Here is a 56,723-nt window from a genome sequence, read left to right on the forward strand (position 1 = left end):
CGTACTGGCCGATACGAGTATCGTTGAACAGCTTACGACCTTCTTCGTAAGACGCAGACCAGTAAACGCCACTATCAACCACATTTAAGTTTGCAGATGGGATTGCATAATCTACGCCAAGGCCAAATGTCGACGAGATACGATTTGGTTTTGGGTGAGTCAATGATTTGTCTGCTGCGTGCTCTGAAGCCCCGTTGCTGCTAGGGTACAATTCACCGTTCATCACCTCCTGGTTTACCAGTGGATCATCATGAAGTGTTTGCATCACATCACTTATACCATCACCTGCAATTGGATCTAGGTTTTGGTCACCCATGATCACGAACTTAGCGTTATCAGCTAACCCACCATTTAGGCCTGCATCATCGTAGAAGAATTCTTTACCTTGAATATATTGATTCCAGAATTTAACTTCTGCAGCATTTTGAGCTTTGTTTTTACCTGTATCGAATACTGGCGGAGTAGGGTGAGACATCAGAAGGTGAACAACTTCTTCACCATTCTCTGTTGGAATGATGATCGGTGCATCTACGTGGTTCTTCGAAGAAAGGCGAACTTGTTCCCACTCTTCTGCGGAATACCACTCATCACCACATTTCATGCCTGTAGGTATAGGGTTCTTTGGATCGTTACAATTAGTGATGGTCGGAATTTGTGCACCTTCGAGATCTTTCCATTTAAATGTTTGGAAAGAACGTGTGTTATCAGTATCAATCTCGTACTGTGACATCAACGCGAACGCATATTGGCCATGATACTTACCGAAACCCCAATCGTCGCCTAGACCTCCAATCGTACCGTTATTATCTAAATCAAGACCGCTGGCTAGACCCGTATTTGTTGAGTAAGACTCAAGGTGAGGGAATGTAATTGGTTCAAGATTCGCTTCACCACCAGCGCCATCGATGCTTTGAGCTATAGATAAGTAATTATCTTGGAATCCAATCAGTGCAGCCTTGTTTTCACCAGTACCATCGTTGTTGTATTCAGCCATCATAAGAACATTAGGACGATTTTTCTGGATAACAGCAGCAACATTACGAATCTGAATTACTTTTTCAGCTGTCTGTTTGTCAACATCAGCAATTGTACCGTCTAAGTATGTTGTTACGAGTTGTTCTTGTTTTGCTGGTACAATTTGCATCTCGGCAACAAGATCTTCGAATGTATTACGGTCAAATGAAAGGTTATAAGTCGCTATTTTTACCTCTGTTGGTTGAACGTAATCAGTATCGTTACAACCAGCAAGAAGAGCAGCACTAACAACTAAAGCAAGGGTGGAAAACTTTTTCATTGGGATGGCGTACCATTTAGAGTAATTGCGCAAATGATACATGATACACTAAAAAACCAGTGTGATTACAGTCACATATAGTTGGCATCTATTTCATTGTTTGTCTTTATTATGCGATCCATGTTGTATTTTAATTTGGGCTAATAGTAAATATCCCTACAGGGAATAATTTGTTTTTTGATTGAATTCGTATATTCAAATTACGGTGTCTTTGCTTTACTTGTCACTACAGTTATTAACGCATTATCTCTATTGTTGCTTAGGTCAATCCCTGTAGTGATCAAGTAGAACTATTCTCAGCTTTATCTGAAAAATAATTGGCTAAATGGATTCAGTAACGTCGCCATCCCAGATGTAAAATGCAATGGTGCATCTAGCAAGGTTAAGCACAGGCAGTCTTGCCCTACTTGGGTTCTTGGCGAGTGCTGATGCTCATCCGTTTGAACAATAAAATCGCCAGGGCCGTAGCTTGCATTTTCATCAACAAATTTACCTGACAAAACCAAGGTAATTTCTTGTCCCTGATGGGTGTGCTCTGGCAAGCTGCTATCAGGCTCCATATAAATGAAATTCATCTTGCTTTTACCACCAGTTGAAACAGGGGCTCGCTGTATTTTACCCGGAAGTCGGCTCCATGTTCCTATTTCTTCGTTGTGTCTCTGTAAAGCCCTTGGCAGAAGAAATTCTTTGTTATCTAGCTTGAGTACACCTGCACGAAGGTCTGGCTCTACCTCTAACTCTAACGTTAGTGGTTCTACTGGCTGAGTAAGTATTTGGCTTAACATAGCGGTAAGATCACTGGTTAAAGGCTCTGCCGGTATCGATTCTAATATTTGTGTATTGCTAGTTTCAATTTCATTTATACGTTGGCGGCAACCGCTGCAGTATTCAAGATGGGCACTCATCATAATACTGAAGGCAGGATCAAGATCGCCATCGGCATAGCGTGCCAGAGTATCATCGCTAGGATGAAAGTGAATGTTACTCATCCAACGCCTCCTTCATTTTTTGTAATGCTAATCGTAAACGACTTTTCACTGTTCCTATTGGCACCCCCAGAGCTTCTGAAGCCTCTTGGTGTGTCAGCCCTTGTAAGCAAATCATTCTCACGACAGCGGCCTGTGCTGGAGGTAATTCCTCTATTAGCTCCTGCAATTCTTGTTTAACTATCGGTTCAAATTCTTTTGGTAACTTATCTGTGTCTCGCTCTTCACTGAGTATTGGCCATAAATCATCGCCTTGTACCCAGTCTTGATGGTGCTTTGTGCGTCTTAATAAATCGAATTTTGCGTTGCGCGCAACAGAGTATATCCATGTCATCGCTGCGCCTTTAGATGAATTATAGAGATGCGCTTTTAACCATACTTTAAGCATGGTCTCCTGAACAACTTCTAAAGCCATTGATTCATCCCTGAGTTGCTTTCGGGAAAAATTTAGTAGCCTTGGGGCAACATGTACAAATAGTTGCTCGTAACTTTTCTTGCAGCGTGAGTCAGCAATATTAAACAGCAAGTCTGCAATATCAATAGCTGCTAAAACGTCCTTAGTCATAAGCTCCTTAGTGTTGCTGTATTGAGTAAGTCGAATTGAGTTTTCCATCATTACCCTAGAAGCATGGATTTAATATCTATCTAACGCAACTTCTCGGTATAAAGATCATTGTGTCACATGTTTTTAAGCAGGTAACTGCTTAAAAATATCATTAAATATTGATTATTAATATTTTTTTAATTATTTCAGATATTTAGTTTTGCTGAGATTCTTATCAAGGTCTATAAATGTAGTAAGAGTGATCGTTTATCTGCTTAGTTAAGTATATAAATTTAGGTTGTATTTTATTTAAGGAAAAGACAATGCTTATTCCTATCGGTATCAGTGCCTGTGTAATTGGAGAAAAGGTACGCTTTGATGGCGGACATAAACAAAATCGTTTTGTTACCGAGGAGCTTTCAGAATATTTTAAGTTTAAGCCAATCTGCCCTGAAGTGGGTATTGGCTTGCCGTCGCCTCGTCCTGCTATTCGCTTACTAGAAACGAATGGGAAACAACGTTTGGTTGGTAGTCAAGATTCGGATCAGGATCATACTGACAAAATGGTGATATTTACCGATAAGCAAATCCCGCAATTGCAGGAAATGTGTGGTTATATCGTATGTGCTAAATCCCCGACTTGCGGCATGGAAAGGGTAAAGTTATACATTGAAAATGGTAATACTGTGCCGGGTGGTACTACTGGTGTGTATACACGTAAGTTAATGGAGCAAATGCCTTGGTTACCGGTTGAAGAAGATGGCCGTCTGCAAGATCCTGTATTAAGAGAAAATTTTGTATTCCGCGTGTTTGCCCTCAATGATCTATACCAGTCAATCAAGGGTAACTTGACGCGTGATGCAATTGTCAAATTTCACTCCCGTTACAAGCTGGTATTGATGGCACACAACCCATCTTTATATCAAACATTAGGTAGATTAGTTGCGACAATTAATGAGTGGGAGCTCGATGAATTCTTCATTGCTTACCGCTTACAGTTTATGGATGCAATTAAATGCAGAGCAAATATTCGTACTAATACGAACGTGTTAATGCATATGCAGGGTTATTTTAAGCAGTTACTTGATAAAAAACAAAAAGCTGAATTAGCCGACTTAATTATGAATTACCGTAAAGGGCACCTCCCGCTACTGGCTCCGTTGACTTTGTTTGAACATTATTTGCAGTTACACCCCAATGCGTATTTACAATCACAGCGTTACTTGAATCCCTACCCGAAAGAATTAAGGCTTCGTTTTTCATTGTAAATGCAGTGAAAGTAGATGCTTTACAAGGAGAGGGTCATGAACAAAGATGGCTTACAATTAATATGGTTTCGGTCTGACCTGCGTATTACAGATAATACCGCCTTAATCCATGCGTGCCATTCAGGACGCCCAGTTATTGCTTTGTATATTGCCACGCCTAAACAGTGGTATGAACATACAGTTGCTCCAATACAAATTGATCTTATTCAACGACGCTTATTGGTATTGCAACAACAACTCCATACTTTGAATATCCCATTATTGATCTGTGAAGTTGACGACTATACCTCTATTCCTGAATTGATGAAGAACCTCGTTAATCAGCATCATATTTCTCATGTATTTTGTAATAAACAGGATGAATGGAATGAAAAGCAACGGGATCATTCTGTTAATCAGGCTTTGGTAGAAAAGCAGGTTAAAGTCAGTATTTTTGATGATAGCTGCGCCATAGCGCCGGGAAGGGTTAAGACTAAGCAGGGAGGGACCTTTAAGGTTTTTACACCTTTTCGACGTGAATGGTTAAATGTATACCATTCTTTATTACCTGAAGCGCAACCCGCACCACAAGCTGTCGTGCTTCACCCTATAACTTCCGAACTGCTTGCTCAAAGTGCCACATCTGTATCGTTTTCATACCCAGAGAAAGATAGTGCTTTCTGGCCCGTAGAAGAAGATGACATACGCCGGCAGTTACAGGCGTTCTGTTTAGAAAAAGTACATTTATACAATGAGCATCGAGATATTCCTGCTATTGATGGCACGAGCTGCTTATCACCTTATTTAGCAATAGGAGCATTGTCGGTAAGGCAATGTATCAGCATATTAAGAAGTGAATTTCCTCACTGCCTTGAATCTTCTGAACAAGGAGCGTTTATTTGGCTTAATGAACTGATCTGGAGAGAGTTCTATCGACACCTTACCGAGTCTTACGGGAAGTTAAGCCGAAATCAGCCCTTTCATGCCTGGACTACGAAAATTAGATGGCGCAGTGCAGATGATGAACTTAAATGTTGGCAGCAAGGAGAAACGGGTTTTCCTATTGTAGATGCAGCAATGAAACAACTGTTAGCAACGGGATGGATGCATAACCGACTTCGAATGATTGTTGCGAGCTTTCTCACCAAAGATCTGTTGATTGACTGGCGAGAGGGAGAGAAATGGTTTATGTCGCAACTGATTGATGGTGATTTCGCGTCGAATAATGGCGGTTGGCAATGGGCTGCATCGACGGGTACTGATGCCCAACCGTATTTTCGAGTGTTTAATCCGACGTTACAAGGCCAACGATTTGATCCAAATGGTGATTTTATTCGTAAATGGATAAAGGAACTGAAAGATGTTCCTAATAAATATATCCATACCCCGCACCTTTGGGATGGGGCAAATACATTGAATTACCCGAAGCCTATTGTGGATCATAAACAAGCGCGTTTATTGGCTATCGAAACATTTAAGCAGGCGAAAATATTTAATCAGGAAAATATGTTGGCTGCAAAATAGGCGGGTAATAAAGGAGAGTGAGATGTCATCGTCATCAAACAAGATCATTGCACATTTTATTGAAACCTATAGCCAGCTATCAAAAGCTAATTTAGCCGATCTTAAAAATCTATATCATCAAGATGTGGTATTTGAAGATCCTGCACATCGTATGAATGGGTGGCCTGAGCTTCATAGTTACTTTGAAAATTTATATCGCACGATTAACAGTTGTGAGTTTGTTGTGCATTCGTGGCTAGCTGATGATTCACAGGCGTTTGTACAATGGACGATGACATTCTCACATCCTGATTTGGAAAAAGGTTCGTTACGACATGTTGAAGGCTGCTCTCGACTTGAATTTAAAGATGAGCAGGTAATTTACCATCGTGATTATTTCGATTTAGGTGAAATGATATACGAAGGGGTGCCTCTACTTGGCAAAGTTATTCGGCACATTAAAACGAGGTTGGGGCAATGAAGCAAGTATTGATTACAGGTGCTAGCTCGGGAATAGGCGCGCAGCTTGCAATTGATTATGCCTCAGAAGGGTGGCAAGTCATTGCATGCGGTCAAAGTGAGGTCCGACTGGCAGAGTTGGTAAAAAACAATCCTTTAATTATGCCTTTGCCATTTAATGTCACTAATATTGTAGAAGTAAAGCAAGCGCTTGAAAGTATTGAACAGTTACCTGACCTTATTATTCTAAATGCAGGTACCTGTGAATATATCGATAACGGTGTGATTGACACTGCGTTATTTAAGCGTGTGTTTGATGTCAATTTTTTTGGTCTTCTACACTGTATAGAAGCAATGCAATCACGATTTAGCTCTTCAGCCCATTTAGTGATTATTGGTTCGTCGGCATCGTTCGTACCGCTGCCACGGGCCGAGGCATACGGTGCCTCAAAAGCGGCAGTGGCTTATTTGTCACATACGCTGGCGATCGATTTAGCGCATATCGGTGTAACGGTGACTCTGGTTAATCCCGGTTTTGTAAAAACCCCGTTGACCGATAAAAACGATTTTCAGATGCCGATGCTAGTTACGGCTGAGTATGCTTCTGAACAAATCCGTAGAGGTATCTCTGCCGGTAAAATAGAAATTAATTTTCCATGGAAGTTTAACTTGCTACTTAAATTCATTGCGCTATTGCCGCTGCGTTTGCAGTTGAAAGCGATAAAGCAGTTCACAGGGAAGCGAACATGAAAATAGCCATTATAGGTTCAGGTATTTCAGGGTTAAGTAGTGCTTGGTATTTACATAAACAGCATGACATTAAGGTATTTGAAGCTAATGGTTACATTGGTGGTCACACTGCAACGGTTGATGTAATCGTACCCAGTGGACGTTATGCCATTGATACTGGCTTTATTGTATTTAATGATCGCACTTATCCGCATTTTGAGCGTTTACTGGCTGAAATTGGTATAGAGGGCCAGCCAACCGAAATGAGCTTTAGCATTTGTAATCAAGTGAATGGGTTGGAATATAACGGACATAGCTTTTCTTCTTTATTTGCTCAGAAACTAAATTTATTTAATCCTCGTTTTTATTTGTTTCTGTATGAAGTTCTGCGTTTTAACCGGTTGGCGAAAGAGGCCGCCAGCAGCAATGCGGTTCGAACGGGAACGTTAGGTGACTTTCTATCTCTTTATGGCTTTAGTGATTATTTCAATGAAAACTATATCTTGCCGATGGGAGCCGCAATTTGGTCTTCATCTATGTTTGATATGCGTGGCTTCCCGTTAGACTTTTTTCTTCGTTTTTTCCTTAATCATGGCTTACTTGATGTGACGAATAGACCTCAGTGGTCGGTTATTCCTGGTGGTTCAAGGGAATACGTTCGAAAAATCATATCGTTAATTGGAGAGTGTGTTGCTTTAAATACCCCAGTTAAAGCGGTGACCCGTAAGGACGGTATCGTTGAGGTTGAAACTGAGTATGGAGTTGAATGCTTCGATCAGGTGATTTTTGCTTGTCATAGTGATCAGGCGTTAGCGATGCTGAAAGATGCCACCGCAGATGAAAAGCGGGTACTGGGTGCGATTGAATATCAGGATAACGAAGTCGTACTTCATACCGATATCAATGTATTGCCAGAAGCACGTGCAGCTTGGGCATCATGGAACTATCGCCTTGAACAAGACAAGGTAACCGGAAAAACACAAGAGAATTTACTTTCAACACTGACGTATAACATGAGCATTCTGCAAGGGTTAGATGCGCCAGAAACCTTCTGCGTTACCTTAAACCAAAGCGAAAATATTGATCCAGCAAAAATACTGCGTAGTTTTACTTATGCGCATCCAGTGTTTTCACGTGAAAGTATTATTGCTCAGCAGTCTCGAACCGATATCAACGGTAAGCATGGCAGCTGGTTTTGTGGTGCTTATTGGTATAACGGTTTTCACGAAGATGGTGTAAGAAGTGCTTTAGATGTAGTGGAAGCAATTAATGCTAGCGAAGAGTCTGCGCTATCTAATACCAGTACTAGTACCGGAACGAACGCTAATGCGGATAGCGATGTGAACAAAGGCTTGGTTGATGCCGCTTTGAGCTGTGAAACATTGCCTCGTGAGAAATTGCCTCGTGAGAAATTGAGTAGCGAGGCAAAGCAATGAACAGCGGGATCTATGTTGGCAGTATAAGGCATCGTCGCTTTACACCTGTTAATCATCAATTCAATTACCCCATTTTTATGCCATTGATCGATTTGGATGAGATGGCAGAATTAACACAAACAATTTGTGGGTTTGGTTCATCACTGTTCAGTTTTGCTCGTTTTAAGCGTACCGATTATATGCAAGGTGAGTGTTCATTACGTCAAGCAATAAGAGACAAAGTTGAACAACTGACTGGCGAGCGGGTGAACGGAAAAATCTTGATGCTGTGTCAGCTACGCTACTGCGGGTTGTATTTTAGTCCGCTCAATCTTTATTACATTTACGACGAAGATAACAAGTGGCGTTATATGTTGGCTGAAGTCAGCAATACACCGTGGAATCAACGTCACTATTACGTTATTCCAGCTGTGGCACAGTGGCCAGAAAAGTTCTGGACTGAACAGAAAGCTTTTCATGTATCACCATTTAACCCGATGGAGCAACAATATCAGTGGCGGATTAATGAGCCGGGCGACAGGTTGTTTGTTCATATGGAAAATCATCCCAATAGTGATCAATCTTCTGATAAAAATGTATTAAATAACGATAGCAACAAAGACAAAGACCAAAGAAACGAGAGAATTTTCGATGCCACCATGGCATTACGTCGTCAGCCATTTACATCTGGTGTATTGCTAAAGTTGTTAATTAAAACACCGGTAATGGCTATAAAAGTGGTATTTGGTATTTATTGGCAAGCACTAAAGCTTTGGTTAAAAGGGGCTCCTTTTTACCCACATTCCACTAATAAAAAAGATAAATATTACGGAACTGACTCTAGTTCTTAATGTGATAAAGGTTGCACCGCATATAAGGCGGGAACCCATAAAGAAAAATTAGGGATTAATGATGTTAAGAAGTGAGATTAACTATTCGGAAGTATCAGCCTCTAAGTCAGACAACGTAGCTAAAAAAGTGGTGTTTAAAATACTTGAAAAGTTACAGGGAGTAGGGCTGATACTGATTGAAAAAGAGGGAAACACCTACCATGTTGGCGATCAAAGTGCTGACCTTCAAGCGCAATTGATGATTAATCACCCTGGCTTTTACAAGCGCATTCTAACAGGTGGCAGCATTGCTGCAGGTGAAGCCTATGTCGATGGCTGGTGGGATTCTCCAGATTTGACTAAAGTCGTTCAAGTGTTGGCTCGAAATCTACCAATACTGGATAAGCTCGAAGCCAAAGTTGGTTGGATGACTGCATTAGCAGAAAAAATCAGCCATAAAATACGTAGGAACAATAAAGATAATGCTAGGGAAAATATTTCAGCGCACTATGATTTAGGAAATGCGTTGTATTCATTATTCCTCGATTCAAAAATGCTCTATTCCTGTGCAATTTACCGTTCAGAGCAAGATGATCTACTGACTGCACAAACTCATAAAATGGATCGTCTGTGTCGCCAGCTAGATCTTAAACCGACTGATCACCTACTCGAAATTGGAACAGGTTGGGGGGCATTGGCTACTCATGCCGCGAAACATTATGGCTGTCGTGTTACTACCACCACCATCTCGAAAGAGCAGTATGATTGGGCCAAAGAGTGTGTTGAACAACAAGGGCTTGGTGACAAAATTACTCTGTTGCTTGATGATTATCGTGATTTAACCGGACAATACGACAAAGTTGTGTCTGTCGAGATGGTCGAGGCGGTCGGGAAAGAGTATTTAACAACCTATATAAAAAAATGTCAGTCGTTGTTAAAGCCAGGAGGGTTGCTGGCGCTTCAGACTATAACCATTACTGATCAGCGTTATGATAGTTATAGCCGCGGGGTCGATTTTATTCAGAAGCACATATTCCCTGGTGGTTTTCTGCCGTCGGTTACCGTTTTGGTGAATGAAATGACCAAGCAAAGCGATTTTGTGGTCAGGGATATAAAAGACATCGGCTTAGACTACGCGAGAACATTGTCTGACTGGCATAAAGCCTTCAATCAGAACACAGATAAATTAGCTCAATTAGGTTATGACCAACGTTTTGTACGCATGTGGCGTTATTACTTCTGTTATTGCGAAGGCGGTTTTTTAGAGCGCAGTATCAGTACGGTACAACTTATTGCCAGTCGTCCGAAATAAGATCAACTGGATCGTGTGATTTCATCGCGGTATATAGTTAGAGGTTCAAAAATGCCAAGATTTCATTTTCTCGCGATTACTTTTGGTTTTAATCTCTATTGGCTGCTCGCGGTTTGGGGGCAGTTTGATTATATCTGGCTGTTAATCGTGATGCTTGTCGCCTGCTGGTGGATATTTCAGGGTAGTTGGCGTTTTGCCATTATTGCCGCAACCGCTGGCATCTCAATGGATGCATTGTTGAGTTATTTCGGGGTATATCAGTTCGATGGTAATGCTATACCGCCTTGGTTAATTTTACTCTGGCTTGGTTTCGCTTCTTTTGTTTGGTTGTTAAGAAAGGTGATCCAAAATTATCCCTCATACGTACTGGTTGTTATAGGAAGTATTGGTGGAACGGTTAGTTATTTGGCGGGATTGCGTTTAGAAGCCATCAGCTGGCCAATGGGCATACCAGTTACCATGATGATAACGCTTGTGAGCTGGCTGGTTTATTCCATTATTCTGTTAGTACTCCTTAAATTATCTGTTCAACGGTGGGGGGAGGATTAGGATATGACAATTTATCTGCGTATGGCGCAATGCCTAGCCAGAACTTGGTTGGCTGCAACGGTAAGCATGATTTTGTTATTCGTCGGCTTTTCAGCCAGTGCGAGTTCTTACTGGCAGAGTTGGCAAACTGTTGGACGTGCAGAATTGAGCTGGGGTTTTTGGGAAATTTACGATTCAGAATTACGCACACCAGATGGCACCTACAGCTTTGATCAACAAGAATTGGCATTGGTGATTCGTTATCGCAGAGATATTGATGAAGAAGATCTGCTAGAAGCGACGGATAAGCAATGGATACATCTTGGGATACCTCAGTCAATGCGCAAACAATGGCTAAGAGAGCTATCAATTATTTGGCCTGATGTAAAAAAAGGCGATAGATTAATTTTTGTCTTAAATGCGCAAGGTGCTGCCTTCTATCAAGGTAACCGCTTACTGGGTAAAGTGGAGAGTGAGGAGATGGCTAAGGCTTTTCTCGGAATTTGGCTTTCACCTCAAACCGCTTATCCTGAAATGAGACGTAGATTGATCGGGTAGAGTGGTGCTTTGATCGTATTGCTCGATCTGATTACAGCTACGCTTGATGAACAACGCTATTTAGTATGATACTTAATATGAAGAGAGGGGGAAGGCAAAGAGTCGCATAAAATGCGACTTAAATAATAGCGACCAAGTCGTTAACTGTCGAGGTTAACGGAAGTTATATCTTACTAGGGTAATGATTAACAAGATGTAAAACATACCATATGAAAATAAACACCCCCAGTAACATTTGCCGTGTGAATGCACGCTTGGGCATTTAGTTTGGTATTTGTACAACAAATCCATACATTGATGATATTTTCTCTTATTTGACTGAAAAGTATAAACAGATAAAATTGACGTTATGTCACTAATAAGATTTAGTTTACCTGAATTGATGTGAAGAGAAAATCAGCTCAACACGGCAGGATTTTTCTGTGGTGCTTTGATGGTAATGCCAATCTTGATTATCACAGACTTGACGTACTAGCTTAATACCCAAGCCAAAGCCATCGTTTGTTTCACCTGTTAATAGTGAACCGTTGTTTGTGATAACTAGCTTGTCACCTATTAACTGAATGTTGATATAACCGCTATCGGTATGCTGCATCGCATTACGTATTAGATTTGCAACGGTAATACGCACGAGTACTTTGGGTAGCTGAGCCGTAATTTCGTTTAACTCAAACTCTATTTCTACAGATTTCCCCTTCAATAGGTATTGGTGTTCTTCAATTAGATCGACTATCAATTGGTCAATACGAAAGGTTTCAATTGTTGGGTGATATGCTGTATTGCGTGTAAGCCATAATAAGGTCTCTGTTAAATGACTCATTGTTAACCCTGCTCGGGTAATGCGATCTAAAGGTTTTTGACAGGCTGGTGGGGCTGCATGCCATAAATGATCCATTAATGAAGCATTGCTAAGTATAACTGCAATGGGGGTGCGTAGCTCATGGCTTGCATGTTGTAGAAATTGTGATTCACGGCTGAGAGTCTTTTCAATACTTTGAAGGTTAGTATGAATTTTTTCTGCTAACTCATCGAGTTCTCTAAAGCCGAACAAAGGAACGGGATCTGCCAAGGTTTTCAACGTTAGTTGCTGTGCCCAGTGATGAAGTTTATTAACTGGACGGGCGATGTAGCCTGCTAAAGATAGGACTAAGATTAATAAAATAATAATGGTGATGGCAGATACTACCCAGATAGACGGCATATTCGCTTCTATTTTATCCACTTCGGGTTGTAAGTACTGGTCATCAAATTTATTGACGATAAAATACATGTCGCCGCTTTGAGCAATAGCAGGGTGAACAAAGTAAGCTGCTTCAGGGAAATCATACCATTTGTTTTTTATTTCAAAACTGTAGTGTTCTTGGGCTTGTAAATCTGCTTGAGAAAAATTGTGTTTTATGATGTCAGGAAGATCTTGATAATGGCGATAGATTTGGGCGTTAAAGATGTCTAACTTGGCTTCAATAGGATCAAATCCTTGCTGCGAAATCAGCTTTTGAATATGGGCTGAATATATGGAAAGTGAATTATCCATCCCCCAAAAATAGAAACTTTTGGCTAGTAAAGAGTAGCCCAGAATTAGAATGAGTATCGCGCTACTTATAAATGCTAATACAATACGCAGTAAACTTTGATTTATTTTCATTAACGTTAATCTTCTTTGATGACCCAGCCTTTACCCGGCACAGTATGGAGAAGTTTTGGACCCGGAACTTGTTCTAACGAGCGGCGTAGGTAGTAAATATGTGCTTTTAAAGTATTGCTGTTGGGCGCGTCTTCTCCCCAAAGAGCGTCTTCGAGTTCTTCGCGGCTGATCACTTTTGGACTTGCTCGCATTAATAATTCAAGAATAGTGAAAGATGCGGGGGTAAGCTTAACGTGATGTTCACCGCGGAATACCTGGTAAGCACTATTATCAAGCGATAAATCTGCGACTTTTATTAGAGGAGTCTGGCTGCTTCGGCGACCAGAAAGTACCATGATACGAGCTAAAAGCTCACGATTATCAAAGGGCTTAGATAAATAATCGTCGCCACCTGATGCAAACCCAGCAAGCTTGTCATCGATACTGCCTCGTGCCGTTAAAAATAAGATAGGGGTCTGGCAACCTTCTTGGCGTAGCTGCTCGCACAATGTCAAACCGTTCATTTTAGGTAGACCGATATCAATTACGAGTATGTCGTAGCGATTGCTTTGTGCCAACGTGAGACCAGCAACACCATTACTGGCGTAATCTGGAACCATATTTTCAAACTCCATCAGCTGTAGCAGTGTTTCAGCGAGGTCTCGATCATCTTCGATCAGCAATACACGAGTCATAGTTACCTTTTGCGTATTCTTAAATGGGGGGGAGCTACTTAAGTGTATAAGAACAATCTACTTAATTATTACAATGCTACTTCTTAACTTGTTGACTTCATCGTTATCAATACTAAACCAATTAAGGTAAGTTTTGGGTAAAACCGTATTAAGTTAAGTAATTTATGTGGTTAGGCATTTATTATTCATCAGATTAAATAACCAGTGCGCTGATTAGCCATCCTGCGATCCCAAATGAAACGACTATTAGTATAAAACCAACATATTCTGATATGTCAGAATTTGTGAAATCAATAAACCAATATTTCATTTTTATTCGCCAATTTTGGGAAGATACATCATCAAGTGGTCGTTCATTGTTCAGTGCTATCATATTTTGTTTAATCCACTCAATATGAATATACGCATGGTTGTACCACTGAATAATGCGGTTATTGACCGAATAAACATCACGTTTATCATCAGTAACAACTTGTTTAAACAACATCTGCTGTCTAGCCAGTGATGCACAGTTAATCATACCTCTTTCACCATTACTCAATTCGACATATAAAGTAAAATCTTTTATGTATCTGGCTGTTTTTATGTGTTCAAGTTTCTTAATTTGTTTTATAAGTTCCATTTCTATTAGTCGCTCAGCCTTTTTCATCGAATTTAGAAGTAGTTTCAAAGGGGATGTTGCAAATAATAAGATAAGACAGTTCTCCCCAAAGATGCAGTAATAATTCAAGCCCCTAAAGCGTTGACCAAGTTCGTTTCCGTATTCTGAATATGTTGGTCAGATGGTTATCAATGTTAAACCAACGAAAGTAAATTTTGAGTAAAAGCCGCATTAAGTGAAGTAATTTATACGGTTAGACATTTAAGATTTATTCGATTTATTCGATTTATTCGATTTATTGGTATTGAGTTAAGACGTTTTACCGCATTTTTACCACCTCAACGTTAATGTCTCTTTTTTATTAGATTGGTTATCTCCATTGGGCGGGGTAACAGCTTATTCTTAAGAAGAGTAGTAATGACGGTCGATATTCAAAAATCTAGCTTACTGATAACTTCGTTGCTTGTCAGTGCATTGCTAGTTGGATGCAAGGGAAGTCCTTTCACTGAAAGCTTAGAAGCTGCAGAAATGGAACAGCCTATGGTTGCTAATGTATCGGTTCTGAAAGCTGAGAAAAAATCGGTAACTTTGTTTGATGAACTTCAAGGACGAGTAGTTGCTTTTCGTACCGCTGAGATACGTCCTCAAGTGAGTGGGATTATCACGGAACGTTTATTTAAACAGGGTGAAATGACAGCGAAGAACCAGCCATTATTCCAAATAAATAAAGAACCATTTCTTATTGATATTAAAGAAAAAGAGGCATCCTTAGCTCAGTCGAATGTTAATTTGCTACTAGCAAAACGTAAGTATACACGTTTACAAGCCTTGGATAAAAGTAGTGCTGTTAGTAAGCAAGCATACGAAGAAGCGGTCTTTAATCAACAAAAAGCCTCGGCAAACGTTATGCAGAACGAGGCGACGTTAGAACAAAGTAAGCTGAACCTTAAATATGCCACGATAAGAGCGCCTATCTCCGGGATTATTGAACAGGCCCTAGTGACGGAAGGGACATTAGTTAATAAAGGGGATAGCCAAGCACTCGCCATTATTAAGCAAATCGACAAAGTATATATCGATGTTAGACAACCAGCCTCTAAGCTATCAACCTTACGTAAGCTACTATCGAAAGGTGAAGCTACGAACCAGAAAGGGCTTGGTGTGAATATCAAGCTATCTGATGATAGCTCTGAAGACATTGTTGGTAAGATTGTTTTCTCTGGGATCAGCGTAGATTTGAATACCGGAGATTTAATTGTTCGTATTGTGGCTGATAACCTTAAGCGTACCTTGCTTCCTGGTATGTATGTGCGTACCGAAGTTCCTCGCCGTTCACTTAATGCCTTTTTATTACCCCAGCAAGCGATTCAACGCGCCAGCAACGGCGAAGCATTTGTTTCCGTTGTGACTGCATCTAATGATGCCATTAAGCGTAGCGTTACCCTTGATGGCATCCAAGACCATCAATATGTCGTGTCATCTGGCTTAAAAAACGGCGATTCAGTCATCATCGAAGGTTATGAGAACATTATGCCGGACGTTGAATTGAATGCTTCTGATTGGAATCCGTCTGCTCAAGCCGGATAGAAAGGAATTTAACTGTGTCTCAATTTTTTATTAATCGCCCGATTTTTGCATGGGTGATCGCTATTTTGATCATCCTCTCTGGGGTGATATCTATTCCTAACTTGGCCGTCGAGCGCTTTCCGAGTGTAGCACCGCCAAGTGTTAGTCTTTATTTAACGTATCCTGGGGCGAGCCCCCAAACCTTGAACGACAGTGTGGTGTCACTCATAGAGCGGGAAATTTCTGGTGTTAAAGGCTTAATGTATTTTAAATCGTCATCGGACTCGACAGGCAGTGCTGAAATAACGGCAACGTTTGAAAATGGAATTAACCCTGAGCTAGCGCAAGTTGAAATTCAGAATAAATTGAAAGCGATTGAAGCACGTTTACCATTATCTGTTCGTCAATCGGGTATTCAAGTGGAGTCGTCATCATCAAGTACTTTGATGTATGTGGGCTTAATCTCACCGAATGGCGAGTACACGGAATCTGAACTTAGCGATTACATGATACGTAATATTGTCGAGGAGCTAAAACGGATTCCCGGTGTAGGTCGTATTCAAATGTTTGGTGCTGAGTTTGCGATGCGCATTTGGATTAATCCTATTCAGTTAAATGCGTTCAACTTAACAGTGAGCGATGTAGCGAAAGCCATTCAAGAGCAAAATGTTCAAATTTCACCGGGTAAAGTCGGCGATGCACCGATTAGCCAAGGTCAGAAAACGGTTGTGCCATTAACTGCCCAGGGGCAATTAGAAACCCCTGAAGAGTTTAGAAACATTGTATTGCGATCTACGCCTAATGGTGGCTCAGTTCTATTGGGTGATGTAGCTGAAGTTGAATTGGGCTCTCAGAATTATCAGTATTCAAATCGTGAAAATGGGCAACCCTCAACATCGGCATCGGTAAAATTGTCGCCAGGGGCTAATGCTATTAGCGCGTCGAATGGTATTCGTTCACGCCTTGATGAGCTGAAACAAGCCATGCCCGCAGGCATTGATTACACCATTACATCTGATGCTGCTCCGTTTGCGAAAATTTCTATTACCAAAGTTATTGTGACGTTGGCGGAAGCCATGGTGCTTGTTTTTCTAGTGATGTATTTGTTCTTGCAGAATGTGCGTTACACCGTTATTCCTGCAATTGTGGCTCCGATAGCCTTGCTGGGCACATTTACTGTAATGCTGATGCTTGGTTTCTCGATTAATGTGTTTTCAATGTTCGGAATGGTGCTTGCTATCGGGATTATTGTTGATGATGCCATTGTAGTGGTAGAAAACGTAGAGCGCGTTATTTCAGAAACAGGTGTGTCTGCGAAGAAAGCAACGCAGGTGGCGATGAAAGATATCTACAGCGCATTGGTAGGAATTACTGCGGTACTTTCCGCGGTATTTATTCCGATGGCGTTTGCAGCTGGCTCGGTCGGGATTATCTTCCAGCAATTCTCGTTAGCCATGTCGGTATCTATTTTGTTCTCTGCTTTTCTTGCTTTAACGCTGACGCCTGCATTGTGCGCCACCATTTTGAAACCGCACAGTGAGACTCATGAACATAAGCGCGGTTTCTTTGGCTGGTTCAACCGTTGTTTTGAACGTTTGACTAAAGGCTATCAAAGCTGGGTGGCTAAACTAGTGGTCCGAACCGGTCGAATGATGGTGATTTACCTGGCGTTCGTTGTTGTTGCTGTGTTTACCTTCAATCAAATTCCGAGCACCTTTTTACCAGAAGAAGATCAAGGGTACTTCTTGACGTCGATTCAATTACCTTCCGATGCGACTGCTGAACGTACAATGGATGTGGTTAAGAAAGTTGAAAATTTTGTGCAATCACGTGATGCAGTTGAATCTAGCATGTCGATACTTGGTTTCAGTTTTAGTGGCTCGGGGGCAGGCTCTGCGTTTGCAGTTACTACTTTGAAAGATTGGAATGAACGGAATAGCGCAACGACTCAGCAAGAGGTACAAGCACTGACAGAGTATTTGCAAGATCTGAATGAAGGTGTAGTGTTTAGCATGCTACCGACGGCAATTGATGGATTAGGTACATCGTCGAATATTTCTTTACAGTTGCTTGATCGCTCAAACTCTGGTTATGAAAAATTTCAGAATATACAACGTCAATTTATTCAAAAAGCGCGAGAAAATAGCGCATTTTCGAGTGTGTTTTTTGAATCATTACCAGAAACCAATAGCATTAAATTGAAGATCGACCGTAAAAAAGCACAAGTATTAGGGGTTTCTTTCACGTCGATCAGTGAAACTATTTCAACGGCTTTAGGCTCGAACTATGTGAATGACTTCCCGAACAAAGGGCGTTTACAGCAAGTGATCATTCAGGCAAATGCAGAATCACGTATGCGTTTGGAAGATATCTTGAAGCTGTCTATTCGCAATGAACGCGGGGGGATGGTGTACCTATCAGAATTTATAGAGCCAGTATGGAAAGCGGCGCCTCTTCAGCTGACTCGTTTCAATGGTATACCATCGGTTGCTGTTTCGGTTGCTCCCGTTGCTGGTGTTTCAAGTGGTGCAGCAATGGCTGAAATTGAAAAAATTGTTGCCTCATTACCAACGGGAACCAGTATTGAGTGGACGGGCATTTCACGCCAAGAGAAACAAGCTGAATCGCAAACTACTTTGCTATTAGCATTTTCGATGTTAGTAATTTTCCTTGTGTTGTCGGCATTATATGAGAGCTGGACGACACCATTAGCCGTGATCTTAGTCGTTCCATTAGGCATTATTGGTTCTATCGCAGCGGTAATGGTTACTAATATGTCCAATGATGTCTTTTTTAAAGTAGGTTTAGTTACTATCATTGGTCTTTCTGCAAAGAACGCTATATTAATCATTGAGTTCGCACAGATTCAGCGATCACAGGGAAAAGGGCTCTTAGATGCGACGATAGATGCCGCTAAGATGCGATTGAGGCCGATATTGATGACATCATTAGCCTTTACCTGCGGTATTATTCCATTAGTGATAGCGACGGGGGCAAGTTCAGAAATCCAGAATTCGATTGGTACCGGAGTACTCGGTGGCATGATAAGTGGTACTGTGCTTGCTATCTTTTTCGTCCCGGTATTTTTTGTATTTATTAATGAGTTAATAGAAAAGTATAAACGCAAAGGGCAATATGCCTCAGAGGTTAACTAAGCAGCTATAGCATTAGATGATGAATAAATAAAATACGTTAAATGGTATTAAATAAAGATAGAGCGATATTACGGGTTAACCGTAATATCGTTTTTTAGTTACGCTGCTTAAAAATTTACATACTGACAAGAACTTAAATTAATTTAAAAACCTTTACGTCCATTTACCGCATTTTTACCGACCAGTTGTTATTTTAGTACCAGTTCTTCGAAGCCTACAGAACACGACGAATTTGAATATAACAACACATAGGATTCCACTTATGAAAAAGTCTAATATTGTAATCGCAACTATGCTTATCGCTTTCTCTTCAATGTCTTTTGCTGGATTGAAAGTGGTTGATTCACCAAATGGAGCGTGGGTGACTGTGACGGATAATGGAAAGCCTGTTGAGAATGCTGTTGTATCGGCGGTGAACGTTCCACAATCAAAAGCTGAGTTTAAAACAAATGATAAGGGGCGTGTATTTGTACCGCTTGCGATAAACCAATCAAGATCAGTGAAGTACAAAGCAGTTACGCAGGAAGGCAAAGAATTTAGTCGTTTTGCATTCCACGGTAAAAGCTAAGTAATAGCTGAGCATATAGCGGCTTATAACTCTATGGCGTCAAAGCGAATAGATTCGCAATGACGCTTTACTTAAGTGTGCTATCTATTTTTATCCTCATTAGAGGCAGTATGAATAAGTCAGATTTTACTTGTCATTATGCCCTGAGCATTATTGCTGTGATAGTGCTTGTTTGCGCTTCAATATACTTATACGAAATAGATTATATGCAGTTAATATTAACAGTATTGTTGAAGAGAGGCGAAGTTGTCCCTTAATAGCGCTGGAAGATTACACGTTAATCCATAATATAAGTAAGGTTTTCTTGGTAAAATTGAAAGCTAATATTCCAATTAACGATATTTAAATTGATAATTATTATCATTAGTATTGGCGTTAAATATCTTTATTGTTGTTAAATAGAATGAAAAACGCGTTTAAACTACTTTGTCTCTCATCGGCACTATTCTCATTTTCGTCAATTGCTGCTCAATTTCCCGTCACTGTTACTGATGTTTCTGGTCGTCAGGTTACGATTGAGTCACAACCTGAAAATATCGCTTTATCGACCGGTCGTGTTTTTCCATTACTAGAAATTATTTATCAGCAAGAAGCTGCTGACCATCTTGTTGCTTGGCGTGATGATATGCGCGTTTCTGCTCCTAGTATGTATGCCAATTACATTAAAGATTTCCCACAACTAAAAGATGTCCCACATATTGGGAAGATTAAATCTGGCGAATTTGATACTGAACGCTTTATTAATATGAAGATAAGACCGGATCTTTTTGTTGTCGATATTTCAAATGTAAAACTGGCAGAAGAAAAAGGGCTTATTGCTAAATTAGATAAACTTGGCATTAAAGTTATTGCTATCGATTTTCGTGAAGATCCCGTAAAAAATACTGTGAAATCTGTGACAACGTTAGCTAAAGCGCTAGGTAAAGATGAGCAAGGCAAAGCATTTGCCAATTATTATCAACAGCATGTGAAAAACTTAACGGATGTTGTTGCGACATTACCTGCGTCAGAACTCAATAAGCGCGTATTCATAGAGCGTGCGGCGGGTTATGACGGTTCTTGTTGCCAAACATTTGCGACCGGTAATATGGGCGCATATATCCCTTATTTAAAAGCAACCAATATTGCAGACAAACCCCTAAAAGGTGCTATTACAGGGCAGATGTCACCAGAAAGTGTGATAAGTAACCAGCCAGATGTGTACATCATGCAAACAACGGGCTGGATTGACAAAAAAGGAAATGCAACGAGTGGCGTTCCATTTGGTTATGCACCTCTGAATCAGGCTGCTATTAGCAAAGCAACAAGCAAGTTGATGGACCGTTCGTGGTTAAAAGCTATGAATGCTTACCAGAACAAGAACGTGTATTCGATTTATATGCCTTTCTATAACTCGCCGTACAATTTAGTGGCGATGGAATATTTTGCCAAGTGGATTCATCCGGAGCAGTTCAAAGACTTGAATCCAGAGAAAACATTTGAAGAGATGAACCTGAAGTTTGCGAACCGTAAAGCGTCAGGTGTATTTGGGCAAAATAACTTCGAGGTAATGAAGAAGTGAGTTCAATTGCACTTGAGTTAACTGCTCATCGTGCTCGTAATCAGAAAAAGAAGATTGCCTTGGCAGTCTTCTTTATTATGAGCATTATTTGCTTAATTGCAGATATTCTTATTGGATCGCAAGGTTTGACCCTTGACCAAGTATTGAATGGTATTTTTCATCCATCGTCGAGTGATATTGCTAGCCGTATCATTATTTGGGATATTCGTATGCCAATGTCATTGATGGCACCTTTAGTGGGTGGGGCTTTAGCATTAGCTGGGGCGCAAATGCAAACCACGCTGAATAATCCACTCGCCGATCCTTATACGTTCGGCGTGTCGGCTGCTGCGGGTTTTGGTGCGTCTTTAGTTATTACTAATGTGATTGCTATTCCATTTATTCCGGTCGAATACCAAGTTGCATTCATGGCGTTCATTATGTGCTTGTTAACGACATTCATGATTGCTGGCGTGTCTTCTATAAAACGCGTATCGATAGAAGGTGTAATGCTATTTGGTGTGGCAATCATGTTTGCCTACGACAGCATGCTAACTATGATGCAATACATTGCGACAGAGACACAGTTGCAAACTTTAGTGTTTTGGCAAATGGGATCATTAGATCGTGGCAGCTGGGAAAAAATTACGGTTTTAGCGATTCTGTTACCTATCGTACTTGCCATTATGATGAAGGATTCATGGAAATTATCGACGCTTAAAATTGGTCAGGAACGTGCAGAATCAATGGGGATCAATGTTAATCGGTTACGCGTTAAAACCTTATTATTAGTGTCTGTTATTACATCTCTTTCGGTTTCTTTTGTTGGTGCTGTTGGTTTTGTTGGGCTTGTTGCACCGCATATTGCCCGAATGATCTTAGGTGAAGATCAACGTTATTTCTTACCTGCTTCTTTCTTGCTGGGGGCGGTCTTATTAGAGCTGGCTTCTATTGCCAGTAAATCAATTATGCCGGGTATTATTCTGCCTTTAACCGTTGTGATGTCGATGGTGGGTATACCGTTCTTTATTTTCCTAATTGTGAAAAAGGGCGGTAAGTTCTAATGGCGCTTAAAATTAGTAATCTCTCAGTGTCATTTGGCGGTAACCGCGTGTTGAATGACCTGACAATTCCAGAAATTCATGCTGGTGAAATGGTCTCGTTAATTGGTAAGAACGGGGCAGGGAAGTCGACGGTACTCAAACAGATGACCAAGCTGATCCGATTTGATCCTCATTTGATTACCTTGGCTGGTAAGCCGTTGGTTCTTGATGAAATTGGTTATTTGCCTCAAGACCACCGTATTACCGCAAGTATCAGTGTTGTCGAATTACTTATTACGACCATGCATGTTGGATCAAACTCATTATTTACCAAAGCCGATAGTGCAGAAAATGCATTAGCTTTATTGCATAGCATTGGCATTATTCATTTAGCGAACAAAATTTGTACTGAGTTATCTGGTGGTGAAAGCCAAATGGTCGGCTTAGCACAAGCGGTTATCAATAAACCCAAAGTGTTGATATTAGATGAACCAACGTCAGCACTGGATATGAGTAATCAGCTTAAACTGCTTGAGTATGTAAAATTGTATACGCGCCAGTATTCAGCGTGCGCTTTAATGGTGGTACATGATTTGAACCTCGCGATTCAGTATTCCAATAAAGTGGCAGCATTACATGACGGACGACTTTTTGCGTATGGTGAACCGACGCATATTATTGATGAACAATTAATCAAAGACTTATTTAATGTGAAATCCCAAATCATTCAGCTCGATGACTATCCCGTGGTTGTCGTGCGTTCGTAGTTTTTTGCGATAACACTTAATCAAAAAGAAAAGCCCATATAACCCATGTTTTAATCGGTTATGTGGGCTTTAGTATCTTTAGCTTTCAAGATTACCGCTAGCTTTGTTGTTCGTTGCTATTGGCTTCGAACTCCAGAATATCACCAGGCTGACATTCTAATACCTCACATAATTTAGCGAGTGTGGAGAAACGGACGGCTTTCGCTTTTCCGTTTTTTAATACAGACAAGTTGGCTTCGGTAATTTCTACCAGCTGCGCTAAGGTCTTTAAGCGCATTTTCCGTTTTGCCATCATCACATCTAAGTTAATACGAATAGTCATTATGACTCCTTAAATCGTGTGGCTGTTTTCATCGGCAAGAGTGTATCCTTCCTTCATCACCCATGAAATGATCAGAACAATAAATCCGAAGACTATAGTCAAAAAATCCATACCAACAAAGCTAATTGCTAGCATGCGCTCACCAGGAGGGTTATTAAACGATAAAATTACCGACATTAACGCGCCATATATTACAGAAGCGCCAACCCAATAGAACACGCTGTAACCTAATTGTTGATAGTAGTTGGCATTTTCAAGGGTGAATATTTCGTTTTTTTCGTAGTTGCGAAATAAACGAATTAGCACTGTTAAAGCATACATAATGATACTGCACAGTAATAAACTAGCGACTACCGCCAAAATGCGCGTCGTGAGTGTGAACGGCAGCTGCGTGTAACTGTCGAAGTCATAACTGAGTTGAATAATACCGCGCGAGGTTAAAAAGTCGTACGGTGTTTCAACGGTTAGCCAGTAGTAACACACCGCAATAGGTGTAAGTGCAAAAAAGAACTGAAATAACAAACGGGCACGGCGACTTTGTTTTTGAATCTTAGACATAACGAACTTCCTGTTAAGTGGATGTGCAAATACTAAGATTATTTCAATCGAAGATCAATGTATAATTATCGTTTATCGATAATAAATTATTGTTATGGTTTGTTGGAATATTTTGTTTATGATTTTACTTTGTAAGATATCCTCTACTTATTAGTACTGTGTGCTGAGTGAAGTAGTTGATTTATATAAATAATCAATTTGCGTTGAAAAAAGCATTTCAATATGCAAATCATGACATAAAATTACGATATAGCAGCTGTTAAAACTTGGTACAGAAAATGCTTTATAGTATGCCTTATCTACTAAGGGAATGTTGTATATGAGTTTTATCATCGATAGACAGTTAACTAATAAATTAAAGAACAGTTATGCAAAGCTCATTCAATTCAGGGAAAAGCATCCAGAACTCGAAGAGGTAAATGCTGCTAAAATATTATTAGTTAAAGAAGAACATTTGCTTAAAGCGTTTCTTCAGGCTTATAACGGCGAAAAACGAACAAGTATTGATATTAAGTCATTACCAGAAGTTAATATGGGTACAAAAATTCATGAATGCAGAAGCGATCTTTAATTAATTGATTTGTTGATTGCGCCATCGTATGAAGTATGGAAAAATTCAGTAGTAACTTTACCAAAATGATTAAGCTGTTTAGTGCTTGTAATAATTGGTAAAGTTACTTCGTATAACCCCACTTATAGGGTGTGGGGGTCTCTACCAGAATCCGTAAAATTCTGATTACGAAGAGTTGAGTGATTGATCGCTTTTCTCTTTGTATGTCTAAAAACTGCTGAGTAGAAAGGCTGTTAATCTAAACCCCATTAGATTAAGAGTATGATATGAAAGACTTTATTAACGGATTACCAAAAGTTGAGCTTCACCTTCATATAGAAGGTTCGCTAGAGCCTGAGCTTATGTTTGAGCTAGCTAAACGTAATCAGGTACAGATTCCCTTTCAATCGCCACAAGAAGTTCACGACGCATACCAATTTCATAATCTTCAATCGTTTCTTGATATCTATTACCAGGGGGCAAACGTATTAATTCATGAACAAGATTTCTTTGATCTTACCTGGGCATATTTACTCCGCTGTAAAGAAGACAACGTTGTACACACCGAAATTTTCTTCGATCCTCAAACTCATACCGATCGTGGTATTGCTTTTAATACTGTCGTGAGCGGAATACACCGTGCCCTTGAGGAGGCTAATAAAATATTGGGTATTTCGAGCCAGTTAATTATGTGCTTCTTACGCCATCTAGACGAAACGGCTGCGTTGGCAACGCTTGAACAAGCTATACCGTATAAAGATAAAATCATCGGTGTGGGTTTGGATTCTTCAGAGCAAGGTCACCCACCAGAGAAATTCGCGAAGGTGTTCCAAAAGGCATTGAATGAAGGGTTCTTGACAGTCGCTCATGCCGGTGAAGAAGGGCCAGCACAGAATATTCACGATGCACTTAGTATGTTGGGCATTACGCGTATTGATCACGGCGTTCGCTGTGTCGAAGATCACGCATTAGTTGCAAAGCTGATTGAAAATCGTACGCCATTAACGGTATGCCCATTATCGAACATTAAGTTAAAAGTATTCGATAAAATGGAACAGCACAATATTGTCGATTTATTGCGCAAAGGTGTGTGTGTAACAATTAACTCTGATGACCCTGCATATTTCGGTGGCTATATGAATGCGAATTTTCATGCGGTGGCAAATTCACATTCAATGACAAAGAATGAGGTTGCACAGTTTACAAGGAACGGTATCGAAGCAAGTTTCATTTCAGACGATGAAAAAGCCCGTTTAGTTGTGCTGGTAGATACATATATGATGAAAGGGTAAGGAAGAGTGTACAGCTATTATCCGAAATAGGGGGTATCTATAGGTGCATCCAAATTTGCATACTAATTAATCAGCAGTCTAAGCTTTTAAATATAAAAACGGATAATGTCCGCATTCAGGTTGATATATAGATGATCTTTTGTAAATACAAAGATACTATCATTTGCTATATCAATAACCTCTCACCTCGTTATTTGAGTTGTGAACGAGTGATGTGAGGAATGTAGAATTTATTTTGAAATACATAATTTAAAGACAAGGGATTTTCATGAAAAAGGCAGTTGTGCTATTGGCGTTATTAGCGCTTGTTGGTTGTGATGAAGACGATGTAAAAGATATTCTAAAGGGTCAAACAAAAGTGTTTGCTGTTTCTGGTGTACAAGTTGAAGGTTCAACGACAGGTTTACCTGATGGTTATTATGAATTAAGCGAGCTTAACGCTGATACAAAAGCCTTACTGCCTAATGATTTTCCTGATGGTATTAAAGCAGATTTAACTAACGCTGGTATCACAGTGCACGCAGAGTCATGCGGTCAAATTGTGGTTGGTGATGAAGGGCTGTGTTTTGAAAGTGGCAATAAAGCCTGTGTACCCGATGAAATTAAGAAAGTGGGTTTAGACGTTTACAAAATTGATTTAGATGACATTAAAACAGCGCAAAATTTAGATTTTTACCCAACCTTAGCGGCTGAATTGGGTGGCCTGTTTGTTCAAATCGATTATGATGATGTTAGTTGCTCTACACTGAACTAACGATTACACATAGTTAAACTTTAAAGCCATATCATAATGATGTGGCTTTTTTGTTTTTATAACTTAACATCAAATGAGAGTGACTTATCTTTCTTATTTGTCGATGTAATACCATCACGCTAAAAAGATGAGGTCAATCGCACTCCAATGTTTCAACTATCTTCGTATTTTTCTGTTTGGGTATACTGCCCAAATTTTTATAAACAAGGAAGTGCGATATGGGCAAGGGAGACTCAGCATGTATCAGAAAAGCATTAAGTGGAAGTCTATTGAGTATGTGCTGCTTGATAGGCACTTTCAGTACTCAAGCAAGTGAGATCACTCCATACGTTGTCGGGGGATCTGATGTACCTGTAGGCGAGCAGAAGTGGATGGCGACAATACGGGTGAGCGAACTTAATGACATGCCAATTTGTGGCGCAACTGTCATTAATGAGAACTGGGTTCTGACTGCTGCGCATTGCGTTGTGATGAGTTCAGGCTCTTCAATTGATGCTGGAAGTTATTTCGTATTAGAGCCTAGTCGAATCAGTATTGTTGCTGGTATTAACGATGTAACCCAAACGGATATTGAACATTTTTATTCAGTTTCACATGTTGTTGTACATCCTGACTACACCCCCTTCGCGTTTCATAATATTAGTTATGAATCAGACGGTACAGAAGTGACAGAATTGGTACATACCGCATTAGACAATGATTTAGCCTTGCTAAGAGTTAATCGTATTTTTAGCGACATAACGCCGATAGAGCTTGCAAATGCTTCGAGTGCAGACGAGATTGATATAAGATTAAATGAACAATGGCAAGAGCATTCTCGACCTAAAAATGCAAAAGTATCCGGATGGGGAGCAACAAACTCCGAAGGGACAGAGCAATCCAATATACTTCAAGAAACAACATTATCTTTTTTACCTATTTACGAATGTTATCAACGTTTAGAAAATGGTAACGATACGCCTTTTATTATTGATACCCCTTTTAATAAAACGAAAATATGCACTTTACCGTCTGAATTATTAGAAGTTGGTGGTTCTGTTGGTAATGATTCTTGTAAAGGTGATAGTGGTGGAGCACTAAGGGCACTAAACAGTAATAATGCGTGGGTTCAGCATGGTATTGTGAGTGGTGCACCAGTTGGTATGCCTGTGTGTGGTTCGATTAACCGTCCAACCTTTTATACCCGAGTGGGTACTTATTTTGATTGGATTCAATCTTATATGGGCTCAGTACCGAACGATTCAATTCAGGAGCCTAATTTTATTAAAGACAGCCGAAAGCAATGCCTTAATGGGGTCGATGCTATTTCACCAAATAATTGTAATTTAATTGAACATGAAGACAATGGTGGGACATCTTCATGGTTAAGTTTGCTGCTGCTATCGTTCATTACAGCTTTTAGACGTAAGGCCACTGTAAAACAGGGTTAAACGCTGAATAAGTAAAAATAGGCATAAAATAAAAGCCACCTTAACTGTTCGGTTGGAAAATCCATACAGTTGGTGGCTTTTTTAGATTAATTAGAAATAAAAATTAGCGACGGAAAGTCACACTCTCAGTTTCTTCTAGATTAATACTTGTTACTGCTGGTTGTGTTTCTGCCAGTATTTTACCATGTCGAATTGAGTAACGAACAGGTACTTGGCGACGAACAGCATCAAAACCATTCTCTGCAGGTAAAATAAGTAAGCTTGCAGCCTTACCTTCATCTATCCCGTAGGTATCAAGAATATTTAATGTACGTGCTGATTTAGTACTAATCAGATCGAGTGAATTATTGATTTGATCGTAGCCCATTACTTGGCACACATGCAGACCCATATGCAAAACTTGCAGCATATTAGCTGTGCCTAGAGGATACCAAGGGTCAAATACATCATCGTGACCAAAACAAACATTAATATCAGCGGCTAGCATTTCTTTAACGCGTGTAATACCACGACGTTTAGGATAATCATCAAAACGCCCCTGAAGGTGAATGTTCACCAATGGGTTAGCCACAAAGTTAATACCAGACATCTTCAATAGGCGGAACAAGCGAGAAGCATAAGCACCATTGTACGAGTGCATCGCCGTTGTATGACTTGCCGTTACCTTATCGCCCATATCAAATTTATGCGCCAATGCAGCAACGGTTTCGACAAAGCGTGATTGTTCGTCATCAATTTCGTCACAATGCACGTCGATCAAACGGTCATATTTACGGGCAAGCTCAAACACATAATGCAGAGATTCAATACCGTATTCACGGGTAAATTCGAAGTGGGGAATTGCACCAATAACATCGGCACCTAGCTTTACTGCTTCTTCCAGTAACTCTTTACCGTTAGGGTAAGAAAGAATACCTTCTTGCGGGAAAGCAACAATTTGAATATCAACCCATTGTTTCATCTCTTCTTTTACTTCAAGCATGGCTTTTAGTGCAATAAGAGTCGGGTCTGAAACATCAATATGCGTACGAACATGTTGTACACCATTGGCAATTTGCCATTTTAGCGTTTGCTTGGCGCGCGTTTTAACATCTTCAATAGAAAGCAATGACTTACGCTCAGACCAGCGCTCGATACCTTCAAATAAAGTACCAGATATATTCCAGCTGGGTTCGCCTGCTGTTTGTGTTGTATCTAAATGGATATGAGGCTCACAGAAAGGCGGCACGGCAAGGCCACCTTCACCATCAACAATGGCACTGTCGGCATTAACGGTTAGCTCGTTATCCATTGATGTGATTGTCTTAAAACGTCCATTTTCAATCAGAATTTGATGCAGGCCTTCCGTGCCTTGTAATGTGATGTTTTTAATTAGCATATTTGAAGATTGCATCTTGTTATCCTTATGCGTTTCTCTGACGTATTATAAATACTTCTGATAATCTATTTAAGCCTGTTCTGGTGCTTTTTCAGCAACACGGTTTAAAAGCGGATTCAGAATAAGGTAGCTAATAGCACCACCTAGAACCGCATTTATAGGTACGATTCCTGGTAAGTAGTGACCCGCAGCAATACCAATTGCCACACCCGCAATAGCAGCCCAGTTTACTGTTGTAAATTCAGCATTCGCAAAATCCTTGTAACGATGACGGTTTTTCAAGAAATCTGCAATGATAATGCCGCCAATCGGTGGAATTGCCGCTGATAGGAATGTTAACCAACCAACAAAGTTATTGTATAACCAAAGTGCACATAGTGTACCGACTACACCATTAATCATGGATAGGTACTTACTTGGCAATCCTGTAATGTTAGAAAAACCTAAACCTGATGCGTAAAGTGCATTGTCATTGGTTGTCCAGATATTCAACCCAAGAACAATGATGGCAGGAATAAGAAGACCTTGTGCAATCATAACTTCTGAAATATCAGACTGGCCCGTTGCAGCAGCGCCAGCAGCACCGAATAAAAACATTAATGAGTTGCCCACAAAGAAAGCAGCCATAGTGACGAAAACTGCGCTTCTTGGTTTCTTGCCAAATCGAACAAAGTCAGCTGTTAATGTACCGGCTGAAATGAATGAGCCTACCACTAAAACTAATGCTGTTGAAAACTCCATCGGTTCTGCTGGTGTAACGGCTCTTAATCCATCGATGCCGCCCACACTATTGACCGCTTCATTGACAGAGTAACCGCCGAGAATAGCGATAGCAGGAACAGCAATTGCTGAAAGTATCATTAAGGCAGAGATGCCGAAGTAAACAGTGGCGGTCATTAGAAGACCAGAAACGAGGATGAGGATGTTGGTGTCAATGCCAGTGGCTTTATGAACGGGGATAGAAAACATTGCGACGCCAACACCAAACCAACCAACTTGTGTGCCGCCGAGAATGAGAGAAGGGAGCCAAGAGCCTTTAGAACCAAAGGAGAATCGAGCGAGAAGGTGAGTAGATAAACCGGATGAAGCGCCAATATAACCGAGACAGGAAGTGTATATACCGAGAATTAAATTACCAATAAGAACAGCGAGGAGGAAATCATCAAAAGAGAGGCCAGTACCGAGTGTCCCACCTGTCCACATACTGGCAGAAAAGAACGTTAATCCCAGCATCACCATGGTAAGCGACGCAACGCCTTTTCTTGCTGAGTTAGGAACCGGACCCAGACTATAGTTATTATCGCTAGCCATTTTATACCTCTGCTAAGTAGCTTTCGTAAATATACCCAATTACGAAAATAAAAATTCAATATTATAGGTGTTGCATATATTGTGAAAATTAAGCGATCACAATATGCATTGTTATTCTTGCTACCTTAATATAGGCAAACGGCGCGTATTGTAGTGGCTAAAATGATGCTGTCAATCTAAGTTTTGTACTTTAGGTGGGCTTTAAGCCTGGTTGTGAATATTAAGTCAATATAAACAATGTATTATGATTTTTATTTTTATTATTGTTTTCCCATGAAAACGTTTGCCTATGCGGATTTAGACTTCGTAAGTTGATTTTCTTATGTCAATATGAGCTTTTAGTGGAATGGAGGTGCTTTTTCAGTTTCTTGCTTAATCATTGCTGAATAAACACTGTTCAAATAGCATAAGTTAAAAAAAGCTGTGCATAAGTTTTTAAATGTTCTAAGAAACAAATAGGATTACATGTTTTGTTTAATAATTATGTTTTTAATACAAAAATAATAAGAAAATGACAAAATAAATAAAGAGGATAACAATAGTTGTAATAGTGTGGGTAACTCTGAGTTATTACGTTATCCACAGAAGTTGTGCATAACTCTGTGGGAAATCCTGCAAGGCTAGAAATGATGCTGGCTCTGACAATGTCAATACATTAAAAGTGAAATGGATATGAAATAATAGGAATCTTGATTTAGTTCAATTATTGGTAATAATGCGTGAAATTACGTCATTTACTTAGACTTATTGCCATTCTTTTTCAAGCCAATTTCCAAATTCTAATAGGGCTTTGTGACTGTCACTGAAATGAATCATTAGCGTTCCCATTACGGATGTGATGGATTTTGTTTGATAAGGGTATCCGATAATTACTTTAGTGAAGTGCGCTAAAATAGGCTCAAATAGAGAGGGTGTTTTAAAGCTAACATACTGGATTGTTCCTTTAATCACAGTGATATCGAGTTCAACTTTTCCCCATGAGAAGTGTCCGATTAACTGGCGGTTAAATTCAGGTGATTGACCATAATTCCAGTCCCAACTTGATATCACATGAAGTTTTTTACCCAGACCTGGAAAGCTAGGAAGCGGGTTGATATTGAGTCTTTGGCCTTTAGTTGAGACATTAAGGTGCTTACAGCATGCATTCATTAATGCTTGCTCTATGGTTTCATGATTAATAAACGGTTTTGAGTTTGATAAATTGCCATATTTTTGTAGCAGCCTATACGGATCTGATTCTTCATATTGTCTATTAGTGAAAGACTCAACCACAGAGATATCGGTGTTTACACGAATAGTGCAATGTTGAAGGAACTTACTATCTACAATTGTATTAACACTATTTGATATTTTCTTTTCTGAAATAATGATTTCGTTATTATGGTTGACTCGACCTATTAAATTTAATTGCTCAAGAAATAATTTGAGTATTGTATTTACGGTGGTTGAGTTAATTGCTAATTGATCACCCATGATGGAAAAATTTGAGTGGCCTGGATCTTGGTATACGGCACCCCCATAAGTTTGTCGTCGAACAATACTTAAGTTGTTCTTATGTACGTTTTGAGTATTACAAACGAGCCATGGATTTTGATCTTTGCCTATATTGATTGATGGGCGATTTCGCCATATCAGTAAAATAGCTTGATTTTTTTTGAGAGAATTAAACAATACATCTTCAACCGCTTGGTTAAACCAAGGATTGGTCGATAATGATAGGTAAGTCTTCAATTCCATCATCGGTGCCCAAAAATCAATACAGTGAAGGGATTGTACGCATTGGTGTGTATGTTTTAAACATATTTTTGATAAATAAATTAAATGGTTATGTGCGGTGTTTTTTTTAGATTACGCCTTTAGTGTCTGAAAATAAAGACGGTGAAATAGCTCAGACCCGAATGAATGTTGTAAAAGGCTATCCACCCATACTAACGAAACCAAGGGGCTGAAGATCACTTCTATGTAGTTTACTCTTTTGCACAACGCTGAGTACTTAGTTGGTTCCTCTCTACACAACCCGAAGAGTGTCGTAGTTAGCAACATTTAAAGAGTAGCCACCTGTAACCCCTGTAGAACAAATTGGTTGTGTAGGGAATTAGACTAACTCAATAGATTTAGCAATGATAAAGGCTCGCAGATTTTGCGAGCCTTTCTTATTATGAACTAAAACTAAAACTAAAACTAAAACTAAAACTAAGACAAAAAATTAGTCCATGAATTTATTGTGATTTATTAAGTTACACCTTCTCGATTTTCATCGGGATACCATGGCGAGCGGTAGAGCCAAAGGTCACGTCGCGATACAAACTGGCGCCTTTTCGGGTTGGGTCTACGGCGTTAAAGGCATTCACCGCCATACCCCCCTTCCTTTCAGGAATCCCCGTAAGGGTTTTACCATCAATAGTGATATCGCTCGCGCCAAAAGCGGTATGGCCATATCCAAGTGGCACTGCGATACAGCCTTTCGCGACGGTAGTATCTGCCTGAACGATACCCTCAATTGCGGCACCTTTGGGTGTGGCTATTCGTGCTTTGTCACCCGTCTTCAATCCATATTTTTTCGCATCGTTTTCATTCATCTGAATAAAGTTTGACTCACCGAGGGCTGTGATGCTCTTGAGTGTCACGGAATACGGGCTGCGCAGCTGATGCTTGAACGTCGAGAAGTAGAATGGATACTCATTTTCGCTCCAGAGATCGCGGATGGCGGTGCCGTCCCAGAACCTTTGCTTGTCAAATACTGGCAAGCCATCAAGGTATTCACCTGAATGGAAGTTGGTGATGTGTGCTAGACCTTCATTGTATATTTGGAATTGAGCATCCCATCTCATCATTTCATTGAAGAATTCACCTTCATATCGACTTTCTACCGTAAGGTAACGACCACCCCGTGTGAATAAGAACATGGTTGGTCCAATTTCTTCTGCCTTTAATCGTTCTTTTAACTGAGGATAAATGCGATCTACACTGGTGAATTTAATGTCTTCTTCTGTTGGAGTAGGCAGTACTTCGTCACTGTGTGCCAGATTAGCTAATACAGGGATATAGTAGTCTTCTGGCGTGTTGATCGCTTTTGCGTTACCTGTTGTATCTTTGAAAGCATTTTCACCAAAGCCATTCAGTTTGATTTGTTTCGCAACATCGATTAGGAATTGCTCCATACACACTCGGTTGCCCTCGGTATTGAGCGGTGTTTTAGGAGTAATAATAGGGAAGGACACAACATCACCCATTAACTCACTTCCCCATTGACGAGAGGCTCCCCATTGCTCGTATTGAGCCAGATCCGGAACGAAATAATCCGCGTAGATATTGGTTTCATTAAAGTAAGGGTCAGATGCGATGATCAATCCTAGTTGTTTAGGATCTTTGATAGATGCTTCTACTTGGTCTTTTAAGCCTGAGCAGGCATAAAGAGGGTTGTTTGCCCATGCAATCCAAGCCTTAAACTTAAATGGATTACCGTTTGCATGGGCTACGAGTAGCTCTCCTGCGTTGTCCTGAATGAAGGTTTCATTCCATGGCATATCAGATGGGTACGGGTTGATTCCATTTTTGATTTTTTCTTTAAATTCATTACTTTGACGATAGTCACCCGAACGTTCAGCATTAAAGCCACTAAGATGTGCATGTTCAAAGGCCATCATATCGTAGAGAGGTGAGGTGTTCTCAAAACCCATACTGCCAGTGTGTAGCATGCCGCCCTTGGCATTATGTGCTCCCACGAGGGTGGCGAGTATGATCATGGCAAAAGCAAATTGACTACCATCGCTGGCGTTACAACCGGTATTGGTTTCGATAGATACGCGACGACCGTGCGAAGTGAACTCTTTAGCAAGCTCTATGATCTTAGCTTCAGGTACCTGACATTCGGCGGCGTAATCGGCCATAGAATGTTCATTGACGCGTTTTGCCAATAGCGAGAAGGCGGTTTCAACCTTGATTGCCTGACCATCTTCCGTCGTTACTTTTCCACTGAACTTGATGTTACAAGGCTCTGAACTGTCTGACGTTGTTAGCTGTTGGCTTTTGGCATCTATCACCATTTTTGTATCAGTATCGCCTCTGCCACAGGCTGCGGCAGTCAAGAATTTACGATATAGAGGGTGTTTTTTATCGGTGACGACCAGATATGGTGCGTTGGTATAGTTGATTTCACTAATCTTGTAAGCACCTTCTTGGCTACATGAAGCTAGATAGGATTTATTATATCGCTCGTTGTTAATGATGTACTGCATCATTGCGTGCATTAAGGCGGTATCACCGCTGGAGCGAATAGGTATCCACTCACAATTTTCTGGTGTTGATGAGTTAGTGAGTGAACGTAGAATCGGATCAATTACTACATATTTGAAGTTAGGATTTTGTGTTCGAGCATCAGCCAAACGCTTAGAAGCCGAGTTTAGGCTGATTCCGCTAAGTCCGGGATTAGTACCAATGAAAATAGCAAATTCACAGTGCTCAAAATCCGTTGTGGGCAGTGCACCGCTGTTGGCCCCGTCTTCTACACCAAGTGCACATCCTGCGACTTGCTGGTGGCCACAATATGAGTCTTTGTTACCTATGTTTGGTGTACCCCAAGACGCTTCAGAGAAGCGCTTGTAAAATCCCCAGCGGGCTGGATCTTCTGAGCAACCTGTCATTAGCAGCTGGTTTTTTTTCGGTCCAAAGTCTGGATAGGCTGGATTGGCGACTGTTTTATCATCGTAGATGTCAGATAGACCTTCAACATGACCTTCACCAAATAGATTGCCACCCTCAACGACTTCCTTAATTAGTTGTTCATAGGAGATAGACTGCCAGTGATTTTCGCCTCGTTTACCTATGCGCTTCAGGCATTGAGTTACGCGGCGTGAATCGGTAATGGCATCGGGGACTGCGTTACCTCTGCCACAAAGCGTTGCTCGGTTCTCATTTCCCTGTTCACCAACGAGCTGTAACATCGCCTCTTGAGGGGATACATCCATTGCAACAGGATTTCCTGATTGGGTGGATAGAGCGTATGGGTTACCACAGACACGCAGGATTTTATCGGTATTATTGTCGATGCGAATACGTGCACCACAAACGTTGTAGCAACCAAAACACTTAGTAAAAGCAAAGCGTTGGTTTGGGTTATTAGTGAGCTTGTTGTCGGGACCCAGAATAAATTCCGGTTCGGCGCTTAATGGTGCATAACGGCTGATATCCTGATTACTCTCGCCAGCAGTTGCTTTAGAAATGCCAGCCATTCCGCCAGTGATTGTTGTTGCGGCGCCCATTTTTAAAAATTGTCTACGATCCATAATTAACGCTGCCATGTAAGTGCTGAATTTAGGTTATACGGCTGATCACTTTCTGTATCCGTTAAGCCAATGTAATAAACGTTAGGCTGGGTGTTCTTGTCTGACTGAAGAACTAACGCTTCATGCTTCTTGAGCAATTTGGAAACGTCACTATCGGGATCTTTCAGATCACCAAAGACACGAGCACCTCCGGTACAGGTTTCTACGCAGGCAGGAAGGAAGCCTTTTGAGGTGCGCTGAATGCAGAAATTACACTTGTCTACAGTGCCTGTTTTACTGTTGGTGAAACGCACGCCGTCATAAGGGCAGGTGTAAACGCAGAAATTGCAGTCGATACAGCCAGTGGAATCAACCACCACAATTCCATCTTCTTTGCGTTTAAATGTGGCTCCAGTCGGACATACTTTGGTACATACTGGGTTGTCGCATTGATTGCAAAGTAGGGGAAGATTAAGCACATACTCTTTGCCATTAATCTCAGTACTGCTTTGAAGTACTTGGGTTCTGTGCTCATCAGGTTCGTTACCATTCTCATGACCGCAGGCAGTGACGCAGGCTTTACAGCCGTTGCAGCGGCGCAGGTCGATCACCATCGCCAGCTTCTTGTTTTCTTGTTCTGAGTTGCTGGCTACTACTGATGCAATGACGGGAGAGGCCGATACCAGTGATACGGTAGTACCGCCAGCGAGCAGCTTAATCGCTTTACGTCTATCCATTTCATTTCGCCTTATTTTTATTTAATGTTTTGTACCAGCGATTATGGTGCTGTTTTGCCCAGTTCTCATCGCACTTCCCAGAGGTCATATTACTTAAACCGCCTTCAGAAATAACGGTTGCCATAAATATATGAACAATGGCGAAAGCGCCGATAGCCATAGCAGAGATAATATGAAGGGAAATAATAGCAGGTGCATATTCATGAGATGGAGCGAACTCTGGAAAATAGAGCATAAGACCAGTAGAAGAAAGAATTATAAAGTTTATTGTAAATACCCAAAACCAGAGTTTTTCACCACCATTAGCAAAACCAGCTTCAGGATGCTGGTTTTTACCAAAATTAATATAACCACCGGCTTTTATAAACCAGTCAATATCGTACTTTCTAAATAATTGTTTTTTCCACCACGTGGTAATCATGATGAAAGCACCAATCATAAATGGGAATACGGCTAATTCATGTAATGTTGCCGAGAGCTTAACGGCTGCTGCCCAAATACTACCGCCCGGTTCGAAGATTACTTTGCCCGCACCAATTATGATACCCGTGAAAATTAATATTATACAAGGTATTGCACCGAACCAATGTATAATTACGCTGCGAGTTGACCAGCGTTGAATAAGCTTGCCGCTAAAGCCGTCGTCTAGCTTGGACGTTCCATTGACTAAGACAAAAAGCCCCATAATCAGTGCAACGCCCACGACACTTCCGACTAATAACCACGACGATATCAATTGGTTAGATAATAAATCTAACCATATAGAAGATTGTTCCATTTTAAACCTTCACTTTTATTGTTTTATTATGAAAATAGCTATTGATAGTATTTTTAAATGTTTTTTATTAGTCCAGCTCTCCATTTCTTATGGGAGATTGTCATTTTAAGGTTACTTTTAATATATTTACATTCAAAGCAATCAATATTTATAAATAGCAAATTACTAAGGGTAACTTACCATGACGAGGATGTTACCATTGGTAACTTATGTAAAGTGTGATTTTTATTGTATTTTTCGATAAGGGATAATTGATCGTGATTAGTTGATTGAATTATTCGTTATTCTTTGATTAAAATCATGGGGACGTTAAGGTTATAGTTATTTTGTTGTAATTTTAGTTTTCATTATCGCGGTTTGCCAAATTTTATAGTAAGCCTCTTTAACTGCAGGGAATAGTGCTAGTGAGCGTAACGGTGGATGGGGGCAAGCCCCACATATAATAACAATGGTGCGAATCTTATTAAGTTCGCTGGAGTAACAATATCTGTATTTTAACATCCTATTTAAGAATGATGTGGTAAACCTCTTCCTTCAAGTAAGCTAACGCGATATTTCTTGGTATGTGGCCAGAGATGGCTGCTTCACCAACAGACTCTATGACTCCATAAATTGTGATGAGCTTTAAATGATTTTGGTGGTTATCAGCAGAAATTGGTAGCTGAAAGATATCGGCATATGCATCCACAAAGAAATCTTGAATGTTTTTAGAGAGAGCTGCATTGTTTGGATAGCATTTTAGTGCAGCAATTGTAAGCCCATAAATTTTTGAGTTTTCCAACATACAATTAAAATATGACTCACAAAAAATGGATACAGTATCTGTGATTGATTGACTACTTGATTGTTTGGCTATTTGTATTGACTCAATTAAGCGATTATCAATATCTTGATAGATCTGCTTTAGTAAATTTTCTTTGTTTTCAAAATGGTTATAAGCAATAGGTTTTGTTACTCCAGCTTGCTCTGCAACAGTTGCTAGCGTCAATGCTTCTGCGCCACGCTCTTTTATAATGGAAACAGCGGTTGATAATAACTGCTCTCTTCTTGCATCTTTTTCCATGCGTTTTGACATGCTATACCCTAAAAATCGCTGAAACCTATCACTACTATAGATCAAGAATTTATAATTCTATATGACATTTAATGTGATTCAGTAAGTGATAGTAACTTACTGATAATTATTATACTTTCCGTAGTCAATGCATACAAGTATGTTAAATTTCAAGTAAACGCTATTGTCGAAAACTGGAATGGTAGGTTACGGTATGCGGCATTACTTACTACTTCGAACTTTATAATTATCGATTGTTTAGAATGAAAATCAGGTGAAGAAGCCAAGCTTTGCAGGCGTGAAACTGTGGTCAATGATTAAAAATGGACTGTTCGACAATCCAAAATATTTATCTGTTTGGGATGAATTCGACGCATGGTTAGCCTTATTGTGTTTGGAAGTCATTACGCCTGAACATTAATTATAACTTTGTGAAAACCCGATTGTGCGGCTCTGGTTTTATTATAGTTATATTCCCCATTCCTTTTCCCATTCCTGCTGTGCTTTAATTTCTTCAATACGATTACGGGCACTTACTTTTGTCTTTTTGTCTGGGGGAGTTTCTTTATTTATTTTTGTTGCTGGTTTCTTCTTCGGTTTAGCATTGATTGCAAGATCGTTTGCTTGTGGGGTGGGTTTCATCATATTTCTCCTGTGGTTTTTTTCCTATAATCTTAATATGGCTTTCTAATCGTAAGGTATTGGTTTTTAAGTAATGAATCCGCTAGCGACACACATCTTGATAAAGCTGCTCGGCGAGCTTCTTTATGGTATTACCTTCAGGGTGAGTATGGGCGAATGTTCTTAAACCATATATACCCATCATTAGATAAAGTGCGCGTGCATCGGCGTTGCGTTCGCTGATAATTTCTTTTTGATCAATTGCCTTTTGCAACACTTGAGTAATTGCTTGCTGCCAGTTAGCTAGATGAAGCGTGATAATGTCATGTACTTCTTCATCTTGTTCAGCGACTTCATTGAGTGCCTTAGTCAGTAAACAAGCCCGAGAGGCATCACAGCTCTGACATTCTAAAACGATATTATCAAGATAGGATCTAAGCTCAATAAGTACTGGGCTTTGACCTGAAAAAAAATCAGTGAACTCAGCATTTCTATCTTGATGGTACTGGTCTAGTGCTGCTAAGAGGAGGCCACGCTTATTTTCGAACGCACAATAGATAGAGCCTGGGTGTAACCCCGTGGCTTTTTTCAGATCTTGCATACTGGTTTTACCGTAACCTTTATCCATAAAGGAGGTCATAGCAGATCTAAGTACCTGTTCTCTATTAAATTCTGCAACTCGCATGGCTAGTTAGTAACTCTTGTTGGGACTCTTTATATCTGAGTAATATTGTACAAGTGAAGTTCATTGTAACCAATTTTGAACGTATATTCAAAAAAGCTCTTGAATGAGCATTCAAAAAAGCATATCTTGAATGCTCATTCAAGAAACAGAGGTTGCTATGACAGCTAACTTATTTCAAATTTATGCTCTTAATAAGACTTTATCTTTAAAAAATCGCATTCTCATGGCACCGCTGACTCGTTGTATGGCAGATGATGAATTAATACCGACCCAAGATATGGCTGATTACTATGGTCGTCGAGGCGAGGCGGGGTTAATCATTTCAGAAGCAGTGGTCATTCGCCCTGACGGTCAAGGTTATCCTAATACCCCAGGTTTATTTACTCCGGCACAAATTGACGGCTGGAGAACAGTAACTAATGCAGTACATCAAAACGGTGGCAAAATTTTTGCACAGCTTTGGCATACTGGTCGTGTAGCACACCCACACTTTTATCAAGCAACAGGCAATCAAGATGTCATGGCACCTTCTGCAGTAGGTGTTGAAGGAAGTGTACCTAGAATGCGCGAGCTGACTTACCAAACACCAAAGGCTGTAACGCTTAAGGAGATTGCTCAATTAGTTAGTGATTATTCTCAAGCTGCGGCTAATGCTATTGACGCAGGTTTTGATGGTGTTGAAATCCACGGTGCAAACGGTTATTTAATTGATCAATTCTTACATCACGACAGTAACCGCCGAAGTGATGAATATGGGCTGACTCCTGAAAATATGTCGCGTTTCGCACTTGAAGTGGTTGATGCCATAGTTGCTCGTATCGGCAATGACAGAACGGCGTTACGTGTATCACCTGGTGCGTATTTCAATATGAAAGGTGACAGCCGTGACCGTGATGTTTTCGATTACCTTGTTCCTGAGCTAGAGAAACGTGATTTAGCTTTTCTACATATTGGCATTTTCGATGATGCTATGGAGTTTGACTATTTAGGGGGTCGAGCTTCAAGTTATGTTCGCAGCATTTATAGCAAGACGTTAGTGGGTGTCGGCAGTTTTACTGCTGAAACAGGTAGTAAAGCAATTTCGGATGATAAATTTGATCTGCTTGCGATTGGTCGACCATTTATTGCCAACCCTGATTATGTAGAGCGTGTTCGTGATGGGAAAGAATTAGTTGAATATTCAGATGAGATGTTGACGAGTCTTATATAATCCTGAGTATTAGTTTGTTGTTGGTAGCGATAAAGAAAAATAGGGTTCTGATAAGGTCAGATACAAAAAAAGCCGCTCAGTGAGCGGCTTCGTTGTTGTTTGGAGCGTGCAGCGGGAATCGAACCCGCATCATCAGCTTGGAAGGCTGAGGTAATAGCCATTATACGATGCACGCAATTTGTGACTTAAAAGCGTATCGCTTACAAAGTAACAAAGTTGTAGATGGTGGAGGGGGAAGGATTCGAACCTTCGAAGGCAGAGCCGTCAGATTTACAATCTGATCCCTTTGGCCACTCGGGAACCCCTCCAGGGGGATTGCTAATAAATGGTGCCGACTACCGGAGTCGAACTGGTGACCTACTGATTACAAGTCAGTTGCTCTACCTACTGAGCTAAGTCGGCACACTTTATTCAGTTTGTATTCACGCTTACGCCTAAATACTAATATGGCGGAGAGATAGGGATTTGAACCCTAGAAGGGCTATAAACCCTTGCCGGTTTTCAAGACCGGTGCTTTCGACCACTCAGCCATCTCTCCTGATGCGAAGAATAATAGTGAATACAGATTGTGTTGTAAACCCCTTACATTTCTAACCGGCTAATATGTAAACCATTTGGAGGTATTCGCAATTAAATCGCTCTGATTTGGTCAATTTATTTTAGTTAAGATTAAATAAGTATTCGTAAAGGATAAATTTTAAGTGATAGGTTGGGTGTTTTAGGCCTTTATACCAAGCATTTTGAGGTATATATGAGTGTTTTTGTCATTTTATTAAAGCAATTGCCTAAAACGACAAGGATGTTTATGCTCTTTAGCTGTTGTAAAAACGATTATAAAAAGGAAAAACAATGACTGGCTTAGTATATCCGATTGGTACTCCTGGAAAAAAATGGGAAGCAGAAGAAAAAGCGGCTTGGTTAGCAAACCAGACGATAGAGCGTTCTTACCTTGAGGAAGTGGTTACTAAACTTGAGCCCCTTAAAAAAAACTTAGAGCTGGTTCAATACGGTGCGCTTTCTTACGATGTCGAAAAATATCCACTTTATGCTGTTAAATCATTAGAGTGGGATCTGACTAAGCCGACAATTTTAGTCACAGGTGGCGTGCATGGCTATGAGACAAGCGGCGTACACGGTGCAATTAAATTTCTAGAAACTGAAGTACAGAACTACAGCGACACATTTAATATTGTTGTTGCACCGTGTGTTAGCCCTTGGGGTTACGAAATTATTAATCGATGGAATCCAAACACTATCGATCCTAATCGTTCGTTTTATAAAGATAGCCCTTCAGAAGAATCGGCTGCTTTAATGCAATTTGTAGCCTCACTTGATGTAAGTATTATGGCGCATATTGATTTACATGAAACGACTGATTCTGATGAGTCTGAATTTAGGCCTGCATTGGCTGCTCGTAATGGTATTGAGTATGACGCAGACATTATTCCTGATGGTTTTTATTTAGTGGGTGATGCTGAAAACCCAATGGATGCATTTCAAAAAGCCATTATTGAATCAGTAAGAAAAGTGACTCATATTGCTCCTGCAGATGCAGATGGCAACATCATTGGCGAGCCTATAACGCAAGAGGGTGTTATTAACTACGCAACCAAAGCGTTAGGGCTGTGTAGTGGTTTTACTGATTGTACGTATGCGACAACGACTGAAGTTTACCCTGATAGCCCGCTGGTTAATGATGATGAGTGTAATAACGCACAAGTTGCTGCGATAACGGGTGCGCTTAATTACATTAAAAGTGTAATGTAGCTACGTTATCGTTATCTCGTTTATTCTGAATCTACAAAGGTCGCAAATAGCGGCTTTTTTTATAAGTAAATAAACGTGATGTTATTTTAAAAGTAAAGTATTAACTTGTTTATAAACAGAGTATTGGGTTCATTCTATATAACTAGCATTTGTTTCATTTAAATGTCATAAAAAGCGCATATATTCCATCTACAAAATTTAATGATGTAATGGAATGAATCATGAAGATGAACAAACTGCTCGTGTTAATGGTGCTTGCAAGTTCTAGTGCAACAGCATTTGAATTGTCTGCCCCTTCACAAAATAACACTGATAATTTGGTATGGACGGGACACCTAAGCCCAGATACAGATACGATGACCTCAGCAATACTTGCGGCTCATATTTATGGTGGTACAGCTACTGTACCAGAAGCTATTAATCCTGAAAGCCAATTTGTCTTGGAATATTGCCAAGCAGTAGCGCCAATACAGTTGAATGATTTTAGTCAGAAAGCCGTAGGCTTAGTCGATTTTAATCAAAAAACGCAACTGCATAAAAGCATAAATGAAAGCAGTATTGTTGCCATTATCGATCACCACGCTATTGGTGGAAAACCCGTTAATATGTCTCAAGTTGCTGCAATTGATATTCGAGCATGGGGTTCTGCTGCTACCATTTTGGCTGATCGCGCTGAAAGTTTAAATCTTCAATTACCAAAGTCTGTTGCTTGTACAACTCTAGCGGGTATTCTATCCGATACTGTTGTTTTCCAATCGTCTACAACCACCCAATATGACCGTACTTACGCTGAAAAAATGGCATTACAAGCTGGTATTAAAGATATAGAAGTGTTTGGTCAAAAAATGCTGGAAGCTAAATCTGACCTAAGCCATGTTAGTGCTGAAGATATCCTGACAATGGATTATAAAAACTTCGAATTTGGTGGTAAGAAAGTGGGTATTGGTGTTGCTGAAACATTAACCGCCCAGCAATTGCTTGATCGACGTGATGAGTTTGTAACAGCCATGAAGTCATATAAAGAGGCTAATCAACTTGATCACCTCTTTTTCTCTGTAACCGACACCAAGAATAAGCGTGCTAACCTTTTGTGGATTGATTCTGCTGATTTGTCTGTAGCAATATTAGCGTTCGACGGTGATGTTAAAGAAGGGTGGTTATCTCTTGATGGTGTTACATCACGTAAGCGTCAGATTGGCCCTGCAATTCAACAAGCAATCGAAGCCAAGTAAGGCTTATACCCATTAGTATCTTGGTATTAAAGAGGCCGCTGATTAAAATAGCAGCCTCTTTTTATTAGTTACAACCCGAAATCAACTATCAAGTGCATTCCGTTTTTGTGTGTAAATTCTCTCCCCCTAGCATTAAGAGGCTCTTATAGCGCAGTACGCTTGTACTTTAAGTATTCCGGCTTCCAGAAAGAACTTTCTATTTTTTCAAGTAATTGCTCTTTTGTACGTTGAGGCGCTTTATTTTGCTCAACAGCTTTTTTAGCCACGGCCAGAGCAATACAGTGAGAAACCTGATGGATATCTTCTAAAGGAGGCAGCAAAGCACCATTGCCATTTTGGGCAAGTGGTGAACATTCGGCTAAAACACGGCTACTCTCCATCAACATTTCATCCGTGACACGGTTCGCACCGGATGCCAGAACACCAAGGCCAATGCCAGGAAAAATATAACTGTTGTTGCACTGGGCGATAGGATAGGTTTTGTCATTAAAAATAACAGGATCAAATGGGCTGCCTGTTGCGATCAGTGCATCACCTTCTGTCCAGCGAATAATGTCTGAAGGTGTTGCTTCAACGCGGCTGGTAGGGTTTGATAGAGGAAGCACAATTGGATGCTTACAGTGGGCATGCATTTCCATGATCACCTCTTGGCTGAATAGGCCGGGAACACCGGAAACTCCGATCAGGACTGTTGGCTCGCCATTACGTACTACATCTAACAGCGAAATGTTACCAGTCTCATTCCACTGACTGACGGTGGCACTTTTCTGGGCTAACTTATGTTGAAAGTCTAGCAGGTTTTGCATGTTGTCGGTCAGTAGTCCCCAGCGGTCAACCATAAAGATACGCGCGCGCGCAGCACTGTCACTTAGCCCTTCGGCGATCATCTGTGCCACAATGGCCTCAGCAATCCCGCAACCAGCAGAACCAGCACCAACAAAAGTAATACGTTGTTCGGAAAGCTCGGAACCGGCGGCCTTGCAGGCGGCAAGTAAGCTGCCTACGGTAACAGCGGCTGTTCCTTGAATATCATCATTGAAGCAGCACACTTTATCTTTATAACGGTTGAGTAGAGGCATGGCATTTTTCTGAGCAAAATCTTCGAACTGAATTAATGCATTTGGCCAGCGGCTCTTTACTGCCTGAATAAATTCTTCTACAAAGTCATCATATTCCTGCCCGGTAATGCGTGGATGACGCCATCCCATATACATAGGGTCTGATAAAAGTTGAGTATTATTGGTGCCAACATCCAATACGATTGGCAAGGTGTTGGCAGGATTGATACCACCACAAGCGGTATATAGGGCCAGTTTGCCGATAGGAATACCCATGCCGCCAATGCCTTGGTCGCCCAGACCAAGAATACGTTCGCTATCGGTAATAACGATAATCTTCACATCCTGACGAGCGGCGTTGTTTAAGATGTCAACGATGTTGCCTTTATCGGGGTAGCCAAGGAACAGACCACGGCCACGACGATAAATATTGGAAAATTTTTCGCAAGCAGCACCTACCGTCGGGGTATAAATGATCGGCATCATCTCTTCGATATGATTATCAATCAAACGATAGTAGAGAGTCTCGTTGGTGTCTTGAATATTGCGCAGGTAGATATGCTTATCCATATCATCATTGAAAGTTTGATATTGGCTGTATGCTCTTTCTTCCTGTTCGGTAATGGACTCAATTGCTGCTGGTAGCAGTCCCATCAGGCTGAAGTTTTGTCTCTCTTCCGGCGAAAATGCACTGCCTTTGTTGAGTAGGGCATTTTCTAGCAGAGTAGGGCCTGCATAAGGGAGGTATAACGTTTTATTATTTTCGTACATTTAACCGCGATCCTGTTTATCTTTAAAATAAGAGTTGCCTGAAACAACTCTTATTGTGATATTCAATGAGTAAATTAAAGCCTGATTAGATTGTTTCTTCTACCAGCTCCAATCCTTCTTCTGCTTCGCCAGACATCTTGTCAATCAACAGGGCAATCACGCCATCACCGGTCACATTACAGGCGGTACCAAAACTGTCTTGTGCTAAGTGAAGAACAATTTGCAGTGCAATCATTTCTTCGGTAAAGCCAAGCATTGAGCCAAGCAAGCCGACAGAAGCCATAACTGCACCACCTGGCGCACCCGGTGCCGCAACCATAGTGATACCTAACATCGCGATAAACGGTAGGGCTTCGAGCAGACTAGGTACAGAACCTGCACCTGTCATAAGAATGACTGCTACAGCTACACTTGCGATACTGATCACCGAGCCTGACATATGGATGTTGGCACACAATGGCACGACAAAATTGGCAATTGAATTTGATACGCCATTGCGTTTAGTTTGTTGCAAAGTGACCGGAACGGTCGCAGCAGAAGACATGGTACCAACAGCGGTAAAGTAGGCTGGCATCATGGTGCGAAGGATCTTTAGTGGGGATTGCTGTATAGCAATACCTGTAGTGATGAACTGGAAGGTTAACCAAACCCAGTGCATGGCGACGACAGCAAGTAACACTAGGCTAAAGGTTTGCAAAGTGGCAAATACGGTACCTTTTACTGTCATATCGGCAAATACACCAGCGATATAAAAAGGTAGTGCCGGAATTAATACTTTATTTAAAAACAGTTCAATGATATCACGGCCCTGATCACTGACTTTTTTCAGCTGATCAGCTCCGGTCGTGGATATACCCAGACCAAACATGAAGGCAATAGTCAACGCCGTCATGATGTTCATTAGTGGCGGGATCTGAATTGCTAAAAATGGATCGAGAGCGGTTTGAGCCTCGGGCAGTTGGCCTGCCCCCTCAAGTAAAATAGGGAATAGGTTCTTGGCTACCATGAACGCAAAAATACCAGCACCTAATGTTGACATATAAGCAAGGCCAACTGTCTTACTCAATAGTTTTCCAGAGTTTTTTGGCAGGCTTGCTATACCGCTGGTGACATAGAAGAGTATTAATAAGGGGATGGTAAATTTAATTAATTGGCTAACTAAATACTTTACAGTAACAAGACATTGAATAAGTACATCTGGTGCAAACATACCCATCAGTATGCCTACTAATATTCCACACAGTAATTTAATGATTAAGTTCATTTTATTGACCTTTAATTTATTAGGATACGAGTTTCTTATAATAATATGTTGACTTGTTTCTAATTTGGATTGAGAAGTTAATGTTTGATCTGTTCTTATCACTCATTGCACTTGTTAATACAATGGCTGTGTTTTTTTTATAATGTTGCAGCTGGATATTATTATTATCTGTCATTCTTGGGAAATGCTGAAAAGAAAGGCTTGGTTATTAATAAGCATCAGACTAAATTTAAAGTATGCGACCAACTTAATAGACAAATGTTCATAACTAATTGATCCTTACTGCCACCGGCTAATGGCATATAACTCTATATAAGCACTTGTTTTCATAAAAGGTGATTTTGGGATTATGACGACAGTAGAATTTATAGTATTGAGGAAGATTAATGAAAAATATAGAAACAAAATGGCTACAAGATTTTCTTATTCTTGCTGAACTACAAAATTTTTCCCATGCAGCTACTGTCCGCAATGTTACTCAACCTGCATTTAGCCGACGAATAAAATCGCTTGAAGCAGAATTAGGTTTAGTCTTGATTGATCGCAGTAAATCACCTATCGAACTGACGTTGTGCGGGAAGCAGTTTAAAACCACGGCGCAATCTATTATTCATCAAATAGATGAAGAAGTTAGTCGTTTAGCTGGGTGCTCATTTCTTGGCCGACATACGGTGCGGTTAAGTGCTGCGCATTCTATTTCCATCAGTTTGTTGCCCAAACTGCATTCAAGCCTGTTTAGCCCTAAGCTGAATACCAATTTATCTGTTGTGGCGAATGAAGTTGATGATGCCGTTGAATTGCTTATAGATGGTAAGTGTGATTTCTTATTTTCATTTTATGAAGACAGGCTGCAAGTTGCACCGTATCGTTCTATATATCTTGGCCGTAGTTTTTTGTATTGCGTTTCAGCTGTGGATGAAAGTGGAAATACGCTCTATGACCTAGCAAATAATGATGATGTCCCATGTCTGGATTATACTCCTGAGAGCTATATGGGAAGAGCACTTCATCGAGCCAATAGTAAACTTACTTCTAATACGGTCTGCTCGTCATCAATGACTGATTTTATTAAGGCTTTAGTTTTGCAAGGTAAAGGAATTAGTTGGCTTCCTGATTATGCAATAAAGGAAGAGTTAGCATCTGGCCAATTGAAAATATTAACAGAGAGAGAGCCAGTTCCATTAGAACTGTATGTTTATCGCTATTATTCTAAGCTGCACTCATCATGCGAAGCTATGTGGAACGAGTTAAGTAAAGTAAGCCCGATAAAAGAGTTGAATGGCTAATTAACAGGTGAGGTTTAAACTTCCATCAAGCATGAAAGCGTTTATTTGGAATATATAGACTCAATGCAAGCTAAGGGAAAGAATTAATTAAAAGGGCTAGTATCTAGCCCTTTTATTGTTGGTGTTATTTCTAATCTATATTAGTTATATAGTTTTGCTTTGTATTCAGGGTGCATCAAGTTCTGCACGGAGAATATTTCGTCCAAGTGCTCTTCTGCTAGTAGCTTGCGTTCCAATATCACTTCTTTAACACTTTTACCTGAATCAGCACAGATTTTACCGACAATATCACCTTCGTGGTGGCCAATAAACGGGTTCAGGTAGGTAATGATACCGATAGAGTTATAGACGAAGCTTTCGCACACTTCTTTGTTTACGGTGATCCCTTTGATGCATTTGTCGGCAAGGTTAATACAAGCATTGTTCAGCAATTGAATAGATTCAAAAATAGCCTGACCGATCACCGGTTCCATCACATTGAGCTGTAGCTGACCGGCTTCAGCGGCAAATGTGACTGTCGTATCGTTGCCGATAACTTTAAAGCAAACCTGATTTACCACTTCAGGAATAACCGGGTTAACCTTGGCTGGCATAATCGAAGAGCCGGCCTGCATTTCAGGCAAGTTTAGTTCGTTAAGACCGGTTCGTGGGCCGGAAGAAAGCAGGCGCAGGTCATTACAGACCTTAGACAGTTTGACTGCCAGACGTTTTAGCGCAGCGTGAACGGTAATATAGGCACCACAGTCAGAAGTGGCTTCAATCAGATCTTCAGACGGTACACAGTCGAGTCCGGTTGCTTCGGCAAGGTATTTTACAGCCAGCTCCTGGTAACCCGCAGGTGCGTTAAGACCAGTACCGATAGCAGTAGCACCAAGGTTCACTTCCAGAAGCAGAGAGGCTGCATACTTCAGGTTTTTGATTTCTTCTTTTAGCAAGATGCTGAAAGCATGAAACTCCTGACCCACAGTCATTGGTACGGCGTCTTGCAGTTGGGTACGGCCCATTTTCAGGGTGCCCTGGAACTCCTCGCTTTTTGCATCGAAGGCTGCTTGAAGATATTCGATTGAGCCGATCATCTTGATGATGCTGTTATATACAGCAACACGAAATCCTGTTGGGTAGGCGCAGTTGGTCGACTGGCTCTTGTTCACATGATCGTTCGGGTTGATGATGTGGTACTTGCCCTTTTCGTGACCTTTCAGTTCCAGTGCCACATTGGCGATTACTTCATTGGCATTCATGTTGACGGAAGTACCGGCACCGCCTTGGTATACATCTGAGATAAACTGATCCATGCATTTGCCGGTATCGATGATCAAGTCGCAGGCTTCAATAATGTACTTGCCAACATCGCTAGGGATAGTGCCTAGTTCCATGTTTGCTCTGGCGGCTGCTTTTTTGGTAAAAACCATACCGCGAACAAACTCAGGTACATCTGAAATTGTCATCGATGAGATAGAAAAGTTCTCATAGGCGCGCAGAGAGTGGATCCCGTAATAAGCTGATGACGGAATTTCCAGTTCACCTAGTAGATCTTCTTCAATACGTACCTTATTAGAATTGTTGGTCATAGCCGTTACCTTTGGTGATGAAAAGACACCGACACAATGGTCTTTTCATCATCCAAAGTGAAATGCTTAAATGTATGTTACGATACTTTTATTGCATAAGGGGGGGATTTAAATAGAACTGAAATCATAAATTATCCACTAGCTTATTAACTTCTTGGCCAGAGTTAATTATCACATAGTTATTTTTGTCATGTTGATTATCATCGAATTGGTTTGGTAATATTACAATTATATATGTTGCTTATTTTTTTTCTCCAGGATTTTTATAATATTTTCGGTGTTATAATTAGCAATGGATGGACCTTACGGCTGTTTCTTATACACAAATCCCCAGTTTAAAAACTGGTTTTTTTTTAGCTTCATTTCAATCTCACGAACTGCTCCTTTGTTACTAAACCAAGTTGAGTCATTACCCAATGAAGTCTCTAGTATTCGCTGGGTTTACTTGACATTAGCTAAATTAGCCTCAACTCAGGATAAGAAAGTCAAAAATTAATTAGTTTCAAACGATTAGTCTATTGCGATGATTTTAATGCAGTGAGGCGCTAAAGGGCACTGCTGAGCGGCTTCAATTATCCTGATCTGAGGTTAAATTAGCCGTCTCTTTTTGTTTGTAACGTTAAAATTATACGAAGTTATACCATCAAAGTATCAAAATGCTTCTTTTTAAGCAGCAGCTAACCACTAAACGTAGTGAGATCGTTCGTTTTTAATATCGATATGTAGTAAGGTATATATCGAATTATTAAATACTAGAGGATAGGGTATGTGGGTAAGTAAGAAACTTAGCGTGTTAGTTGTTTCATTTGCAGCGGCCTTTTCTTCAATTACGCCCGTTTATGCTGCTGAAAAAGTAACGATTTTTGCGGCATCGTCATTAACCAATGCAATGAACGAGATTGCGGATATATATCAAGATGAAACTGGAGTGAAAACGGCAATGTCCTTCGCGTCATCTTCGACGTTAGCCCGCCAAATTGCGCAAGGTGCACCTGCAGATATTTACTTATCTGCTAATAATAAATGGATGGATTATGTGTTTGAACAAGGCGTGATTGATGCTGATTTTCGACACCAGTTATTAACTAATTCATTAGTAATGGTTGCACCTAAGTCTTATCCTGATGATCATGTAATTATCAGCGCTTCTTGGAATATAAAACAAGCTTTAGATGGAACTCGTTTAGCAACAGGGGATCCCGCACATGTTCCTGCAGGGCGCTATACAAAAGAGTCGCTAGAAAATTTAGGATTATGGCAACAAGCTGAACCTTTGTTAGCAAGAGCGAACAATGTGAGAGGGGCACTTGCATTGGTAGAGCGCGAAGAAGCATTACTTGGCATGGTGTATAAGACCGATGCGTTAATCTCTACCAAAGTGAAAATTGTTGCTGATATTCCTGAATCATCGCATGTACCTATTGAATACCCTGTTGCTATTGTTAAAGATAAGTCACGAAAAGCAGTCATCGACTTTTATCAATTCCTTCAGTCTAAACAGGCGATTGATGTGTTTACTGAGTACGGCTTTGGTGTAAATAAATAATCGTTTATGTTGAAAAATGATGTTGGGGTTAAAATTGAGTGTTAACTGAATATGAGTTACAAGCACTATTACTGAGCTTGAAAATTGCAGGCATAGCGGTGTTGTTTAGCCTGCCATTTGGTATTTTATGTGCTTGGGTGTTGGCTCGTTGCCAGTTTATTGGTAAGTCGATGTTAGATGGATTAATACATCTTCCTTTAGTGCTACCACCTGTGGTTATTGGCTATGTGCTTTTGCTTACCATGGGTCGCCAAGGTGTGATCGGGAAATGGTTATATGAATGGTTCGGGCTTACGTTTAGCTTTAGTTGGCGCGGGGCTGCGTTAGCTGTGGCGGTGGTTTCTTTTCCGTTAATGGTGCGTTCAATTCGATTAGGCTTAGAAAGTGTAGATATAAAACTTGAACAAGCGGCACGCACTCTGGGCGCTAGCCCGTTAAAAATCTTTTTCACCATAACGCTACCCTTAGCATTACCGGGCATTTTGACGGGAACAATTTTGGCTTTTGCTCGTGCTTTGGGTGAGTTTGGTGCCACGATTACTTTTGTGTCGAATATTCCAGGTGAAACACAAACTATTCCACTTGCGATGTATTCCTTTATTGAAACACCAGGTGCTGAAAATGAAGCTGCTCGTCTCTGTATTATCGCTATTGTTATTGCACTGGCTTCATTGGTTGTGTCTGAATGGTTATCGCGTATTGCTCGAAAGCGTTTGGAGGCAGCATGCTAACAAGTCAGAAAATGTCGCCATTACACGTAGCTACAGTTAAAAAACAAGATCGTATTATTAATGATGTGTTGACCATAAACGTAAAGCAGAAACTTGGTGATCTTGATCTTGATATGAATGTCGATCTACCGATGCAAGGTATTACGTCTATATTCGGTCGTTCTGGTGCAGGAAAAACCTCCCTTATTAATATTCTAAGTGGGTTAACCCGCCCTGATGAAGGCTGCATATCGTTGGGAAAACGAGTGTTATACGACAGTGCGAATAATATTTTTCTGCCGCCCGAAAAGCGACGTATTGGTTACGTATTTCAGGATGCTCGATTATTTCCTCACTACACGGTAATGGGAAATTTACATTACGGGTGCGACCACAAAGATCCTGAGCATTTCAATGATATTGTGACCTTGTTAGGTATCGAACATTTATTAAATCGTTACCCGTCTTCTTTATCGGGTGGGGAAAAACAGCGGGTGGCGATTGGGCGAGCATTACTGATAAAGCCAGACATGCTTTTAATGGATGAACCATTAGCATCGTTAGATTTACCGCGTAAACAAGAGCTAATGCCATACCTTGAAATGTTAGCGAAAGAAGTGAATACTCCGATTGTATACGTTACCCACAGTCTTGATGAGATATTACGTTTGGCTGATCACATGGTAATGATCAACCAAGGGAAGGTTGTCGTTTCTGGTAATGTTAATAGCGTGTGGGGCTCGCTTGAAATGCGACCTTGGTTACCGGCAAAAGAGCAAAGTTCGCTGTTAACAGCCCGTGTAAATCTCAATCACCCTAAATATGCGTTAACGCAAGTTATGCTTAGCCATAACGCCTATTTGTGGGTGAGCCGACTGAATCAAGAACGGGGTGAGTGGATAAGAGTACGTATCCACTCAAACGATGTTTCTTTAACAAGAGTGAAACCAGAACAAACCAGTATTCGAAATGTGTTACTGGCTCGTATTGATAAAATTCACCACATTAAAGATGATCAAAAAGTAGAGATTAAACTGCGAGTTGGTGAAACTCATCTTTGGGCGAATATAACGCTTTGGGCTGCAGATGAATTAGCATTAAAAGTCGGTGATGAAGTATATGCACAGATCAAAGGTGTGAGTGTAACGAAAGATGATTTAGCGTAACTCAACACGGCCTAAAGTGATTTGAGAAAAGGGGGGTATATTCTTTTTGCCAAGAAGAAAATACCCCCCTTTGTTTGTTAAATAAAATCGATATAACGAGGCTCGAAATGTACAAGGTTAGGGAATAACTCCAGTATTTGAGCGTCATTAAGCCCAAACCATTTACACAGTGAAGCGTTAACTTGGTCGGCTGCAATACCCGGAATGATACGTCCTTTGTTATAGTCATTTTCACTGTTTAGGCTGAGATCTGGCCATTGTCCGTAGGCTTTTCCGCCTGATATCGCACCGCCTGTGACTATTTGATGCCCAGCCCAACCATGATCGGTACCCGACGCATTTGCTTGCACACGTCGCCCAAAATCAGACATAGTGACGCAGGTAACTTGCTCTGCTAATCCTTCATTTTCCATATCGGTATTGAACGCAGCAAGAGAATCACTCAGTTGTGCTAATAGATTATGATGTGGCACTTTTTGATCTTTGTGGGTATCAAAACCGCCCATACCAACAAAGAACACTTGTCGTTGGTGGGTTAGATCACCACGCGCTTTGATTAAACGTCCGACCATTTTTAGTTGCGAGGCTAAGCCACCTTCAGGGTATTCTGCGTTAGCAGGGTGTTTATCGAGAATGACTTTTAATGCTTCGTTTTCAGCGATACTCTTTTCCATGCGGTCAGAATAGTTTCGCATGTATAGGTTGTTGTAATCGCGTTGGGTAAAGTGGTTAAAGTAACCATCAATACGTACATCGATATTCATTCCATTGTAATTGCCAACCCCAGCACTGCTGATGATGGTTTGATTTGCATTTTTACTGCGTAATAGCTTTTTATCGCTGCCTATCGATATTAAAGGTGATATGTCGCCACTTGAACCTAACATATCCATCATACGACCCGCCCAACCTAATGGGTTAGCCAAGTTTTTTGCACCTGACTGCCACATTTCTTGCTGCATGTTGTGGGCCATTAAAAACTCAGGCAGCTCTACGATATGTTGGTCGATTAAACTGCGCGTTGTTGGTTGTATTAACTGGCCTGTGTTGACTAACGCAGTGGCTTGACCATTTTGAAATAACGGCAGTAATGATGACATCGCATGATGAAGACCAACCTCAATATCATTGTCTGTTAGTAAACCTGTTGTGTTGATTTCGTCTAGTTTTAGTCCTAGATCAGGCCGCGCAGCAAGGTAGTTGGTATAGGCGTTGTCTGTTACTGGCACAACCATGTTGTAAGCATCATTTCCGCCAAACAAAAATACGCAGACTAATGCTTTATGATCTGATGGCGCTGTTGTTATATCAGCGGCAGAAGTGATTGAAGGAAGTGTTGCTGCTGCGGTTGTTGCACTTAATGCTGCACTGCCTTTTAAGAAGTGTCGACGAGATAATTTCATGTGATTACTCCTGGCAGAAAAATTCAGGTGATGTAACAGCAACATACAGTGTGCTTTGAATTCGATTATCTATTTGTGTTGGGCTTATTTTGTTGATTAGCATATCGGTTAGATAGGCCGCTAGTTCATCAGACATTAAGCCCCCAAAAAATCGCTCGTTAATTAGTGCAACATAATCTGTTGGTGATGCTTCAAGTTGTTCATACTCAGAACGATTCCAAACCCAATGATTATCTTTTGTGTTTTTGTAGGCAAGAATATTACTCCAGAAGCGGTTGTGGATCCGTCGCATTATATCGGTTGTCAGTATGTTGAATTCTGGTGCTGTCAGGTCAAGATCGGCAATTTCACCTTGAGGGGCAAAATCTGAGGTGTAGAAGTTGAAAACACTGGAAGCGGCGAGTGGTGCTTGCCCTAAATTATTTTCTGTTCCTTGAAAGTTCCACCAACGCTCACCGACGGATGTCATATTCAATGCACGAGCTTGGTTGGCAACGGTAATAATAGGCTCTTTTAATAAGCCAAAGTGCTGTTTGCTGGCTTTACGTCCATTGCCTGCAGCATTTGATCTACCCTTAAAGACATCAGCATCGGTTAGTACGGCTTTTAGTGTTGCTTGAAGATCTCCTCGTATACCTTCACCGTTATCTTTGAACGCTTTTGCCACTCGTGAAATATAACCGTTACGTGGGTTACTGGTTACAAAACGCTTAATCAATAGGTTTGCAATAAACATGGGGGTATTAGCATGGTTAAATAATACATCGAGTGCTTGTTGCAGATCTTGCTCGGCACTTTGACCTGCTGCAAAACGTGTTCTCAGTACAATTTTTTCGTCTGTATCATGTCTGTTGTTATCGGCATACATAGGGGCTAAATCGTTTGTACGGCGCCAGCCAGTAAGCACCCGCGCCAGCTCTTCTACATCATGCTGGGTGTAAGTCGGAATTTTATTTCCTTTAGTATCAAGCTTAGGTTTCCCGTTACCGCGTAACTTCCATAACCCTAACGAGAAAAGCTGCATGACTTCTCTTGCATAGTTTTCGTCTGGAAAGGTATTTTTATCTGGGTTGGCTTTTTGACTACCTTCAAGCGTTAAGTAGCGGCCCATCATTGGGCTGAGTGTTACTTTTTCTAGAATATCTCGAAAGTTACCAAAAGCGTGTTCGACTAAAATATCGTAGTAATTGGCTAATCCGGCATGTCGGTTACCTATGCCGTGTTTAGATACTACAAAAATTTGGCTTAGCGCATAGGCCATACGTTGACGTAGTTGATCATTCGCTTCAAGTGCACATTGCCACCATGCCCCAAGACGCATGTTGTCGTTCACATCATCATTGGTCAAAAGAGCAAAAGCTTGTGCTTTAGGTAAATGATAAGAGGGGGATGATGAAAACTGTTGGTTAAGCCAAGCATCAAAGCCATTTTGCTGTAGTTGGTCAATCTCGCCTTGTTGAGGTCCGAACGATCCTCGATAGAGAAATTTGGCGCATTGTTGTCTGTCATCACTATAGATTGTGGTATCGGTCATGGTGATTCCTTTCTGGCTGTCATTATTTAAAGGCTCTGTTGTATAGATAAGCACGCATTATTCTAAAGAGTAGTGCGTTAAAGAGAATGAGACTTAAATTTTTAAGAATAATATTATAATGTTGTACTTCTGGCGCTGGTGTGTCATTTAAATGGCGAGTTGTTTTTTATTAAGTGACTTACTTAAGGTGCTAAGTGTATGGTTATAAAGGTTAATATTCTTATTGCATTTGATGTTTAAAATCAACATAAAATCAGATATATGGTGACAGTGATTTCGATTTTGGAATAAAGGTTGTGATTTAAAATTGCATGAATGACTTGGTAGCATTTTTTAAGTTTGTTTATTTTTTCGCTATAAGATGAATTATGAGTCATTATTTTGGCGTTTGTTCAGGTTAAATTCAGTATTACTTTTTATTTTCGAATTATTGAAAATGTGAATTTCTGGTTTGTATCTTGTTTTTTTTGAGTGATTGTAGAGGCTGTGTTTAATTTCCTATGTAAT

Annotated in this window: 49 protein-coding genes, 4 tRNA genes and 1 riboswitch (1 of these 54 only partly in view); of the genes, 27 read left to right on the forward strand and 26 right to left on the reverse strand. The window is 40.5% G+C overall.

All coding sequences use genetic code 11. The annotated features are described in order from the left end of the window. The 3 genes from C9J48_RS21895 to C9J48_RS21905 all read right to left on the reverse strand — a co-directional run. Positions 1–1,294, reverse strand: the 5' portion of a protein-coding gene (locus tag C9J48_RS21895) for an endonuclease/exonuclease/phosphatase family protein (protein WP_006230160.1). It extends 59 nt beyond the left edge of the window; the window shows 1,294 of its 1,353 coding nt (coding positions 1–1,294); its start codon is at positions 1,292–1,294; the stop codon falls past the left edge of the window. Between the two features lie 302 nt (positions 1,295–1,596). Then, positions 1,597–2,283, reverse strand: a complete 687-nt coding sequence (locus C9J48_RS21900) for a ChrR family anti-sigma-E factor (protein ID WP_006230159.1) — start codon at positions 2,281–2,283, stop codon at positions 1,597–1,599. After that, on the reverse strand, positions 2,276–2,845 hold the full coding sequence (locus C9J48_RS21905; protein WP_006230158.1) for a sigma-70 family RNA polymerase sigma factor: 570 nt from the start codon (positions 2,843–2,845) through the stop codon (positions 2,276–2,278). Before C9J48_RS21905 ends, C9J48_RS21900 begins: the two co-directional genes overlap by 8 nt. 302 nt (positions 2,846–3,147) lie before the next feature. On the opposite strand from C9J48_RS21905, the gene C9J48_RS21910 reads away from it, so the two are divergent. The 9 genes from C9J48_RS21910 (at position 3,148) to C9J48_RS21950 (ending at position 11,405) form a co-directional block, all read left to right on the forward strand. Continuing rightward, positions 3,148–4,092, forward strand: a complete 945-nt coding sequence (locus C9J48_RS21910) for a YbgA family protein (protein ID WP_006230157.1) — start codon at positions 3,148–3,150, stop codon at positions 4,090–4,092. A gap of 36 nt (positions 4,093–4,128) precedes the next feature. After that, positions 4,129–5,595 (forward strand): deoxyribodipyrimidine photo-lyase, encoded by a 1,467-nt coding sequence (gene phrB, locus C9J48_RS21915; protein WP_006230156.1) that lies wholly within the window; start codon positions 4,129–4,131, stop codon positions 5,593–5,595. Between the two features lie 22 nt (positions 5,596–5,617). Next, positions 5,618–6,055 carry a nuclear transport factor 2 family protein gene (locus C9J48_RS21920; RefSeq protein WP_006230155.1) on the forward strand — a complete coding sequence of 146 codons (438 nt, stop codon included), beginning with the start codon at positions 5,618–5,620 and terminating at the stop codon, positions 6,053–6,055. Beyond that, positions 6,052–6,783 carry an SDR family NAD(P)-dependent oxidoreductase gene (locus C9J48_RS21925; RefSeq protein WP_006230154.1) on the forward strand — a complete coding sequence of 244 codons (732 nt, stop codon included), beginning with the start codon at positions 6,052–6,054 and terminating at the stop codon, positions 6,781–6,783. The genes C9J48_RS21920 and C9J48_RS21925 overlap by 4 nt, the downstream gene beginning before the upstream one ends. Beyond that, positions 6,780–8,198 (forward strand): NAD(P)/FAD-dependent oxidoreductase, encoded by a 1,419-nt coding sequence (locus C9J48_RS21930; RefSeq protein WP_006230153.1) that lies wholly within the window; start codon positions 6,780–6,782, stop codon positions 8,196–8,198. The genes C9J48_RS21925 and C9J48_RS21930 overlap by 4 nt, the downstream gene beginning before the upstream one ends. Beyond that, positions 8,195–9,028: a DUF1365 domain-containing protein gene (locus C9J48_RS21935; protein WP_006230152.1), complete on the forward strand. Its 834-nt coding sequence runs from the start codon at positions 8,195–8,197 to the stop codon at positions 9,026–9,028. The genes C9J48_RS21930 and C9J48_RS21935 overlap by 4 nt, the downstream gene beginning before the upstream one ends. A gap of 61 nt (positions 9,029–9,089) precedes the next feature. Then, entirely contained in the window at positions 9,090–10,319 is a 1,230-nt protein-coding gene (locus C9J48_RS21940) for an SAM-dependent methyltransferase (RefSeq protein WP_006230151.1), read from the forward strand. Between the two features lie 51 nt (positions 10,320–10,370). Then, positions 10,371–10,868 carry a DUF2878 domain-containing protein gene (locus C9J48_RS21945; RefSeq protein ID WP_006230150.1) on the forward strand — a complete coding sequence of 166 codons (498 nt, stop codon included), beginning with the start codon at positions 10,371–10,373 and terminating at the stop codon, positions 10,866–10,868. A gap of 3 nt (positions 10,869–10,871) precedes the next feature. After that, positions 10,872–11,405, forward strand: a complete 534-nt coding sequence (locus tag C9J48_RS21950; protein WP_006230149.1) for a chalcone isomerase family protein — start codon at positions 10,872–10,874, stop codon at positions 11,403–11,405. Between the two features lie 370 nt (positions 11,406–11,775). Here C9J48_RS21950 and C9J48_RS21955 read toward each other — a convergent pair whose 3' ends face one another. From C9J48_RS21955 to C9J48_RS21965, 3 genes are all read right to left on the reverse strand, one after another. Beyond that, complete coding sequence (locus C9J48_RS21955) at positions 11,776–13,050, reverse strand: sensor histidine kinase (protein WP_006230148.1); 1,275 nt, start codon at positions 13,048–13,050, stop codon at positions 11,776–11,778. A 5-nt stretch (positions 13,051–13,055) separates the two neighbouring features. Next, positions 13,056–13,724 carry a response regulator transcription factor gene (locus C9J48_RS21960; protein ID WP_006230147.1) on the reverse strand — a complete coding sequence of 223 codons (669 nt, stop codon included), beginning with the start codon at positions 13,722–13,724 and terminating at the stop codon, positions 13,056–13,058. A gap of 193 nt (positions 13,725–13,917) precedes the next feature. Then, positions 13,918–14,373 carry a DUF2442 domain-containing protein gene (locus tag C9J48_RS21965; protein ID WP_006230146.1) on the reverse strand — a complete coding sequence of 152 codons (456 nt, stop codon included), beginning with the start codon at positions 14,371–14,373 and terminating at the stop codon, positions 13,918–13,920. A gap of 369 nt (positions 14,374–14,742) precedes the next feature. On the opposite strand from C9J48_RS21965, the gene C9J48_RS21970 reads away from it, so the two are divergent. The 6 genes from C9J48_RS21970 (at position 14,743) to C9J48_RS21995 (ending at position 22,964) form a co-directional block, all read left to right on the forward strand. Then, positions 14,743–15,912 carry an efflux RND transporter periplasmic adaptor subunit gene (locus tag C9J48_RS21970; protein ID WP_006230145.1) on the forward strand — a complete coding sequence of 390 codons (1,170 nt, stop codon included), beginning with the start codon at positions 14,743–14,745 and terminating at the stop codon, positions 15,910–15,912. 14 nt (positions 15,913–15,926) lie between these two features. Continuing rightward, entirely contained in the window at positions 15,927–19,046 is a 3,120-nt protein-coding gene (locus C9J48_RS21975; RefSeq protein ID WP_006230144.1) for a multidrug efflux RND transporter permease subunit, read from the forward strand. Positions 19,047–19,308: 262 nt separating this feature from the next. Further along, positions 19,309–19,614: a hypothetical protein gene (locus C9J48_RS21980; RefSeq protein ID WP_006230143.1), complete on the forward strand. Its 306-nt coding sequence runs from the start codon at positions 19,309–19,311 to the stop codon at positions 19,612–19,614. 403 nt (positions 19,615–20,017) lie between these two features. Continuing rightward, positions 20,018–21,175 carry an ABC transporter substrate-binding protein gene (locus C9J48_RS21985; RefSeq protein WP_006230142.1) on the forward strand — a complete coding sequence of 386 codons (1,158 nt, stop codon included), beginning with the start codon at positions 20,018–20,020 and terminating at the stop codon, positions 21,173–21,175. Beyond that, positions 21,172–22,218, forward strand: coding sequence for a FecCD family ABC transporter permease (locus C9J48_RS21990; protein WP_006230141.1), 1,047 nt, complete (start codon positions 21,172–21,174; stop codon positions 22,216–22,218). Before C9J48_RS21985 ends, C9J48_RS21990 begins: the two co-directional genes overlap by 4 nt. Continuing rightward, a complete protein-coding gene (locus tag C9J48_RS21995; protein ID WP_006230140.1) occupies positions 22,218–22,964 on the forward strand; it encodes an ABC transporter ATP-binding protein in 747 nt (248 codons plus the stop codon). The genes C9J48_RS21990 and C9J48_RS21995 overlap by 1 nt, the downstream gene beginning before the upstream one ends. Positions 22,965–23,061: 97 nt before the next feature. On the opposite strand, the gene C9J48_RS22000 is transcribed toward C9J48_RS21995, so the two are convergent. After that, a complete protein-coding gene (locus tag C9J48_RS22000; RefSeq protein WP_006230139.1) occupies positions 23,062–23,286 on the reverse strand; it encodes a helix-turn-helix domain-containing protein in 225 nt (74 codons plus the stop codon). Between the two features lie 9 nt (positions 23,287–23,295). Beyond that, positions 23,296–23,844: a DUF2975 domain-containing protein gene (locus tag C9J48_RS22005; RefSeq protein WP_006230138.1), complete on the reverse strand. Its 549-nt coding sequence runs from the start codon at positions 23,842–23,844 to the stop codon at positions 23,296–23,298. A 319-nt stretch (positions 23,845–24,163) separates the two neighbouring features. Between C9J48_RS22005 and C9J48_RS22010 the strand changes: the two genes are divergently transcribed. The 4 genes from C9J48_RS22010 (at position 24,164) to C9J48_RS22025 (ending at position 27,870) form a co-directional block, all read left to right on the forward strand. Then, on the forward strand, positions 24,164–24,415 hold the full coding sequence (locus tag C9J48_RS22010) for a hypothetical protein (RefSeq protein WP_006230137.1): 252 nt from the start codon (positions 24,164–24,166) through the stop codon (positions 24,413–24,415). A gap of 88 nt (positions 24,416–24,503) precedes the next feature. Then, a riboswitch (purine riboswitch) is annotated at positions 24,504–24,603 on the forward strand. 78 nt (positions 24,604–24,681) lie between these two features. Next, complete coding sequence (locus tag C9J48_RS22015) at positions 24,682–25,686, forward strand: adenosine deaminase (protein ID WP_006230136.1); 1,005 nt, start codon at positions 24,682–24,684, stop codon at positions 25,684–25,686. Between the two features lie 268 nt (positions 25,687–25,954). Next, positions 25,955–26,440 (forward strand): hypothetical protein, encoded by a 486-nt coding sequence (locus C9J48_RS22020; RefSeq protein ID WP_006230135.1) that lies wholly within the window; start codon positions 25,955–25,957, stop codon positions 26,438–26,440. Positions 26,441–26,658: 218 nt separating this feature from the next. Then, positions 26,659–27,870, forward strand: coding sequence for a S1 family peptidase (locus C9J48_RS22025; protein WP_006230134.1), 1,212 nt, complete (start codon positions 26,659–26,661; stop codon positions 27,868–27,870). 103 nt (positions 27,871–27,973) lie between these two features. Here the strand turns inward: C9J48_RS22025 and C9J48_RS22030 are convergent, their stop codons facing one another. The 7 genes from C9J48_RS22030 to C9J48_RS22060 form a co-directional block, all read right to left on the reverse strand. Beyond that, entirely contained in the window at positions 27,974–29,263 is a 1,290-nt protein-coding gene (locus C9J48_RS22030; protein ID WP_006230133.1) for a cytosine deaminase, read from the reverse strand. Between the two features lie 54 nt (positions 29,264–29,317). Further along, positions 29,318–30,559: a cytosine permease gene (codB, locus tag C9J48_RS22035; RefSeq protein ID WP_006230132.1), complete on the reverse strand. Its 1,242-nt coding sequence runs from the start codon at positions 30,557–30,559 to the stop codon at positions 29,318–29,320. A 744-nt stretch (positions 30,560–31,303) separates the two neighbouring features. After that, positions 31,304–32,299, reverse strand: coding sequence for a lipoyl protein ligase domain-containing protein (locus C9J48_RS22040; RefSeq protein ID WP_036802731.1), 996 nt, complete (start codon positions 32,297–32,299; stop codon positions 31,304–31,306). Between the two features lie 497 nt (positions 32,300–32,796). Further along, a complete protein-coding gene (locus tag C9J48_RS22045) occupies positions 32,797–35,844 on the reverse strand; it encodes a tetrathionate reductase subunit A (RefSeq protein ID WP_242610812.1) in 3,048 nt (1,015 codons plus the stop codon). Positions 35,845–35,846: 2 nt separating this feature from the next. Beyond that, positions 35,847–36,560 (reverse strand): 4Fe-4S dicluster domain-containing protein, encoded by a 714-nt coding sequence (locus tag C9J48_RS22050; RefSeq protein WP_006230129.1) that lies wholly within the window; start codon positions 36,558–36,560, stop codon positions 35,847–35,849. 1 nt (position 36,561) lies between these two features. Beyond that, complete coding sequence (locus tag C9J48_RS22055; RefSeq protein WP_006230128.1) at positions 36,562–37,338, reverse strand: formate dehydrogenase subunit gamma; 777 nt, start codon at positions 37,336–37,338, stop codon at positions 36,562–36,564. A 502-nt stretch (positions 37,339–37,840) separates the two neighbouring features. Beyond that, on the reverse strand, positions 37,841–38,413 hold the full coding sequence (locus C9J48_RS22060) for a TetR/AcrR family transcriptional regulator (RefSeq protein ID WP_006230127.1): 573 nt from the start codon (positions 38,411–38,413) through the stop codon (positions 37,841–37,843). A 253-nt stretch (positions 38,414–38,666) separates the two neighbouring features. On the opposite strand from C9J48_RS22060, the gene C9J48_RS27995 reads away from it, so the two are divergent. Further along, the gene (locus C9J48_RS27995) at positions 38,667–38,813 is read left to right on the forward strand and encodes a hypothetical protein (protein WP_006230126.1); all 147 of its coding nucleotides are present in this window, start codon (positions 38,667–38,669) and stop codon (positions 38,811–38,813) included. A gap of 47 nt (positions 38,814–38,860) precedes the next feature. Here the strand turns inward: C9J48_RS27995 and C9J48_RS28000 are convergent, their stop codons facing one another. Together C9J48_RS28000 and C9J48_RS22065 are read right to left on the reverse strand one after the other, a co-directional pair. Then, positions 38,861–39,037: a hypothetical protein gene (locus C9J48_RS28000; RefSeq protein WP_165481764.1), complete on the reverse strand. Its 177-nt coding sequence runs from the start codon at positions 39,035–39,037 to the stop codon at positions 38,861–38,863. A gap of 79 nt (positions 39,038–39,116) precedes the next feature. After that, positions 39,117–39,698, reverse strand: coding sequence for a TetR/AcrR family transcriptional regulator (locus C9J48_RS22065; RefSeq protein ID WP_036802729.1), 582 nt, complete (start codon positions 39,696–39,698; stop codon positions 39,117–39,119). Positions 39,699–39,855: 157 nt separating this feature from the next. On the opposite strand from C9J48_RS22065, the gene C9J48_RS22070 reads away from it, so the two are divergent. After that, positions 39,856–40,908, forward strand: a complete 1,053-nt coding sequence (locus C9J48_RS22070; RefSeq protein ID WP_036803096.1) for an alkene reductase — start codon at positions 39,856–39,858, stop codon at positions 40,906–40,908. A gap of 100 nt (positions 40,909–41,008) precedes the next feature. On the opposite strand, the gene C9J48_RS22075 is transcribed toward C9J48_RS22070, so the two are convergent. The 4 genes from C9J48_RS22075 to C9J48_RS22090 form a co-directional block, all read right to left on the reverse strand. Beyond that, positions 41,009–41,083 (reverse strand) — tRNA-Gly (locus tag C9J48_RS22075). A 48-nt stretch (positions 41,084–41,131) separates the two neighbouring features. Further along, a tRNA-Tyr gene (locus tag C9J48_RS22080) sits at positions 41,132–41,216 on the reverse strand. An 18-nt stretch (positions 41,217–41,234) separates the two neighbouring features. Then, positions 41,235–41,310 (reverse strand) — tRNA-Thr (locus C9J48_RS22085). Positions 41,311–41,355: 45 nt separating this feature from the next. Then, a tRNA-Ser gene (locus C9J48_RS22090) sits at positions 41,356–41,446 on the reverse strand. A 311-nt stretch (positions 41,447–41,757) separates the two neighbouring features. On the opposite strand from C9J48_RS22090, the gene C9J48_RS22095 reads away from it, so the two are divergent. Both C9J48_RS22095 and C9J48_RS22100 read left to right on the forward strand, forming a co-directional pair. After that, positions 41,758–42,675, forward strand: coding sequence for a M14 family metallopeptidase (locus C9J48_RS22095; RefSeq protein WP_006230122.1), 918 nt, complete (start codon positions 41,758–41,760; stop codon positions 42,673–42,675). Positions 42,676–42,896: 221 nt separating this feature from the next. After that, entirely contained in the window at positions 42,897–43,907 is a 1,011-nt protein-coding gene (locus C9J48_RS22100; RefSeq protein WP_006230121.1) for a manganese-dependent inorganic pyrophosphatase, read from the forward strand. A gap of 143 nt (positions 43,908–44,050) precedes the next feature. Here C9J48_RS22100 and C9J48_RS22105 read toward each other — a convergent pair whose 3' ends face one another. Both C9J48_RS22105 and C9J48_RS22110 read right to left on the reverse strand, forming a co-directional pair. Then, a complete protein-coding gene (locus tag C9J48_RS22105) occupies positions 44,051–45,736 on the reverse strand; it encodes an NAD-dependent malic enzyme (protein WP_006230120.1) in 1,686 nt (561 codons plus the stop codon). 85 nt (positions 45,737–45,821) lie between these two features. Next, positions 45,822–47,000, reverse strand: a complete 1,179-nt coding sequence (locus C9J48_RS22110) for a dicarboxylate/amino acid:cation symporter (protein ID WP_006230119.1) — start codon at positions 46,998–47,000, stop codon at positions 45,822–45,824. Positions 47,001–47,386: 386 nt separating this feature from the next. Between C9J48_RS22110 and C9J48_RS22115 the strand changes: the two genes are divergently transcribed. Further along, positions 47,387–48,286, forward strand: coding sequence for a LysR substrate-binding domain-containing protein (locus C9J48_RS22115; protein ID WP_006230118.1), 900 nt, complete (start codon positions 47,387–47,389; stop codon positions 48,284–48,286). A gap of 140 nt (positions 48,287–48,426) precedes the next feature. Here C9J48_RS22115 and aspA read toward each other — a convergent pair whose 3' ends face one another. Beyond that, entirely contained in the window at positions 48,427–49,857 is a 1,431-nt protein-coding gene (aspA, locus tag C9J48_RS22120; RefSeq protein WP_006230117.1) for an aspartate ammonia-lyase, read from the reverse strand. 766 nt (positions 49,858–50,623) lie between these two features. On the opposite strand from aspA, the gene modA reads away from it, so the two are divergent. From modA to modC, 3 genes are read left to right on the forward strand one after another with little or no spacing between them, the layout of a single operon-like run. Continuing rightward, positions 50,624–51,403, forward strand: coding sequence for a molybdate ABC transporter substrate-binding protein (gene modA / locus C9J48_RS22125; RefSeq protein WP_006230116.1), 780 nt, complete (start codon positions 50,624–50,626; stop codon positions 51,401–51,403). A 38-nt stretch (positions 51,404–51,441) separates the two neighbouring features. Further along, positions 51,442–52,134 carry a molybdate ABC transporter permease subunit gene (modB, locus tag C9J48_RS22130; protein ID WP_006230115.1) on the forward strand — a complete coding sequence of 231 codons (693 nt, stop codon included), beginning with the start codon at positions 51,442–51,444 and terminating at the stop codon, positions 52,132–52,134. 11 nt (positions 52,135–52,145) lie between these two features. Next, on the forward strand, positions 52,146–53,279 hold the full coding sequence (gene modC / locus C9J48_RS22135) for a molybdenum ABC transporter ATP-binding protein ModC (protein WP_373456052.1): 1,134 nt from the start codon (positions 52,146–52,148) through the stop codon (positions 53,277–53,279). Between the two features lie 77 nt (positions 53,280–53,356). Here the strand turns inward: modC and C9J48_RS22140 are convergent, their stop codons facing one another. Together C9J48_RS22140 and C9J48_RS22145 are read right to left on the reverse strand one after the other, a co-directional pair. Further along, complete coding sequence (locus tag C9J48_RS22140; RefSeq protein ID WP_006230113.1) at positions 53,357–54,682, reverse strand: DUF1501 domain-containing protein; 1,326 nt, start codon at positions 54,680–54,682, stop codon at positions 53,357–53,359. 4 nt (positions 54,683–54,686) lie between these two features. Beyond that, the gene (locus C9J48_RS22145; protein ID WP_006230112.1) at positions 54,687–56,216 is read right to left on the reverse strand and encodes a DUF1800 domain-containing protein; all 1,530 of its coding nucleotides are present in this window, start codon (positions 56,214–56,216) and stop codon (positions 54,687–54,689) included. Positions 56,217–56,723: the final 507 nt, after the last annotated feature.

This window comes from Photobacterium profundum, from assembly GCF_003026285.1.
Lineage (GTDB): Bacteria > Pseudomonadota > Gammaproteobacteria > Enterobacterales > Vibrionaceae > Photobacterium > Photobacterium profundum.

Excerpts from the sequence above, each read along its gene's own strand:
- C9J48_RS21900 (WP_006230159.1), bottom strand. The coding sequence starts at position 2,283 with ATGAGTAACATTCACTTTCATCCTAGCGATGATACTCTGGCACGCTAT.
- C9J48_RS21905 (WP_006230158.1), bottom strand. The coding sequence starts at position 2,845 with ATGACTAAGGACGTTTTAGCAGCTATTGATATTGCAGACTTGCTGTTT.
- C9J48_RS21910 (WP_006230157.1), top strand. The coding sequence starts at position 3,148 with ATGCTTATTCCTATCGGTATCAGTGCCTGTGTAATTGGAGAAAAGGTA.
- phrB (WP_006230156.1), top strand. The coding sequence starts at position 4,129 with ATGAACAAAGATGGCTTACAATTAATATGGTTTCGGTCTGACCTGCGT.
- C9J48_RS21920 (WP_006230155.1), top strand. The coding sequence starts at position 5,618 with ATGTCATCGTCATCAAACAAGATCATTGCACATTTTATTGAAACCTAT.
- C9J48_RS21925 (WP_006230154.1), top strand. The coding sequence starts at position 6,052 with ATGAAGCAAGTATTGATTACAGGTGCTAGCTCGGGAATAGGCGCGCAG.
- C9J48_RS21930 (WP_006230153.1), top strand. The coding sequence starts at position 6,780 with ATGAAAATAGCCATTATAGGTTCAGGTATTTCAGGGTTAAGTAGTGCT.
- C9J48_RS21935 (WP_006230152.1), top strand. The coding sequence starts at position 8,195 with ATGAACAGCGGGATCTATGTTGGCAGTATAAGGCATCGTCGCTTTACA.
- C9J48_RS21940 (WP_006230151.1), top strand. The coding sequence starts at position 9,090 with ATGTTAAGAAGTGAGATTAACTATTCGGAAGTATCAGCCTCTAAGTCA.
- C9J48_RS21945 (WP_006230150.1), top strand. The coding sequence starts at position 10,371 with ATGCCAAGATTTCATTTTCTCGCGATTACTTTTGGTTTTAATCTCTAT.
- C9J48_RS21950 (WP_006230149.1), top strand. The coding sequence starts at position 10,872 with ATGACAATTTATCTGCGTATGGCGCAATGCCTAGCCAGAACTTGGTTG.
- C9J48_RS21955 (WP_006230148.1), bottom strand. The coding sequence starts at position 13,050 with ATGAAAATAAATCAAAGTTTACTGCGTATTGTATTAGCATTTATAAGT.
- C9J48_RS21960 (WP_006230147.1), bottom strand. The coding sequence starts at position 13,724 with ATGACTCGTGTATTGCTGATCGAAGATGATCGAGACCTCGCTGAAACA.
- C9J48_RS21965 (WP_006230146.1), bottom strand. The coding sequence starts at position 14,373 with ATGAAAAAGGCTGAGCGACTAATAGAAATGGAACTTATAAAACAAATT.
- C9J48_RS21970 (WP_006230145.1), top strand. The coding sequence starts at position 14,743 with ATGACGGTCGATATTCAAAAATCTAGCTTACTGATAACTTCGTTGCTT.
- C9J48_RS21980 (WP_006230143.1), top strand. The coding sequence starts at position 19,309 with ATGAAAAAGTCTAATATTGTAATCGCAACTATGCTTATCGCTTTCTCT.
- C9J48_RS21985 (WP_006230142.1), top strand. The coding sequence starts at position 20,018 with ATGAAAAACGCGTTTAAACTACTTTGTCTCTCATCGGCACTATTCTCA.
- C9J48_RS21995 (WP_006230140.1), top strand. The coding sequence starts at position 22,218 with ATGGCGCTTAAAATTAGTAATCTCTCAGTGTCATTTGGCGGTAACCGC.
- C9J48_RS22000 (WP_006230139.1), bottom strand. The coding sequence starts at position 23,286 with ATGACTATTCGTATTAACTTAGATGTGATGATGGCAAAACGGAAAATG.
- C9J48_RS22005 (WP_006230138.1), bottom strand. The coding sequence starts at position 23,844 with ATGTCTAAGATTCAAAAACAAAGTCGCCGTGCCCGTTTGTTATTTCAG.
- C9J48_RS22010 (WP_006230137.1), top strand. The coding sequence starts at position 24,164 with ATGAGTTTTATCATCGATAGACAGTTAACTAATAAATTAAAGAACAGT.
- C9J48_RS22015 (WP_006230136.1), top strand. The coding sequence starts at position 24,682 with ATGAAAGACTTTATTAACGGATTACCAAAAGTTGAGCTTCACCTTCAT.
- C9J48_RS22020 (WP_006230135.1), top strand. The coding sequence starts at position 25,955 with ATGAAAAAGGCAGTTGTGCTATTGGCGTTATTAGCGCTTGTTGGTTGT.
- C9J48_RS22025 (WP_006230134.1), top strand. The coding sequence starts at position 26,659 with ATGGGCAAGGGAGACTCAGCATGTATCAGAAAAGCATTAAGTGGAAGT.
- C9J48_RS22030 (WP_006230133.1), bottom strand. The coding sequence starts at position 29,263 with ATGCAATCTTCAAATATGCTAATTAAAAACATCACATTACAAGGCACG.
- codB (WP_006230132.1), bottom strand. The coding sequence starts at position 30,559 with ATGGCTAGCGATAATAACTATAGTCTGGGTCCGGTTCCTAACTCAGCA.
- C9J48_RS22040 (WP_036802731.1), bottom strand. The coding sequence starts at position 32,299 with ATGATGGAATTGAAGACTTACCTATCATTATCGACCAATCCTTGGTTT.
- C9J48_RS22045 (WP_242610812.1), bottom strand. The coding sequence starts at position 35,844 with ATGGATCGTAGACAATTTTTAAAAATGGGCGCCGCAACAACAATCACT.
- C9J48_RS22050 (WP_006230129.1), bottom strand. The coding sequence starts at position 36,560 with ATGGATAGACGTAAAGCGATTAAGCTGCTCGCTGGCGGTACTACCGTA.
- C9J48_RS22055 (WP_006230128.1), bottom strand. The coding sequence starts at position 37,338 with ATGGAACAATCTTCTATATGGTTAGATTTATTATCTAACCAATTGATA.
- C9J48_RS22060 (WP_006230127.1), bottom strand. The coding sequence starts at position 38,413 with ATGTCAAAACGCATGGAAAAAGATGCAAGAAGAGAGCAGTTATTATCA.
- C9J48_RS28000 (WP_165481764.1), bottom strand. The coding sequence starts at position 39,037 with ATGATGAAACCCACCCCACAAGCAAACGATCTTGCAATCAATGCTAAA.
- C9J48_RS22065 (WP_036802729.1), bottom strand. The coding sequence starts at position 39,698 with ATGCGAGTTGCAGAATTTAATAGAGAACAGGTACTTAGATCTGCTATG.
- C9J48_RS22070 (WP_036803096.1), top strand. The coding sequence starts at position 39,856 with ATGACAGCTAACTTATTTCAAATTTATGCTCTTAATAAGACTTTATCT.
- C9J48_RS22095 (WP_006230122.1), top strand. The coding sequence starts at position 41,758 with ATGACTGGCTTAGTATATCCGATTGGTACTCCTGGAAAAAAATGGGAA.
- C9J48_RS22100 (WP_006230121.1), top strand. The coding sequence starts at position 42,897 with ATGAAGATGAACAAACTGCTCGTGTTAATGGTGCTTGCAAGTTCTAGT.
- C9J48_RS22105 (WP_006230120.1), bottom strand. The coding sequence starts at position 45,736 with ATGTACGAAAATAATAAAACGTTATACCTCCCTTATGCAGGCCCTACT.
- C9J48_RS22110 (WP_006230119.1), bottom strand. The coding sequence starts at position 47,000 with ATGAACTTAATCATTAAATTACTGTGTGGAATATTAGTAGGCATACTG.
- C9J48_RS22115 (WP_006230118.1), top strand. The coding sequence starts at position 47,387 with ATGAAAAATATAGAAACAAAATGGCTACAAGATTTTCTTATTCTTGCT.
- aspA (WP_006230117.1), bottom strand. The coding sequence starts at position 49,857 with ATGACCAACAATTCTAATAAGGTACGTATTGAAGAAGATCTACTAGGT.
- modA (WP_006230116.1), top strand. The coding sequence starts at position 50,624 with ATGTGGGTAAGTAAGAAACTTAGCGTGTTAGTTGTTTCATTTGCAGCG.
- modC (WP_373456052.1), top strand. The coding sequence starts at position 52,146 with ATGTCGCCATTACACGTAGCTACAGTTAAAAAACAAGATCGTATTATT.
- C9J48_RS22140 (WP_006230113.1), bottom strand. The coding sequence starts at position 54,682 with ATGAAATTATCTCGTCGACACTTCTTAAAAGGCAGTGCAGCATTAAGT.
- C9J48_RS22145 (WP_006230112.1), bottom strand. The coding sequence starts at position 56,216 with ATGACCGATACCACAATCTATAGTGATGACAGACAACAATGCGCCAAA.